This window comes from Polyangiaceae bacterium (assembly GCA_020633205.1).
Taxonomy (GTDB): Bacteria; Myxococcota_A; Polyangia; order Polyangiales; family Polyangiaceae; genus JAHBVY01.
Genome location: JACKEB010000011.1, coordinates 692059 through 749729, shown reverse-complemented (window position 1 = coordinate 749729; position 57671 = coordinate 692059). Strand labels below are relative to the sequence as shown.

The following is a 57671-nucleotide window of genomic DNA, read 5'->3' as shown; positions in this document are numbered from 1 at the left end:
CACGAACGCGCCGCGAGGCGTCTCCACCAACACCGGCAGCGAGTTGCCTCGCCGAAAGGCGCTCTTCACGCGCAGCGCAGCGAATTCAGGCAGCGCGGCAGGTTCTTCACGCGGCGCAGTGAGCTTTGGCGGCGCAGTGAGCTTTGGCGTCACAGTGCTGAGGCTAACACAGGCGACCGCATCAATTGGCGGCGCGCGGCGTGAAGCGCACCAAAGGCACCCGAGCCGCAAAGCGAGCGGCACCTGCCTGGGTGGCGGGTTGCTCCGCACCGGTACACATCTTGGAGAGCTTGTTGTAGGCCGTGGGGTAACGCTGGCTGTAGCTGAGCAGAGCTTGGGCGGCCTCCTCCGCCTCCACGACCTCGCCGTGGACGTCCACGGTTCGTCTCCCCACGGTAATGGTCACGTCAGGGTGCGCCTGAACGTTGCGAAACCAGTTCGCTCCCTCCCCCCAACCCGAAGCGACGTACCAGCAGTCCCTGGATTGGTCGTAGTTCACGACTTCCACCACCGCGCGTCGCTCCTGGCCGCTCTTGCGACCGATGTGCCGCAGGTACAAGAAGCGTTGGCCCATCAACCAACCGAGGTTGGCGCGATAGATCCAGATCGGAGCACGCAAGAAGGCGCGCATCAGACCACTCGGCGGCTGCTTGTCGACTGTGCCTGGCATGGGCATGGAGTATCGGTCGCGCTTCTGCGGGCGCAAGGCTTCTTCCGCCAGGAAAAGCATCCGTACGGCTGCACCGCGATGAGCAACGCTTGCCCAACGTCTTGTAAGCGTTACAGCGACTCGCAGCAACGCGCGCCGAGGCTGTAGTCGTAGTAGTCCGCGCGATGCACTGTGATGCGCGCCTGACACCCGTGGGGTGTGTCACGCGCGTAGAATCCCCCGAGGAACACGCCAGAGTCATCGTCGATCCATTCGTCGAGGCCACCCACCATGTCCATCACGGCGTCATCTCCCCACGCGCTACGGCACTCCGGGTTGGAGCCCGTGAGCGACAGGAGCCGCTCACCTCGATACTCGATTTCGTTTAGGCGAGGATCGCGATGGCCAAGGCCGGCCGCACCGTGAAGCAGTGGCGCAGGCGCTTGGGGCGCATTCAAGTTGCAAGCTCCCGGCACCAGGCGCTCACCGTACGGGTGCCGCGTGTTCGACTCCGAGCGGCACGCCTTGAGCCACTCGCCGTGACCACACAGGCGCTTGCCGGCGTTCTCACAAGCGCGTCGCGCCGATGCGAGATCCAGGTATGCGTTCGGCACCACTCCAGGTTTTGATTCCGCCCGGATATCGAAGTCGCTGGTCGTCTCCCAGGTTGGCAGCTCGGGCAGCGGGACCTGGCGCGCGCTCCACGGACCGATCTGCCCGCGGCGGTTCTCCCACTCCCGCTGGTCACGCAGCGCGAGGAAACGGCTCGGATGGTAGTAAGGGGAAACGCGGCGCTCACCGCCCTGCTCGAAGAGCGAGATCTCCCAGCGGTCGATGCAGAAGGCGCGATCGATCTCCACCATCTCCGGGGGACAGCGCCGGGCAGGCGGGGCCGTAGCCGGCGCGGGGATGGCCTCTGCAGGAGCCGGCAGCACTGGCTCGGAAGTGCTCGGCGCAACGCTCGGTGGCGCCGCGCCCGAGAGGCACAGCGCGGTGAGCAGCGGGAGCATGAGGCGGCCGAGCAAGATTTCCGCAGTTTGCCGGAGTCTCGGCAGCGCGGACAAATGTCCGGAAATAGACGCGGAGTCGAGAACTCAGGTCTCGATCACGCCGCCATTGCAAACGCCACAACCTGGACCGTTCAGCTCCACAGGCTCGTAGGTGACGTTGAACTTCTGCTGAAAGATCTGACTGCCGTCGTCCGCCGTCACCTCGAAGCCCCAGAGCTCGGACTCGACGTCTGGCAGCGACCCGTAGGTGTACCCCGAGAGCTTCACGCCGGCGCTGGCCTCTTGCCACTCGACGTGGAACTTCGAGTTCTCCCCCCGCCACACACCCGTGCTCACCTCGGTGAGGGCCACGTCACTGCAAGTGTCGACTTGGCATATCCGCACGGTTGAAGGCGTAGCTGCTGCAGCGCCCACGCTGAGATCGAACTGAAGGCCACCACATCCAAGATCGGTGCAGTCGTCTGAAGAGCAGCCGACGAAGAACGGAGTAATCAGCAGAGTCAAAGCAAGAGAGAAGCGCCGCATCCGCGCACTCTAGCGCCTTCTAGTGCGACGGAGCATCAAAAGTCGTCGTCATCGTCATCGTCGTCGTCATCATCCTCGTCCGGCTCGTCGGGTTCGTCGTCGTCTTCGTCTTCGTCCGGCTCCGGCTGAGCGACGCTCCCGCCGTGCTTCAAGGTGTACTGGTCGAGGAGCTGCATGTAGCGCGACAACAGGTTCATGTCGGTCGCCATCTTGGTTCCCCACGGCATACCAGCCATGCTGAAATCCAACATGCTCATGCCAAAGACGCGCTCGATCTCGACGTTGGGGTCGAGCCCCTTCTGCCCCCAGGCAACCTGGGCGCCAGCAACCTCGCAGTAGAACTCGAAGCTGATCTCCTTGGCGGCGCCGCTCGCGACCCGGGCCTTCTGCACCTCGCCCAGAGCGTCGGAGTAGATCTTCGAGTAGCTCTGGCCGAGCACTCCGGAAGGGTCATTCTGAAAGCGCTGTCTCCAGCCCTCGCTGACCCGCGCGTAGCCGGCTTCGTCCAGGCGATACTGCCCGAGCACGTTCAACCAGTCTTGCCCCGCGGTACCGCTGGTCTGATGCGCGGCGAGCGCCGCCATCGCCTTGAGATCGATGCCCTCAATGGGAGCCGTCAGCTGCGGATGCGCGGCGAGGGCCTTCTCGGCGCTGGAGTCCTGGTTCGCACGGAACGCCTGCATCATCGCGTTTTGAGTGTCGATATCGTCGAACGCCGCTTGAGCGAGCCAGCTACCGCCGGGGGTCGCGAAGTGCTTCGACATCGTGATGCGCACGCGAAAGAACTGTCCCACGGAGCGATAGCCCCGACGTTGTAGCTCCTGCTCCACCTGGTTCGGGTTCTCCTGTTCCAGCTGCCTGAAGGCTTCTTCATCGGCGAAGAACTGCTTGAGCAACTCGTGCTGGGTGTTGAAATCCCAGGTGCTACGCGACAGCGGCCCCCAGTCGTCGGCCCACTCATCGCGCCCGATGCACTGCTCGTACTGCTCCTTCCAGCGCCGCTCACCTTCGTCGATCACGAACTGCGCGCCATCGTAGTCTTTCAGGAGCTGTATCTCGGCGTGGTCGCGGTGGCGTGAGACCTGGGGTTGGGGGTGAGGAAAAACGGGCTCCCCGAACAAGCCGTACATGCCCGCCCAGCGCTGTCCCCACACCGGCGTTACCCCGGGGATCGAAATCGGAGTCAGCCACGGAATACACACATAAGGCGACTCCGAGTCCTGCAAGAGCTGCGCTTGAGCGCGCTGGGATGGTTCGGGGTCGCCTCCCCAGAACATCAGCCCCCAAATGTAGTGGTCGCTCAGCTCCTGCCAGGAGGTGTAGGCGCGTTGCAGCAACGTCGCCGCGGGCAAGATGTAACTCCAGGCCTCTTGCTCCTCGATGTACCCAGCGAGGTAGCCCCAACCAGCGACTGATACGACGCGGCCCGCGTCCCACGCGAGCAGGCTGCGTTGCCCGATGGCGTGTTGGTATTGCTGCACGAAGCGATACTTGGACGCTTCCGCGGGGTAATATTGCTCGAAGGCGAGGGACGGGCCGTACTGGGCGAGCAACTGGTTACACTCGCCTTGCGCCTTCTCGTAGCTGGCGCTGTGCCCCTGCTCGCGCAGCCACTCGATGGTGCTGCGAAGCTTCTCAGCGTCCTGAGCTCCCCAAGAGCTCGCGAGCACGTCCTGGGCAGATTTGACGTAGTCATCCCGGTTTCGCGGGCCGCCCCCCAACAGATACGGCGCATCCTGGTTGATGCGGGTCAAGATGGCTGCGGTCGAGAGGGCCCAGCGCTGCGCGAGGAGCATAGGCGCGCGACGCTAGCATGGCGCTATTGAGGGACCACAGGGTTTCGCGCGGTCCAACGCACGCGCTCAGCGTGCTTCCACAGCGGAAAAAGTTGAGCCCGACGGCTCACTCTGGCGCGTCTTCGGTTCCGGGCGCCGCGACCACCCCTGCTTGTTGCAGGCGGCGGAACAAGCCCCACGCAACGACGGACCAGACGAGACCCAGGCACCAACCCGCGAGCACATCCGTGGGGTAATGACGACCAAGGTACACACGGCTGAATCCGATGAGCAGCGTCAGCAGCGCAGCCACCGTCATGCAGTAGACCCTAGCCCTTCGACTTGCCACGATACGGCCGAGCAACGTGCCGAGGGTCGGGTACACGGTCGCCGAGATCAGGGAATGTCCGCTCGGAAATGAGTAGGCGTCCAAGGCGAACGCGGCGTGCATCACGAGCGGTCGCGGTCGCTGGATGGCGCCCTTCAGCAGGTAGGTCGTGAAGGCAGCTGCCAACACGCACACCAAGAAGACGAGCGCCGTGCGCTGGTGCCGGATCAACACCAGGTACCCGAGCACGACGCCGACGAGGAGCGCCACCACCGGTCCGCTGCCCAGCGACGAGAACTGCTGGAGGACTCCGAGCAGCCAGGGTGGACCAGCGGGCGTCGCCAGATCCGCGCCGCGAAGCAGCTGAATCAACCGCTGATCCCAAGCGCTCAGCACGCCAGGACTGCCAGCGCTGCTCGCCAATACGCCAAACAAGCCCAAGAGCCCGAGCACCAACAAGCCGGCGACCCGCAGCGCAGGATCTCGGGTAGGCTGTTGAGTCGCAGGCGTGAGCACGACGCTCTTATAGCGCCGATCAGGAGGGGAAACGTGGGGCGCAAGGACACGGCTGAACAGCTTGCGGGGCGAGTGAGCCCCCCAGCAGGCGTGCGGGCACTCCACGTACGGCTCGTGTCGAATCAGCGTTGGCTCTCAGTCACCCTAGGCTCACTGCTCACATGCGCCGCCTGCGCGGGCGCGAGGGCGAACAAGCACGAACGTCACCAGACAGCGGCAGCGGCCCCGAGCGAAGCCTCTGCGAAGCCAGCGTTCCCTTACCTTGAATTCGACCCAGACGAGCGACCCAAGGCGGACGCGGGTACGCAGCCGACGCACGCCGCCCCGCAGGACGCTGCGGCGACGGACGCCGGGTTTCCAAAGGTGCTGCCGCCGCCACCCAGCTGCAAGGCCGTGGCGACCACGGCGCCGCTGAGCGTCGATGGCGATTCGCTAGCCGACAGCAAGAACGACCCGCGCCTTGTTGGCTTGCGTCAATACTGGCGACGTCTGCATCAGCGCAACACTCAGTGCTCCGTCGGCCACAACGACGGCCGGCTGATCAACCTCGAGTGCGCCAGCTTCTACGCGAACGCCGACGGCAACTTGCGTCCAGGCGGTGTCGAGAGCCACCTCTTCGAGTGGAACGGCAGACGCTTCGAGCCCGTACCGCTCAAGCAACTATTTCCCGGCGGCAACGACCTCAACAACGTACTCAAAGAAGCCTGCAACTCCACGGAGCACCAGGAGGTTTACGCCAAGGTATGGCTCGACCACACTGGGATGTCGTTCGTCGCTGGCCTATCACCCATTGACGAAGCTGGCTGTCGCATCACCTACGCAGAGCGTGCAGATTGGGTCGGTTGCGGTCCCCTCGCCTACTTGGCGGGCTACGCGCCCCGCTCCCCAGCACCAGAAGGAGCGCGACCCGAGCCGCTCGGCTGGGACACCGAGCGAGTCATGAGCCGACTGCCGAATCAACAAGCGCTGGTCAGACGCATCAACGCGCGCATCGATGGGTTTTACAACCAGGTCAAGCATGCGCAATACGGCGAACTTGGTTGTGCCCGGTTGCTCAGCACGAACCAAGTGTTCAGCCTGAACTGCAGCATCGACTACTCGACCAAGCTGCGACTGAACTACTCCGTGCCCACGGGCGCAGAGCTCGACATCGACACACTGCTTGCCGTGGCTGGCCCAAGGCTCATCCGCGCGGCTTCGGCGGCTTGCAGCAAGAAATACGGCAAACCCCGACCGGAAGCGTACGGCTTGTTCTCGAAGACGCCACTGAAGGTCGGGCGCGATGACCTCACGGAATTTGAGCTTCACTCGTCTTTCTTGCGTTTTCACACGGAACTGGAGCTGCAACTCGAAGGCGAAATCCCGAGCAAACGCACAGCAACCTGCGATGTCCCGCTGAAAGCTGCCGGTCTCAGCTTGGAGAAGCTCGCAGCAGTCCCAGCGCCCACGCCGTAGCGCGTCGCTCGACCCTTGACGTCACAAGACCGCTCGGAAACGCTGCACGGCATGTTGCGAAAGCTGTTCGCTTTGGCGCTGCTCGGGGCGCTGCCGTTACTGCTGAGCTGCAAGAAGTCGCAGAAAGAAACCTACACTGGCCCACCTGGCTACATGCACCTAGAGGCCAAGGTGACTCTCAAAACCACCAGCCTCACGCTAGTGGGTCTGATCAAGACTCACGGCCTGGATGAGTGCAACGCGCAACAGGCTGAGGTCAAAGCGGATGTCATCGGTGGCCTGCTGGACGAGTGCGAGGAGTGCCTCAAATCGTATACGTCGGAGTGCCTCGAGGAACCGCCCTACTTCTACGCGGCCACCTTCGACAACAAGCCGATCCACCAGACTTACCTCTCCACCAAAGAGGTACCCGAAACCAAGCTTCGAGATGAGCGCTTCGTGATTTTCGGTGTACCCAAGGCAGTAGCAACCAAGGTCTGCCAGGAGATGTGCCAGACCTATCGCACCAAGAACACGGGCATCGACGTGAGCTGCCACTGCATCGAATCCAGCAAGTGATGCCAGGTCGCGCTTGACTCGCATGCCCCACGCGGCTTGAGTTCGCATCCGTGAAGGAGTCCCAGCGGAAGTTCGTGTTGCTCTCGATCCCAGGCTCGGTTGCGTGGGGCTTCGTGATCGCTGGCTTCGCAGCGGACAGCAACACGCTGAAGGGGATCGGCGGCACGATCATGATCTCAATGGTCGTGATCGGCCTGACCATGAAGGCGATCGACGCGTCCAAGGAGAGCAAGGAGCGTCGCGAACTGCAGGCGCGAGGCGAACCGGGTACCGCCAAGGTGCTGAAGATCTCGAGCCGCGGAGGAGGTATCAACGATCACCCGTTGGTGCAGTTCGAGCTCGAGGTCACCTTCAAGGGCCAAACCTACCAGGGCCTGACCGAGGCCATCATCGACCAGCTGGCAATCCCGCGCATTCAGCCGGGCTGCGAAGTCAAAGTGATCGTCGACCCCGAAGATCGCTCGAGCATCCTGATCGATGCAGAGTTGACGCCCTACGGACATCACTGATGACCGCGCCACTGCTCGAGACCCGAGGACTGAGCAAGTCCTACGGTGACCGGGAAGTCGTGAGTCAGCTCGAGCTCACCTGCAACGCAGGCTCCGTGCTCGGGTTGCTCGGACCCAACGGTGCAGGCAAGACGACGACTCTACGCATGCTGTACGGCTTCATCGAGCCGGACGCTGGGGAGATCCGCTATCAAGGACGCGACTTCGCGAGTGAGCGAACCGCGCTGAAGCGCATCATCGGTGTCTGCACCCAAGAGGACACCCTCGACTACGACTTCAGCGTCGAACAGAACCTGCAAGTCTACGCTGGGTACTTCAACCCGCGCGTGCCCAACGTGAAACAGCGCGTCCAGCAGCTGCTCGAGCAGTTCGATCTGACGCAGTATCGCGACGCTTCACCTCACGCCCTGAGCGGTGGCTACAAGCAGCGCCTGCTCATCGCGCGGAGCATCGTTCATCACCCGGAGATCCTGTTCCTGGACGAGCCAACCACAGGCCTCGACCCAGCGGCGCGAGTTGCGGTGTGGGAGCTGGTGGATCAGCTGCGCAAGGCGGGCATGGGCGTCATCCTCACGACTCACTACATGGATGAAGCGGAGCGCCTGAGCGATCAGCTAGTGGTGCTACGCGAAGGGCGCGTCGCCGCGCGCGGACTACCCCACGAAGTGCTGGGCAGCCTGCTCGGAGAGCACGTGTTGACCCTACGCGCAGATCTCGAAGAGCGCGCCCAAGTGCTCGAGGTCTTGCAAGAGATGGGGCTACCGACCCACAAGGTCCTGAGCGACGTCTTGGCGCCCGTTACCGCGAGGCAACTTGCGGACATCAGCGAGCGCCTGCCCGACGTGCGCCTCACGGTTCGCCCACCGAACCTTGACGACTTGTTCCTGGAGTTGTCGCGCAGTAGCGGAGCCAAGAAGTGAAGTACTGGCTAGAGGTGCTGGACTGGCGCTCCCTCGCGGTGTTGCGGCGCAATGCCCTGGTGTACCTGCGCAACTGGCGCACGGCGTTCTTCCCGCCAGCGATGGAACCCGTGGTCTTCTTTCTGGCGTTTGGCCTGGGACTACAAGGCTACGTCGGCGAGCTCAATTACCACGGGGCAACGCTTTCCTATGCCACCTACGTGGCACCCGGATTGATCGCCTACACGGCCTTCGGCACTCCGTTCTACGAGTCGCTCTACTCAGCGTACGTGCGCATGTTCTACCAGAAGACCTGGGACGGCATCTTGGCCACCCAGGTCGAGCTGCCACACTTGGTTTGGGGCGAGATCCTCTGGGCCGGCGTGCGGGGCTTCATGAACTCGGCCATCGTGTGTGCGGTGCTCGCCGTCTTCGACCTGCTGGGCTGGGTCGACCTGCGCCTCGGGTGGCTCCCGGTGTTGCCCTTCCTGGGCATGCTGGCTGGCTTCTGCTTCTCCGCATTTGGCCTGATTTTCACGGCGATCGTTCCGTCCATCGATCACATGAACTACCCGGTGTTCCTGATCGGCATGCCCATCAGCCTGATCAGCAACACGTATTTCCCCCTCGAGCCGAAGCAGGCGTGGCTGCGCACCGTGATGCAGTTGAACCCTGTTTATCACCTCGCGGAAACGTCTCGTGGCCTCCTCGTACACGGAGACCCGGGTGGGCACCTGGTGTGGCTGATCGGTTGCACGAGCATCGGCCTCCTGGTGTTCTTCAGCATTGCCCACCATTTCACCCGCCGGCGCATGCTGGGTTAGCCGGCCAGAGCCTGATAGAGTCCGCCTATGGCGAGCTACCGTGACTTCCTCGACTTGAGCCCCGATGAGCTACGCAAGGAGCTCAGCCGCGGCTATCCCATCGACCCGGAGTCCCTCGACGACTTCGAGTACAAGGGCGTTTCCCTCGGCTTGCCTGGCATCGTGGAGCGGCTCACGTGGAAGAAGTTCATGAAGACCTTCCACCGCGACCCCGAGACCGGCGACTTGCGGGGCTGGAACGTGCGCATCGAGCAGTCACCCCTCGAGGACCCAAGCTGGGAACCCATGATCAAGAAGGGCGAGATCTTCAGCTTCGGTCACTACCAAGTCGTCTCCCTCGACGATTACGAGGTGCCCGGCCCAGCCCTGAACGGCGGCCTGATGATCGACTACAGCCTCGGTCAGAACAAGACCCTCGATTTCGTCAACCGCGTACGCGACCCGATCGTTGCCGTGGAGAAAGGCTCGAGCGACCTACTCCTCGGCTGGTCCTACATCGAGACCGGCCTCAAGAACGTCAGCACCCCAAGCTACTTCACCCTCGAGCGCCACCAACCGTTGAGCCATCGCGCAGCACCACCTCGTAGTCGCTAGGCGCCTGGCGCAGCGCGCGCGGAGTTCCAGGACGACCTCGCGGAAACGCCTCCGCGGCACGCCCCCAACCCAGTCACTAGGTATCAAAGTCCGTCCTCAGGGCTCCAGCAAAAAGCGCTCTCCAAGGCGCTGAAGCACACGATTTGGGCTCCAAAGCTCGCTTCTTCGGGGGTGAGGTCCGCCGGGCATGGTTCCCCATGGCGACTCAAGTCGCGGGTGCTAGTGCCAGCGCCTATGACCGATGTCTCTACCCCGCCAAGCGAGTCCATCGAAGTCATCCTGGAAAAGCTGGAGCAGTTCTTGCTCGCTCCCGCGAATGAGCGCCCGCAACGACCAGACATCCCTTGGCCTCCGCGTGTGGAAATGCTGAACGAGCATGGTGATGCGCTGGAGATGGTTCCAGTTCAACATTGAGCCACCAACTCCCGAGCCACCCAAGCCACCCAAGCAAAGCTGAGCGGGACCGCTCACCCATCGTATCCTCATGGATACGCCGCTCGCTTCCGGGAACGGAGATCGCAAGTTCCGCTCCAGAGCATGGCGCATTCTGCTGAGCGGCTGAATCCGTTTGCCGCGGAACGTCTCTCTGCCTCAGAACCAACGCAGGAGACACCCAGTGCCCAGATACAAGCTCGCGCCACGCAACAACCAATCGAATGCCCTCCGTTTCGCCACGCTTTCAGGCACGCTGCGCTGACACGTGCCCCTCGAGTGCCACAGCACCGGTCTTCCAAGTCTGCGATCCATCGCAAACCGCTCCGTCTGATTGCTTCGACGGAAGCTGCAAACCCTCAACCGCGGGGCCACCGGGGCTCTACTTCTGCCGGTAGCGCGAAGCTGCTCACCCTCTCCCCCAAACCCGCGGACAGCGGCGTCGACACCTGACAACGGCGTCGGTACAGCGGCCCGTCGGCAGCGGGCCGAGTTGTTCCACGCTGGAAAAGGCTCACCCACATCGGGTGACGCCTGGCGCCATTGAATTGTGTGAATTGGTACGGCAGTCTTGCAGAACTGATCGGCGGCTCCATAGTTGCGTGGACCTCTCACCCACTCCAAAGCCCAGGCCGCTCAGATGGACTTCTTGGCTGACTCCAACCCTGCCCTGCGCGCTTCGCCGCTTCGCGCCCGCCCTCGCGGGGAGCCGTGTGTGCTCATCGTCGAGGACGATCCCGCGGTAGCGCGGGCGATTCATCGGGTGTTGTCCAACGAACCCTGGAAGTTCCGCAGCGTGAAGAGCTGCGAAGAGGCTCGCACCCTGATCGCAACCTTGCCCTACTTCGACGTGGCGGTGATCGACATCCACCTGAAGGACGGCAGCGGGATCGAGGTGGGGCAGGAGTTGCTGGCGGCCGGGGCGATGGGCGAAGCCGTGATCTTCAGCGCGGATCTAGGGACGGACTCCGAGGACGCCCGTGCGCTCGGCACCTTCGTGCACAAGACGGAAGGCCCGGAGCGCCTGCGCGACGCAGTGCGTAGCGCCATGGATCGCGCTCGCTGACACTGCACTTGGCGCGCATTTCCGCAAGGTAAGCGGCTTGGGTCGGCGAACGGCGCATGCCTTGCGCGAACGCTCCAGGCGCTAGCGGGGGACGCGTGGCTCATCTGACGTCGGGCAATGAAGCTGCTAGGCTGACGCCATGACTTATTTGAGGTGGGGTTGGGCGGCTCTGACCGTCGTGGCGGGCTTGGCGCTGGTCGGCTGCGGAGGAGACTCCTTCAGCGGTGATGGTGGCAGCGGCGCATCCGGTGGTAGCGGCGCGTCCGGTGGCAGTGGCGCGTCCGGCGGCAGCGGTGCATCCGGTGGCAGCGGTGCGACCGGCGGCAGCGGCGCCTCAGGTGGCAGCGGTGCGACCGGCGGCAGCGGCGGAAACGTCTGGCAATGCGTCGAGGACAGGGACTGCGTCGAGGGTGAGTGCGTGGAGCTGGTCCCAGGTGGCTTTCGCGCTTGTGCCTATCCGGTTCCGCACGAAACCGAGTGCCAGGGCTCGGATCCACAATGCTGTGACGACAGCCAGTGCAAGGACGGTCAAGCCTGCCTGCTGGGCCCGCTGCTTCCTTTCTGCGGGGGCGCCTTCCCAGAACCAACTACCGTCTGCGCTGAAGACGAGTGTCGTGGACCCGAGAACTGCGACTTCGGTCTCACTTGCGTACCAGCCGGCGTATTCGGGCGGAAAATCGCCACCTGTATGCACCTCGGATGCACCCAAGACAGTGACTGCACCGCCGGCGACGGTGGCCGCTGCGCCGCTGTGGCCGACCCATGTTGCGGCGTCCAGAGCCTCACCTGTGTGTACCAGGGAGGTTGCTTCTCCCAGCAAGACTGCGGCGACGAGCAGCACTGCGAGCCTCAGAGCACCGGCGCGGTGTGCGTCGACGGTCCGGCGCTGTGCCCTGCCTGAGCGCCCTTGACCCGCGCTGAAACGCGGTCACACTCGGCGCGCGACGGCTGTTTGGCCGTTGCGCTCTAGCCTTCGAACGCTCGTCGAGGCTCAGCGACGGGCGTCGCGTTTGCACCCAGCAAGGTGCGGCGGGGCGTGCGCTCGTGTACGGCTCCTACTCCCTCCGGCGTGGGAAGGAGCAGGGGAACTCGCGATGCTATTTACACTGACCACGACTCATCAGCCGGCGACTGATCTCGGCTACCTGCTGGGCAAGCACCCGGACCGGGTGCAGAGCTTCGAGCTCGCTTCGGGGCGCGCACTGGTGTTTTTCCCGGAGGCTAGCCACGAGCGCTGCAGCGCCACCTTGGCCCTGGATGTCGACCCCGTGGGGCTGACACGAGACCGCACGGAAACATTCGACCTCGAACCTTACGTCAATGACCGCCCATACGTCGCGTCCTCCTGGCTCAGCGTGGCCATTGCGCGCGTCTTCAGCTCGGCGATGCAGGGCAAGTGCCGCGACCGCCCGGAGCTCGCTGGGGAGGCTCTCGATTTCGAAGTGGAGCTGCCTGTAGTTAGCTTGCGTGGGGGTGAGGGACTGCTGCGCGAACTGTTCGAGCCCCTGGGGTACCAACTCGAGGCCAGCGCCCTGGCGCTCGATCCCGTGCTCGCTGCGCGGGAACCGGAGGCCGAGGTGTGGCACGCCACTCGTTACTTCCGAGTGCAACTGCGGGGCAAGTTGCGCCTAGCAGAGCTCCTGAGCCACCTCTACGTCTTGCTCCCGGTGATGGACGACAACAAGCACTACTGGGTCGACGAGACCGAGGTGGAGAAGTTGCTCGCCCGCGGCGCTGGCTGGCTCGAGCAACATCCGCTGAAGGAGCGCATCACGAAGCGCTACCTCAAGCATCAACGCGGGCTCACCGCCCAAGCCATCGAGCGTCTGCAGCCTGACACGGAGGAGGCAACGGAAGTCCTCGACCCGCGCCACGCAGAGGCCGAGGAGCGCGCCCTGGAAGAGCTGGTCGGGCCACCCGAGCCACGAGCAGAGAAGCCCAAGCCGCTCGACGAGCAACGCCGCGAGGTGGTGCTCGAAGAGCTTGCAACCTGTGGCGCCGCGCGCGTGCTGGATTTGGGCTGCGGAGAAGGCAAGCTCCTGCGTCGACTGGCAAAGCAGAAGCAGTTCAGCCGGGTCGTGGGTTGTGACGTGAGCCTGCCGTCGCTGATCCGTGCGGCAGAGAAGTTGCGCATCGACCCGGACGCCGTGGATCGCCATGACCCCGAGGCGCGGGTGAACATCCTGCAGAGCTCCCTGTGCTACCGCGACGCACGGCTGCGGGGTTTCGACGCCGCGTGCCTGATCGAGGTCATCGAACACCTGGACGCGAACCGCCTGGGCGCGCTGGAGCACAGCCTGTTCGCCGACGCCAAGCCCCAATGCGTGCTCGTGAGCACGCCAAACCGCGAGTACAACGTCAACTTCCCGGGGCTGGCAGACGGAAAGCTACGCCACCGCGACCACCGTTTCGAGTGGACCCGGGGCGAGTTCCAAGCCTGGGCCACGTCCGTTGCCGCACGGCATCAGTACAGCGTGCGCTTTCGCGACATTGGCCAGCTGGATCCGGCGCACGGCGCCCCGACTCAGCTTGCGGTGTTCACCGCAACTCAGGAGGCAGCATGCAACTAGAGCTACCGGATCTCAGCCTGGTGGTGCTGGTCGGCGCCTCGGGCTCAGGCAAGTCGAGCTTCGCCGCGCGGCACTTTCTCGCAACGGAGGTCGTGTCTAGCGACGCGTGCCGCGCGATGATTTGCGATGACCCTAACGACATGACGTCGACTCACGGCGCGTTTTCGCTGTTGAACGAGATCGCCGGGCGGCGCCTGAGCGCGGGCAAGCTGACCGTCGTCGACGCGACCAGCGTGCGCAAGGACGACCGCAAGGAGCTGTTGCAGCTCGCGCGGCGCCACGACGTGCTGACAGTCGCTCTGGTGTTCGATCTGCCTACGAATGTGTGCGTGAAGCGCGACGCGGAGCGTGGCCAGATCGCGCCCGCGGTCGGTGCGCGCCGCGCCGTGGGACCCCAAGTGATTCGCCGCCAGCAGGCCGCGCTACGCCGTGATCTGCGCGGCCTGCGCAAGGAAGGCTTCCACAGCGTCTACAAGTTCAAGACCGCGGAGGAAGTCGACTCCGTGGCGCTCAGCCGCGTGCCGCTGTGGTGTAACCGTCAGCAAGAGCTGGGGCCATTCGATATCATCGGCGATGTCCATGGCTGCTACGCAGAGCTGGTGCAGCTGCTCGGAAAGCTAGGCTACGAGCTCAGCGAGGGAGCTATGGGCTTCAGCGTCAAGAGCCCAGTGGGACGCCGACTGATTTTCCTCGGGGATTTAGTCGACCGCGGTCCCGCGAGCCCTCAGGTGCTCAAGTTGGTGATGCACCTGGTTGGCACCGGTCAGGCGCTCTGCGTTCCGGGTAACCACGACGTCAAGCTCACGCGCTTCCTCCAGGGCAAGCAGGTGAAGCTGCGCCATGGCTTGGAGCAGACGGCGGAGCAGCTCACCCATGAGAGCGACACCTTCAAGCAAGAGGTGCTGAGCTTCGTCCAGAAGCTGGTGAGCCACCAAGTACTGGACCGGGGCAAGCTGGTGGTGGCCCACGCCGGGATGAAGCAGGCCTTTCAGGGCCGCGCATCGGGCCGGGTACGCGAGTTCGCGCTGTACGGTGAGACCACGGGCGAAGTGGACAGCTTCGGGCTCCCGGAACGTGTCGACTGGGCGCAGGATTACCGCGGGGATGCGATGGTCGTGTACGGGCACACCCCGGTGCCCCGCGCGGAGTGGATCAACCGCACCATCTGCATCGACACGGGCTGCGTGTTCGGAGGCAGCCTCACGGCGCTGCGCTACCCGGAGCGTGAGCTGGTCAGCGTGCGCGCAGCAGAGGTGTACTACGAGCCTACGCGGCCTCTCGAGCGACCTCGAGAGGACCGCCCGGAGCGGGTGCTCGACCTCAGCGACTTGTTCGAAGCGGGTCACAAGCGCAGCAAGCCGGTGTCGACCCAGTTCGGCTTTTCAATCAGCGCTGGGCGTGCACAGGTCGCCCAGGCGCTGGAAGAGATCAGCCGCTTCACCGTCGATCCACGCTGGCTGATCTACCTGCCTCCGACCATGTCGCCGTGCGAAGCCGCCAGCGAAGGGCCGTTGCTCGAGGGGCCAGCACAGGCGTTCGACTACTTCCGTCGCGAGGGGGTGAGCCACGTCGTTTGCCAGGAGAAGCACATGGGCTCGCGCGCTATCGTCGTGCTTTGCCGCAACCTCGAGACCGCACAGCAACGCTTTGGAGTAGATCCGAGTCTTGGTGTCGTCTACTCCCGCAGTGGACGGAGCTTCTTCAAGCACGCCGAAACGGAGCAAGCGTTGCTCGAGCGGCTGCGCCAGGCAGCGGACGCGTGCGGCTTGTGGCAACGCTTTGACACGGACTGGCTCTGCTTCGACTGTGAAGTCCTCCCGTGGACGCACAAGGCGAAGGAGCTGGTGCGCGACCAGTATGCAGCGGTGGGTTGCGCAGGTGAAGCGGCCTTGGCCGCGATGAATCAGCGTCTAGCTCAGACCGCACAGCGGCTAGCACAAGCACAGCGCCTCGGGTCGCTTGCTCCGAATGAGGCAGCAGCGCGTGAACGCGGTACGTCGGGCAGCCTGCTGGATCTACAGTCGGCGGTCAGTCACTTCGCGGCTCGTGAGCGCAGCGTGGCGGGCTTCCGCGCTGCTTACCGTCAGTACTGTTGGCCGAGTGACGGACTTGAAGGAGTCGAGCTTGCACCATTCCATCTCTTGGCGACGGAAGGCCAGGTGCACAGCGACAAGTCGCACGTATGGCATATGCGTCTCCTCGGGGAACTGGTCGATGCCGATCCTAAGCTGTTACGTAGCACGCCTTACCGAGTCGTTGAGTTGACTCCCGACGAGGAGTCAGAGGACCTCACCCCCAAGACCGACCCGGAACTCACCGACGTCGCGACAGTGTCAGAAGCGGACGCCAGCGCTTGGTGGACGGAGCTCACCGGTCAGGGTGGCGAAGGCATGGTCGTCAAACCGCTCCACTGGCTCAGCAAGCGCGGCGCGGACTACGTGCAGCCCGCGTTGAAGTGCCGCGGCCCCGAATACCTGCGCATCATCTACGGGCCAGAGTACCTGATGCCGCAGAACCTGGAACGCATGCGCGGTCGGCGCCTACGCCACAAGCGGGGCCTGGCGCTGCGAGAATCCGCGTTGGGACTCGAGGCGCTGAGTCGCTTCGCCAAGCGAGAGCCCCTACATCGGGTTCATGAGTGCGTGTTCACGCTGCTCGCGCTGGAGTGCGAGCGAACGGATCCGCGACTCTGACACATATCCCCACGGTACTGTTTCGTTCCTCAGCGCACTCGGTTGGCGCTAGTTCACCGTGGGGAACTCGCTTGCTCGGCGTCAGCCCGCGGGGGGCATCATCGAGCGGCTCGTCCAGCCATGGTGGACCCGCAAGATCTTCAGCGTGCGGCGGAGTGGCTCCGCGGCGCCCCACAGGAGCTGGTCACCCACAGTGAACGCACCCAGGTAGTCAGGCCCCATGCGCAGCTTGTGCAAGCGGCCTACGGGTACCTTCAGCGTGCCGTTCACCGCCGCAGGGGTCAGCCGCGCAAGGCTCGCTTCCTTGGTGTTGGGGACGACCTCCACCCAGTGGTTGCCCTCCTGGATCACACTCTCGAGCTCGTCGAGAGGCACGTTCTTTTTGAGCTTGATGGTCAGCGCCTGGGAGTGGCACCGCATGGCGCCGATCCGCACGCAGATGCCGTCCACGGGGATCACCGGATCGTTGCCGAGGATCTTGTTCGACTCGACGTGGCCCTTCCACTCCTCACGGGTGTCCCCACCGTCCATCAAGCGATCGATCCAGGGGATGAGGCTGCCTGCGAGCGGCGCGCCAAAATTATCCGTCGGGAAATAATCAGCGAGCAGGGTCTGACTGACTTGCTTGTCGAGCTCGAGGATCGAACCCGCTGCGTCCTCTACCTGCGGCTTCGCGTCCATCCCGATTTGGTACATCTGCGCCACCAGCTCACGCATGTTCTGCGCGCCAGCTCCCGAAGCCGCTTGGTAGGTCATTGAGCTGATCCACTCGATCCAGCCGCGCTGGTAGAGCCCGCCCATGGCCATCAACATCAGGCTGACCGTGCAGTTGCCGCCGATGTAGTTCTTGACTCCGCTCTGGATGGCCTTGTCGATTACCGTACGGTTAACCGGATCGAGGACGATGACCGAGTCATCGTCCATCCGCTTGGTGCTTGCAGCATCGATCCAGTAGCCATCCCAGCCGGCCTTGCGCAGCTCGGGCAGCACCTTCGACGTGTAGTCGCCCCCTTGGCAGGTGATGATCGCCTGCTGCTCCTTGAGCGTGCCCACGTCGTATGCGTCAGCGAGCGCACTGGTGTTGGGTCCGATGTCGGGTCCCGGCTGGCCAACCTGCGACGTCGAAAAGAACTTGGGTTCCAAACCCTCGAAGTCGCGTTCCTTCAGCATGCGCTCCATCAACACGGAGCCCACCATGCCTCGCCATCCAACCAGTCCGACCCGAGTCAGTGCCATGGCTGACGCTTAGCAGAGACAGCGAATCGGATCACGAAAACCGTGACGCCAATGACGACGTTTCAGGTGGTTCCACTCACGCTGCGATCGGCACCAGGGAAAGTCTCCCTGCTCCCTTGAGGGTTGGGGGTGAGGACAGCCAGCTCAACCCCTTGGCTCAACTTCAAGGCAAGGAACTAGGGAAGCACCCGGAAGCAGACATCATCGATGAAGAAGCGCGCGTTCGGATCGAAGTCGATGTTCAGGGTTAGCCGGCTTGAGTTGCTGGGTTGGTCGACGGTCAATGGGCCGTATTCCACCCAGGCGCTGTTCTGCGGCATCTCGACGACGGTTGTTCCACTGATGTACATGAAGTCATTGGTGAAGAAGTCGAAGCTCAGCGCCGGCCGCCCACCACCCTGAGCCACAATCCGCGCGGAAAATGTAACCTCGAGCCTAGCGCCAGTGTCCACGGAGATCTGATTCGTCCCGATACCCGCGAAGTATGGATTGCCCCCCGTGACGGACATCGTGTCGATCAGCAGCGAGCGACTGCCGCTCCGATGGTCGATGTCTGTCGACTCCCAGATCAGCCCACTGCCCTGCTCGTAGATCACCTGCCACCCCGAAGGATGGTTGCCTGCACCGACGAGCTCGAAGCTGGCGTTCGGGGCCAGCGTTGGACAGGTCAGGATGCCGCCGCTGCCACCTGAACCGCCGCTGCCACTGGTACCCGCAGCTCCGGCGCTGCCGCCCACGCCGGCTGTACCGCCCGACGCGCCGCCAGTCCCGCCGCTCGAGGCACCGGAAGCACCGGCGGTGCCGCTTGCGCCACCAGCCATGCTGCCGCCAACCGCACCGCTTCCAGAGCCCCCATCGCCGGAGCTCCCTCCGTTCGCGGCGACTCCGGCGGCGCCTCCGCTGGAGCTACCGCCCGTGCCACCACTGGCGTTCTTTCGCGGCGTCAGCTGATCGGGAAAGACCGAGCAAGCAGTCAGCGCGCACAAGCCAACCAGACCAAGATACCGCACGAAACTGCAGTCTATCACGCTTGGCCCTTGCTAGCCTCCTCTGCCGATGGCGGAAGACCCAAGTCGGGACGAGGACTCAGCGGAGAGGCCTGAACAGGCGTCCTCCAGCACAGCCGAAAGCGAGCGATCGACCAAGACAGCAAGCGGGACTGCCGCCGCTGAGCTGAACCCGTACGCGCCTCCGAATTTGGGGGAGCTGAACCAGGGCGGCGAGGATGGTTCGCTCGCTCCCCGCGACGCCCGGCCGTTCACCACGGTGGCGGTGGGCATCGCCACGTTCCTCGGCAGCGCCCTGGCGGGGACGATTCTGATGTACCTGTCGCTAAGTCGAATGGGACGCGCGGCGGAGGCGCGCCGCGCGGCGCTGCTTGGTGGCGGCCTGACGCTCGGCACGCTGGTGGCCGCACTGGTGCTGCCTCCGGGAATCGGCAACGTCGTACCCATCGCCGTGACCATCGGCATCGTGATGCTCGCACGCCAGATGCTCGATCCCGTCGTCATGCCACACTTGGCAAGAGGAGGCTCCAAGGGCTCAGGTTGGCTCGTCGCCGGTGTGACGGTCGGCTCGGCAGTAGCCGTGTTCGGGGCGCTGATCGGCCTCAGCGAAGGCTTGGACATCAGCGCAGACGACTATGTGGAGAGCGCCCCAGGTCACCGGGTGGTCTATGAGCGGGGCGCAACCGAAGGCGAGGCGCGCCAAGTCGCCGAGGTGCTCGAGACCAACGGAGTCTTTCCTCCGGGCAGCAAGGCAGAGGTCGTGCTGCAACGCAAAGGCACGGGCCTGCAGCTGCAAGTCGTGCTCGGCAGCAACTGGAAGGATCCCTCGGTCATCTCCTACTACACCGCCCTCGCGGGTCAGCTCTCGACTCGAACCGGCCGCAGCCCCTTCGAGATCCTGCTGTGCAATGAGTTCCTGCTGACCAAGCAGAAGGTCTCGAGCTTGGGCCCGTGACATCGAAGCTCAACCGGGCTTCTGCGCCGTGATGATGGGCACCTGCCACAGGACGTACTGAGCCGGATCGTTCACGAAGTCGATCATGGCCTGGAAGCACTCGCGAACTTCAGCTGGGCTGCGTTCCGTCGCGGTCGCTAGCGGCTCGGTGTAGCCATCACGCCATGCCTGGAAGATCCCCGCCAGTACCTCGCGGGGTACGCGCTCGGTGTCGACGGTCACGAAATCAACGCGAGCGTCCGTCAAGCCGCACGCCCGCACCAGCCCCAAGCTGTGGCGTCCGACCCGGCCGTCACACTGGATACTGGTCAAGTAGGGCAGCGCCACGTCCACCCAGAAGCGATCCAGATTCGGCCGGCCAGGCACCAAAGGCATGTGGAGCATGCCGTAGTCCTCGCTCAACAAATGAAGGTAGCCCCCGGGACGGATTACCCGGCACAGCTCGGCGAGCATGCGCGGGAAGTCGGGCACAGCCTGGGAGACATGGCGACAAACCACCAGCTCGAAGCTGTCGTTACCGTACTCGAGCGCGAACGCGTCTGCCTCGCGGAAACGCACTCGAGAGGCGAGGTCCGGAAAAGCAGTCAGCCGTGCCTCAGCGATCGCCAGGTTGCCAGGCAGGATATCGATGCCCTCGAGCTTGGCGTCGGGATAGCGCTGCGCGAGTCGTATGGTGATCTCTCCAGTGCCACAGCCCACATCGAGCGCACGAAAAGCACCCGCGAGTTCATAGCGCTCGAACAGCCGCTGCTCCGCCGGCCAGATCGCTCTGGCTTGGAAACCAAGGTTCCGCGCCATCGACTCGTCACCCATTTGGGCGGCTTGGGGATTCGTGCTCATCGTGGCGCAAGCATGTACGCAGCAACTTCGAGAGCAAGCCTCAATGCGTGACGTTCAGCCAACAGCGAGTGCCCTCACGCGGTTCCAAGACTCTCGCTAGCCAGCGTCCCGAGAGCCTGGCAACGTGTCGGGCATGAGCGCGCGGATTCAATCCACTGGAGCTTACCTTCCCGAGCGTCGGCTCAGCCGGGCAGAACTCGAAGCAGGCGGACTGAAGGCACCGCGAGGTTTGAACGAGCGGCGAGCAGCGGGTGCGCATGAACGCGCAGTGTTCATGGCCGAGCAAGCCCTGAAGCAGGCTTTGGCGCGAGCAGAGCTCGACCCCCGAGAGATCGACTTCGTGATCGCGTTCTCAGGCATGGGGGACTGGGACTTCCCAAAGGACGTGAACCTGCTCCCTGGCAAGTTGGGACTCGAACATGCAGCGTGCTGGACTCTGGACACCGCCTGCGCAAGCTTCATCTCAGCCCTCAAGTGTGCCCACGCGCTGATCGCGAGCAAGCTGCAACACCGCATCGCCATCGTCACCAGCATGAGCTGGTCGAGCCGAGGCATCGCGGATGGCACCAACAACACGAGTCTGGGTGATGGCGCGGCGGCTGTGATCGTGGAGGGTGGCTTTGATGAGACCAGCCTGCTCGGTGTGCGTGAGAAAACCGACTCGAGCGCGTTCGACTTCGTGACGCTGCCCTCGAGCCACGCGCGTGGCGAGCTCACGCATTTCGAGTTCTCGAGCGATCCGCGGTATCGCGACTACTTCATGCAAGAGGCCCTGAGCGTGCCGCGTGAGCTGTTCGGCGAGAGCAACCTCTATCCCGAGGACATCGATTGGTTCATCCCCCATCAGGCGAACCTGGGCATGATGGAGCGCTGGGCAGAGGCCTTGGACATCCCCGCGAAGAAACTCCTCACGACGTTTGATTCCGCAGGGAACCTGTCCGCGGTCAACATCCCGCTCACCCTGGATCACTTCGTGCAAAGTGGGCACGTCCAGCGCGGTCAGAAGCTGCTGTTCTTCGCGCCCGGTGCGGGTATGCACCTCGCGGCGATGCTATGGCAGTACTAGAGGGTGTTTTTCAACAGCGGGCTACGGAGCCTTGCTTTCGGACTCACGCACGGTGGCTTTGGTCACCCAGATTGCCATGCCCGCAGCTAGCGCAGTCGTGATGCTGAACACGGCAGGCACCAAGCTCGGCACGGCTGCGGTGATGACCAACCCTGGGATCAGCGGGACCAGCATCCACATCAGGTTCCGGTTCAGCGTGAGCGAGACGACGGCAACCCCAAGCACCATGAGCAGCTGGTCGTGGACCAAGATGGTGTAGGGCTCCGTCCCGAGCGTCCATCCGATCAAGCGGTCCGCGAGCATCCCGAGCAGCACCAGCATCAGCGTTCCCATCAAGCGACGGTTGAATGCGTTGGTCAGCAGCGCCTTCCTCGCACCAAACAGCCAGCCTCCGACGACGAGGTTCATCCCAATCGAGAGCTGCACCATTCTGGCGTGAGTGAGCTGGCGGCCGCTCGCCACCAGATAGAGACCGAAGACCGAAAACACCACCCCCGCAACCCCGAGGTACACGGCGCCCCGCAGGCGCTGACGGGAAGCCACGTTGGCGTCCAAGTCAGCGGCCATTCGCTGCAGCTCAGCGGTCCGCTCAGCAGCCGCCGCGAGCTGCCGCTCCAGGCCCTGAACCTGCTCTTCGAGTTCCGGGGGAGCCTCCTCGAGCTCCGCGAGCCAGGTGCGGGCACGGCGCGCGTCACGCGTCAGGACCTCTGCCTGCACCAATCGCACGAGGCATTCTCGTTGACCCGCCAACGCGAGCTGATTTTCGCCCCATATTTCGAGCGCTTGGGCAAAACCGAAGCGCGCCACGCTGAGCAGCTCGCTGACTTCGCGTAGGGAGGCCGGCGCTAGTGTACGGCCACGTTGGGAGTCGTTGGCGAGTCGAGCCTCTGCGGTTTCCACCCGGATTTGTGCCTCGCGACTCAAGCGCACTGACGTTTGGTGCCTGAGGAACGTACGCAGAGCAGCGCGCAGCTCTTCCGCGTTGGCAAAGCGCTTGCTTGGGTCCCGCGCAGTCGCGCGATTGGCGATCTGCGCCAGCTCTTCGGGTATGCCTTCATCATACTGCACGAGTGGCGATCGCTCGGCCGCATCCAAGACGTCTTGCAGGCTGCTGCCTTGATGGCGGTAGCTGGCCGTTAGCACCTCGTGCAGCGTGGCCCCAAGCAGGTACACATCAGTCCGCTCATCGATGGGACCGCCTCGCACCATCTCCGGCGCCATGTACGCCGGGGTCCCGGCGAGCCCAAGGCCCGGTTGGCCGGCCTCGAGCTGCAGCGCGATCCCCCAGTCGACCAAGTACACCTCACCGAAGCGCCCGAGCATCACGTTTTCGGGTTTGATGTCCCGATGCAAGATGCGGCGACTGTGCGCGAAGTGCACCGCCTCGCACACCCGCGCCAAGATCTCCAGATGGGCGGCTCGGCGGGCCTCCACATCAATTTCCTCGCGGTTATCTGAGACCCAATCCGCCCAGGCTTCGTGCTCGGGGTCGTGGATCAGCGTGGCCCATTCGACCCCCTCGATGCGCTTCATCACCACCACCGGACGCCCCGCTTGGTCGAGAGCCAGCGAGTGTACGGGCACGATTCCAGGGTGCTCGAGCTTGCCGGTGATGACTCCCTCGTGAATCAGCTGCTGACTCACTTCGGCTGACGCGGAGGGCTTGCTGGTCTTGACTGCTACTTCCCGCTGCAGCGAGCGTTGGCGCGCCAACAGCACGCGCCCCATGCCGCCTTCTCCCAGTAGTCCAACGAAGTGCAGATCGATCTCGCTGCGACCCTTGAGGCTCTCTAGGTCCGTTTCCCCGAGGCTCACCGAAATGCGCGGCAGGCTCTCCGCCGCGCGCGTGGCCTCCGCAACCAACGGCACGGTGGCACCGAAGCCCTCTGGGCGAATGGTCGTCGCCTGGGCCGTAGCACGCAGCCCAGGCGGAACACCGTCGAGTCTCCGCGTCCGCTGCGGCTCATCCCCCATGACCCGCTAGCTTACAAGTCTTCAGCCCAGGTCCAGCGAATTCCCAGCTGCCCGAAGTCCCCGCCCTTGATCCCCAGCTCATCTGGGCTGAACAGCACCGGCACGAAGTTCCCACGCGCCTCCAGATCTTGGAAGATCCGCATGCGCAGCAAGATCCCGCCGCGAACCGTGTCGGTTTCGCGATCTGGATCCCTCAAATACTCGCCCACGATGCCGATCTTCAGGGCCCCCGCCTCGTCGATGGGGAACACGTAGCCCAGTTGCTGACGGAAGATCCAAGGAGCCTTCGCCACGATCCTGAGCTGCTCCGTGTAGACGTACTGGTCGCTGGGCACGCCGGTCATGTAAGTGAGCGCGCTCTCGCTCAAGATGTAACCTGGACCCACGATGGGGGAGAGGGTGAGTTCGGTCTCCCACGCGAGGTAGCGCGCGGGATCGCCGTCCGAAAACTCGATGTCACGACGATTGTACTGTTCCTGGATCGGCAGGAACGACTTGCGGAACGAGTAGAGGTAGCGAAGACCCGCTCTCAAGTTTACGGGGGGCAGAGCCAGGCGCACGCCGCCGTAGCCACCGGCAGCCGTTCCGCTAACTAGCGGGTTGGCGTCAACGCCTACCCAGCTTCCCCACGGATTCCCATAGCCAACCGAGCCGCGTGGCCGGAGGTACTGATAGCCAATGTCGACCGCAGTCGAAACGAAGGCGCTTGGCTCGCGATCGGGGTCTCGCGGACCAAGAGGGACTCCGACTGGCGCCGCAGGCGTGGGCGCGCCATCGGTGCCGCCAAGCGGCTGGGCGTGCACGAGCGCTGGAACGCATACCACTGCGACCGCGAGCGCGACCGCGTCGCGCAGGGGCTTCAAAACGACCCCCACAGTCCGACGCCGTTGGGCATCGGAATCAAGCGCACCTCGATCTCCTCGGCGCCAAGCCCTGGCCCTTCCTGATTGCTCTTGCGGTAGTGCAACACCAACGGCACCGCGATGCCGACCCCCGTACCCACCAAGGCGCCAGTCAACACGTCTGAGAGGTAGTGAAAATCGGAGACGATCCGCAGCGTGCCTACGGCACCCGCAACCGCGAAGCCTCCCAAGCAAGGCGCCCAAGCGTTGCCCTGACCGTAGATGGGTAGCTGGGTATGATGCACGCAGTTCACGGCGGCGGCGGCGAAACTGGCGGACGTGTGGCCACTGAAGAAGCTGCGATAGCGGTTGTCATCGACGCAGTCCGCGGTGTTCGGGTCCAGGTCGGTACCGCAAGTGCGCCCGTATGGCCGCTCACGGCCGGTAGCGAGGTTTGCGAGTGACTGGATTGCGAGGGTGAACGAGATCGCCTCCAAGTCGATCAGCGCCGTTTGCACACCGACGTCGGGGCTGTCTCGATACCACGAGGAAACAACTAGAGAGTCGATGAGCAAGGGATAGCTGACGGCCAGGGTCAGCCCCAAGTCGCTCATGTCCTCCGCCCGCTGTCGCCAGTGCCCACCGGGGGCGCGCAACAAGTCTCGTGCGGACTCGTCGAAGCCAATGTGACTCGTGTATGGCTCCTCTGCGTTAGGGCCGATAGCGTACGCCGTCACGAACGTCATCAAGGCGATACCGGTGAGCACACCGTTACCGACCGTGTACCGCTTCCAAGCCTTATCCCAGACCAGGGAGTCACCCCCTCCACGCTCGAACTTGCCAGAGCCGGGGCGCACTGTTTCCTCGGGGTCTTCCTCCGGTGCGGCGGAGGGCGGTGAGTTGCTGCGAGGCGCCTGGGTCGCTCCAAGCGTGAGGCTGCGCGTCGGGGCGGCGACTGCTGAGCGCGCCTCTCCCCCCAAACAAGCAAACAGGGCGAGCAGGCCAGCGACGCATCGCCCGGATGATCCCCGCGGCAAAACCCCGGACGCCAGAGAACGTCGGTCCGCGGCTGCCCCAGGGTGCGGTGTGGAGCGCGTAAGACGTCTAAGCAACGCTGAAATCCGATTCGAAGGTCTCAAGCACGATTCGCAGGAGCATCCCACATCAGTGCACGATCGCCGCGCGAAACTCATGCGTGTGCACGTCCCATACCGAGGGCGTCTGGACTCTGAGCCATGCGCTCTCCGATGCGGAAAGCCATCTCCAACGCTTGTCGATAGTTCAGCCGCGGGTCGCAACGGCTCACGTAGTTTTGGTCCAAATCGGCCTCACTGAGCCCTCCTCCGGTGCACTCCGTCACATCTTCGCCGGTGAGCTCGAAGTGGACGCCGCCAAGCCGCGAGCCCAGGGATTCGTGCACATCGAACGAGTGCTGAACCTCATGCAAGATGTCGTCAAAATTGCGCGTCTTGATGCCCGACGAGGTCGCGTGGGTGTTGCCGTGCATCGGATCCGAGATCCAAAGCACGCGGCGACCGTCCCCCTGAATCGCCTTCACCAGGGCGGGCAGGGCCTCACTCACGCGCTGAGCGCCCATGCGAGTGATCAACACGATTTTGCCGGGCTGATCTTCGGGATTCAGACGGTCGAGGAGCCGCCGCACCCCATCGGCATCTGCGCTAGGGCCTAGCTTCACGCCAACCGGATTCTCGATGCCGCGGAAGAACTCCACGTGCGCCCCGTCGAGGTCGCGGGTGCGTTCGCCAATCCACGGCAGGTGGGTCGTCAGGTCGTAGTAGCCGCGGTGATGCTCCGCGAGGCGCGTCTGCGCAGCCTCGTAGTCGAGACTGAGTCCCTCGTGGCTCGTGTAGAAATCGACCCGGGTGAGGTCGCTGACCTTCGCCTCACCGAGCGCCTCCATGAACCGCAAAGCCTCTGCGAGTTGCTGGGTGGTGCGCTGATAGCTCGCCTTGAGCTCCGCGGTCACATCATCTCGTTCCATGAACGAGAGATCCCAATACTCGGGATGGTGCAAATCGGAGAAGCCGCCACTACCCAGCGAGCGGATGAAGTTGAGCGTCAAGGCCGCGTGCCAGTAGGCCTCGATCAGGAGCTTTGGATCCGCACGGCGAGCATCCGCATCAAATTCGGGGCGATTGACCAAGTCACCGAAGTAGCTCGGCAGCTCGGTCCCATCTCGCACCTCCAGGGGCTTTGAGCGAGGCTTCGCATATTGCCCGGCGAAGCGACCAACCCGCACCACTGGGCGCTTGCCAGCCTGGATCAGCACGACCGACATCTGCAGAAGGATCTTCAGACGATTCGTTATAATATCCGCCCGGCAATCTTCGAAGGTCTCCGCGCAGTCTCCGCCCTGGAGCAGGAAGCGCTTCCCAGCCTGGGCGTCAGCGATTTCGCGCTTCAAACGCTCGATCTCCCACGGCGTGACGAGCGGAGGTAACCGCTCGAGCGTCTGCACCACACCGGTCAACTGCTCCGGGTGCTCGTACGGAATGCTCTGAGATCGCGGGAACGCTCGCCACGAATGCGGCGCCCAAGTCGGAGGAATCGACTTCGAGGCCTTGTCACCGGGGGAGTTCATGGGCCGGGGAGTCTGACACGCAACGGGCGCTGACGAGGCGCCAAAGGGTCAAAGAGCGCCGTAGCGACGGAGTTTTGCCCGCAACGTGGTGCGAGGCAGGCCAAGAAGCCTAGAAGTCTTGCTCAGATTCCGCCCCGACTCCTCGAAAGCGGACAGAATCAGGTCGCGTTCGATGTCCCGCAGACCGCTGTTCTCCGACAGCAGGCCGCGCACACGCTCGCCGCTCAAGAGCACTGGTGGGTTGACGCTCGGCCGCCTGCTTGGGCGCTCCTCTGATACCTCTTGGGAGCTTCCTGGGGCGTAGCGTTGGAGCTGCGCCATCGCCGCGCGCACGGTCGGTGCATCGATGACGTTGCCACCGCACAAGATGGCCGCGTGGTCGAGGGTCGACCGCAGCTCGCGCACATTGCCTGGCCAGCTGTGCTCTCGCAGCGCGGACAAGGCCTCTCCAGCAATACCGCAGCCGCGAATGCCCTGGCGCTCAGCGAAGCTATCTACGAAATGTCGCGCGAGAACCTCCACGTCCTCCAGGCGCTCGCGGAGTGGTGGCAACACGATGGTGAAGCCTGCGAGTCGGAATTGCAGGTCGAGCCGCAGCGAGGAATCGTCACTCCCGAAACCGCGATTCGTGGCGCTGATCACCCGCGCCTTGAGCGGAACGCTGGTGTTCGCGCCAATGCGTCGGAACTCTCGCGTCTCGAGCGCACGGAGCAGCTTCGGTTGAAGCTGGGGAGGCATCTCTCCGACCTCATCGAGAAAAACGGTACCCGAACCCGCAGCCTCGAGTAGCCCGACGCGGGCCCCACGGGCGCCAGTGTATGCCCCCGCCTCATGTCCGAAGAGCTCACTCTCGAATAGTTCCGCGGGGATCGCTGCGCAGTTGATGGCCACGAACGGGTCGCGGTCACCGCTCGCTAGCTGATGCACTGCCTCGGCCACCAGTTCCTTGCCGGTTCCTGTCTCACCGAGGACCAACACGGAAACATCACGGAAACGCGCGACGCGACGGATCTGCTCTTTGACCCGGCGCACGGCAGGCGTGTCGCCGAGGATCTGCTCAGCCGCATCGCGGATCCACGCGCGGCGCGGCAACACCTCTTCGATGCGATCGAGGAGTTCGCCCCGTCGAGCGGTTGGTACACAATACAAGCGCAAGCCGGAACCTTGCTCGGGCAGACGCTCCTGCAGCAAGAGCAGCCAGTCGTCGGGGCCGAGTTCCATACCCGCCAACGTCGGCTCCTGACGGGCGTCGAGCAAACGGCACTCGACCAGCCGGACTTCGAAGTCGCGCGCACCGAGCAGTCGCGTTGGCCCAACCGACGTGTCGATCCCCGCACCACAGCGCTGCGCCATCGCGCTGACCTGCTCAATCAGGTCTTGGTCTCGGGTGGCCAGAGCTATCCGCATGGCAATAACAATCAGAATGTCCCAGAGTTGGACGGGGTCGGCCATGGGCCGCTTTCCCGTCGCGTGGGTCACGATTCACCCCTCAGGGTGACAAATCGCTACACCACCCACCTGGGGTCCCCCAACTTTTGAGAGGATATTCGCTCGCTTGAGAGAAATGTAGCCCGGAAAGCCAAGCCCAAACGCGTGGGTGTCCCGGATCGCGAGGTGGCTGGCTCCCAAAACGCGCATTCCTGCAAAGTCAGACGAACGGCCGTCGCCGGGAAAGCTTGAGCGCTGAACTCCGTACCCGCCTCCAATGAAGGCACCGTCGCGAGTTGGCTAATAGGCAGCCCGTCTGACCAATGGCGCCTTTCCCAAGCCAAACGAAACGCTGACACTGAGGCGTGCCTTTACGTGAACGTTAGCTTCGTCACTCTCCGCATACAGCATCGCTTCTGTAGTTGCGGATCAGGGTGGGCCAGGGCAAATAGAAACAGATGTTGCGGGTCCTGCTGCTCGAAGACGAACCGGTGATGCGCCGGGCGATCAGTCGCGAGCTGAGCAGGCGGGGCTACAGCGTCACGGAGGCGCCGTCGGCGACCGCGGCGCTGGGCTGCACCGGCCCTTACGACTGTGGCGTCTTTGACATCGTGCTGCCTGACGGGGACGGAATCGAGGTCGCGGAAACGCTGCTTCAGTCCGGTGCCGTAACGTGTGCGGTTTTCTACAGCGGCACCTCGGACGAACGGATCTGGCTGCGCGCGTCAGACGGCGGCGTCTTCGTTCACAAGGACGCGGGGGTTCAGCGGCTCGCTGACGAGCTGGATGGCCTCGTCTCTCCGCAGAGCGTCAAGACCTCCAGTTCTGGCTGATCCTGACGACGTCGCGGGAGAATCACCACCGTGTCGAGCTTGCGCCGATGATCGACGCGTGAAAGGAAGCCTGGATGCGCGAGGTGATGCAGGCAGTGGTCGAGTTGCTCGAACGGAGCGACCGAGCGGCGCTTGCCACGGTGACGCGCACCAGCGGCTCGACACCTCAGGTGCTCGGCGCGCGTCTGCTGCTGCGTCGCGACGGTTCGAGGGTGGGCACGGTGGGCGGGGGAGCCATTGAAGAGGCAGTGCTCGACCAGCTGCGTGAGTGCCTGCAAACGCGCGAGTCTCGCACGCGAGAGTGGGATCTGATCCGCGACCTGGGCATGTGCTGCGGAGGTCGAATGGAGGTGTTCATGGAAGCCATCGAGGGTACGCCGCGCCTGATCTTACTCGGCGCGGGTCACGTCGCGCAGGCAACGGCTAGCTTGGCGGCGCGCGTCGGCTTCGCCCCCGTCGTGGTGGACGCACGGGAGGAGTTCAACGACGAAGCTCGCTTCCCCCACTGCACGCGTATCCTCAAGGAACCAAAAGAAGCGGTCGCCGAACTTCGACCGACCGCCGGCGATTGGCTCTTGATCGTCACCCACGATCACCGTCTGGACGAAGAAGCGTTGGCGTGTTTCGGAGCACAACCCCACGCCTACCTGGGGATGATCGGGAGCCGCCGCAAGATTGCGCGCATCCTTCAGCGACTGCAGGCCAAGGAGCGACTCCCGGACCTGTCACGGGTCTACACGCCGGTGGGGCTCGACATTGGGGCCGTTACTCCGGACGAAATCGCCGTGAGCGTGGTGGCGGAACTCATCGCTTTGCGCGCGGTGACAACCGGGGGCGGCGCAAAACGCGGTGAAATTGGCGCTCATTTGCGCCTCGATCGGCCGCAAATCGAGCACTTGCTGGCGCTCACAGCGGCCGACCCGCGCGGCGAATAGCGCGCCTCTCGTCGCCCTTGCCCGCCTCACAGCTGGCGAATAGAAGGTACAGTTCTGCTACGCCCCGTCGGCGATGATCGTGGCCTCACTGCTTGGCTGCGGTGGAGCGCGACGGAGCCGGTGGCCCCCAGAGATTCGAATCCATGCACACGATCCATTTCACGTTGAACGGGCAGCAAGTCGTCGCACGCGACGTCGATCCCAACACCACGTTGCTCAACTGGCTGCGCGATCAGGGGCGCACCGGAACGAAGGAGGGCTGTGCAGAGGGCGAGTGCGGCGCTTGCGCCGTCGCCTTGCTCGAGAAGGACGGCGGGGGTTCACGCTACGTGCCGGTCAACAGCTGCTTGTTGCTGCTCGGTGCCGTCGCCGGTCGTGAGGTGATCACAGTGGAGGGGGTGAGGGCACCAGGCACTGCGGCGTCTCTGGATCGCGAGCCCCACGAGGTCCAAAAGGCGATGATCGAGAAGGCGGGCTCCCAGTGCGGCTACTGCACGCCCGGCTTCGTCGTCAGCCTATTTGCCGAGTATTACCGCAAGGATCGCTCGGCTACAGGTTTTGACAAGGAGAGCGTCGGCGGAAACCTCTGCCGTTGCACAGGCTACCGCCCGATCGTCGACGCAGGACGCAGCCTACCCGTGCTGCAGCCAGGGAGCGGGGACGAATTCGCGCAGCGCCTCGAGTCGCCGCCACCACCGGTAGAAAAGCTCGAGCTGGCACACGAGAGCGACGACCTCGCACGCTTCTTGTTCCGCCCAACCGAGCTCAGCGAGGCGCTCGATTACCTCGCGGAACACCCCGATGCCTACCTCGTGTCAGGCGGCACAGATATCGTCGTGGAACTGAACCAGCGCCACCGCCGGCTCGACCGCATGTTGCTCCTGGAAGGCATCGAAGAGCTGCAACGGATCGAGCGCAGTGAGGCCTACCTGGAGATCGGTGCTGGCGTCAGCTTGGGACGCATCGAAGCGGAACTCTCGGAAGAGGTACCGCTGCTCGGCGAGTTGCTCCCGTTGTTCTCCTCCCGGTTGATTCGCGCGCGAGCGACGCTGGGCGGCAACCTGGGCACCGCGTCTCCCATCGGAGACTCACCACCGGCGCTGCTAGCGCTCGACGCAGAGCTCTGCTTGGCCGGCAAGGCGGGCACCCGTTGGGTACCCCTGTGCGATTTCTTCACCGGCTACCGCAAGACGCTGCGTGAAGAAGCCGAGTTGATCACATCCGTGCGGATCCCCCTTCCGCAGCCCGACGTCGCCCGCTTCTACAAGGTGTCCAAGCGCGAGCTGGATGACATCTCGACGGTGGCGGCGGGCTTCGCCCTGCGCACCAAGCTGGGTGTGATCGAGAGCGCCAGGCTCGCGTACGGTGGGGTTGCAGCGACACCGATCCGTGCAACCGCAGCAGAGCAGGCACTCATCGGCCAACGTTGGGGTCGACCCGCCTTGAGCCTGGCGTTGCCAGCGCTCGAAACAGCGTTCACTCCCATGAGCGACCAGCGCGGCAGCGCGGGTTATCGCCAGGCCATGGTGGGCAAGCTGCTTGAGAAGTTTTGGTTCGACAGCGCGCCGGACTCCCCCGCGCAATCCAGCTCCAGAAAGGTCGGATGATGAGCAGCGTAGGCAAATCCGTCTCCCACGAGAGCGCGCTTGGACACGTCACCGGCAGCGCGCTCTACACCGACGACCTGTGTTCGCGCTTTCCCGGGCTGCTTCACGCTTGGCCGGTGATGTCGCCTCACGCTCACGCCAAGGTCCTGAGCATCGACACGAGCAAGGCCTGGAGCTACCCCGGCGTGGTCAAGGTGCTCGGGCAGTCGGACGTGCTGGGAGAGAACAACACCGGCGCCGCACGCCGCGACGAACCACTTTTCCCTGAGGAAGTAGAGTTTCACGGCCAGCCAGTGGCTTGGGTCCTGGCCGAGAGTAACGAGGCGGCCATCCAAGGCGCGGCGCAGGTCGCTGTCGAGTATGAACCGCTACCAGCGATCATCGGCATCGAGGCCGCGGAGGCAGCGAACAGCTACCTAACGGAAGCAGAGCGCATCGAACGCGGTGACGTCGAGGCGGCGTTCGCGAAGCACCAGACGCTCGAGGGAAAGTTCTTCGTCGGTGGGCAAGAGCACTTCTACCTGGAGACGCAGTGCGCCCTCGCCTACCTCGACGAGGCGGAGTCGGTGTTGGTGCAGTCGTCGACTCAACACCCTACGGAAACACAGGAGATCGTCGCGCGGGTGCTGGGCGTGGAGAAGAACCGCGTCGTCGTGCAGAGCCTGCGCATGGGCGGTGCCTTTGGGGGCAAAGAGGTCCAAGCCAACGTCTTTGCGGCAGTAGCCGCCCTCGGCGCGCGACTCACGGGTCGCCCCGTACGCGCGCGCCTGGACCGTGCGCGGGACATGATCCTGACAGGTAAGCGCCATCCGTTTCTTGGGCGCTACCGCATCGGCTTTGACAATCAGGGGAAAATTCAGGCGTTTGATCTGCAGCTGACCAGCGACGGCGGGTACAGCCTGGACCTGTCGGCGCCGGTGCTGGGGCGCGCGCTCTTCCACTGCGACAACGCCTACAACATCCCAAACTTGCGCGTGGTGGGCCGCGTGGCGAAGACGCACACGACTTCGCACACCGCGTTCCGAGGCTTTGGCGGTCCCCAGGGCATGGTGATGATCGAAGACGCGCTGGACGCCGTCGCGCGCAAGCTCGACTTGCCGCCTCACGTCGTGCGCGAGCGGAACTTCTACCGCGACGGGGACACGACTCACTACGGCCAGCCCGTGAAAGACGCGGGTCGCATTCAGCGGATTTGGGACCGCCTGCTGGAAACCAGCGCCTTCGAACAGCGCTGGGAAGAAGCGAACGCCTTCAACGCCAGTAGCTCCACACGGAAACGCGGTCTAGCTGTTACGCCGGTCAAGTTCGGCATCTCGTTCACCGCCAAGTACTACAACCAGGGCGGCGCACTGGTACTCATCTACCGGGATGGCAGCGTCCAGGTGAACCACGGCGGCACTGAAATGGGCCAGGGCCTGCACACGAAGATGCGGCAGGTCGCGGCTCACACCCTGGGGATCCCCCTTGAGAGCGTGCGCATCATGCCCACGCGTACCGACAAGGTGCCAAACACCTCGGCCACCGCAGCCTCGAGCGGAACGGACTTGAACGGCGCAGCCGTCGCCGACGCGTGCCGCACGTTGCGGGAGCGAGTGCTCGAGGTCGCGGGGCGGCTCTTGGGTCACGACCCGGGTGATTTGCTGATCACCGAAGGCGCCATCCATGCGCGCGGCGCATCCGCGGAGGAGCGCCGGATCGGCTTCGCGGAGGCGGTGGAGCGCGCCTACCAGGACCGCATCCAGCTGTCCTCCACCGGCTTCTACCGTACCCCTGAGATTCACTACGACCGCATCAAAGGGCGAGGCAAGCCGTTCCACTACTTCGCCTATGGCGCCGCCGTGACGGAGGTCGAAGTAGACGGCTTCACCGGCATGTATCGCATTTTACGCACGGATATTCTCCATGATGTCGGCAGCTCGATCTCCCCTCTGGTCGATCGCGGCCAGGTGGAGGGTGGTTTCATCCAAGGCCTTGGTTGGCTAACCCAGGAGGAGCTGTGGTGGGCTCCTGACGGCAAGCTCGGCACCGTCAACGCGTCCACCTACAAGCTGCCGAGCCTCGGAGAGTGCCCAGATGAGTTCCACGTCGAGCTCTTGGAACGCGCTGAAGAGCCTGGAGTGATCTACGGCTCGAAGGCGGTGGGCGAGCCTCCGTTCATGCTGGCCATCAGCGCCCGAGAGGCGTTGCGTCAGGCGGTGTCAAGTTTCGCAACTGTGGAGCAATGTCGATCCGGGGTGTCCCTCGCCAGCCCAGCGACTGCGGAGGCAGTGTTTTGGGCGATGGACGCCGTGCAGCGCGGCGAGGGTCACGCAGCTTCTGGGCTGGGCAACGGCGTAGCGTCGCCAGCGCTACGGAGCGCTGAGTAGGGGGGAACCGCCAAGGACGCCAAGGACGCCGAGGGTTCGGGCTCGTGACCCAAGGCACCGGGCGGCAGAGTATCAAGCACCTTCGTGCTCTGCGGCATCCGCGGCTCCCAACCTGCGGCGCCCAGCGTCCGGTCACCAGAGCCCGCTGCTAGAAATTCTTGGCGCTTTTGGCGCCCTTGGCGGTGATCCTTTTGGAGCTGGACCCTCCGGTTCTTGGGGGGAGAGCAGATCCGTGATTCGATGAACGTAGGATGCCGTATGCTGAGGAGCATGTCTGCGCTTCGTACCGCAACCGCAAGCTTGGTGTTTGGCATCGCGCTCAGCACGTCCTCGTTGGCCTGGGCGGATCTCGCTCCCGTCGAGCCCGAACCGGACTGCAGCGTCGAGAGTGAGAAGGCCAAGGGCCTGACGAACTGCCAGCAGTGCGACACTTACCACGCGGAACCGCACAAATGCGAAGCGCTGAGCAAGGACGGCTTACACAAAAGCTGCCAGGCTGGCGGCGCTTCCGTGTGGCGCGAGGTGTGGTGCAAAGACGAGGCGAGCGCCCCGCCCGCGGAGCCCAAGCCGTCAGGCTGCGGCGCCTGCGCCACCACCAGTGATACCAGTGGCTCCTCGCTCGCATGGTTGGCTCTCGGGCTCTGCGTCGCTGGAGTCGCGGCGCGCCGCCGACGCAAGTGAGCGCCTACTGGATGCCCTTCTTTTCGATCGTCCAGCCGGGGCTGAGACACAGCGAGCAGCCGCTACCGTAGAAGATCGGGCGGGCACTCTCGTCGTCCATCAAATGCAGACGTAGCCAGGCGGTCGCGGGACCACGAAAGTCGCTGATGTCTCCGACGGCAGCGATCAGGTGGTCTGCGTTTTTCAGCGTGCCCCAGAACACGTCCGCATTGGTGTTGTCGAAGACGGGCTGCTGCTGAATCGGGCGCGGAGCGATCACGTCGTTGCCACCGCTCATCAGGAACATCGGACCGTGCTGATTCTTCTGCGAGGCGGGGTCGTGGCCCAAACCGGTGACGTACGGCTCCAGGGGAGCCGTAACGCTGATACGCGAATCGGCGCCGGCCATGATGCTGCCTCCACCGCCCTGAGAGTGGCCACTGGTACCAACTCGCGCGAGGTCGAGCTTATCCTCGTATACGCTGCCGCTCTTCGCGTCTTCGTCCGTCAGGTAGTCCAGGCATGCCAGCATTTCCTTGCCGGTGCCCGCGTTCGAGGTGTTTGCCGCAGCAACTACGAAGCCATGTGAGGCCCAGTGGGTGAGCACACCGGCGTAGATCGGCGGGGCTGCTGTGGTGCCGTTGCCCCAGAGGATGATCGGGTGCTTTCGCCCCTCTTCGCCCAGAACTTCTGGACGGAAGATCGTGCAGCTCGGTCCCTCTCCGTTGCTGGTAGTCGCGAAGGAGCCCTTCGCAGCGAAATCTGTTACCGCGGGGAAAGGTGGAGCCGGGGTGCCGCCACTGCCACCGATGCCTGGATTGCCACCTTGCTCGCTACCGCCGGCGCTGCTCCCCGCGTTACCACCCTGGGCGGATCCGCCTTGCCCCGCTCCCCCTTGAGCGCCGCCACCCTGAGCGCTGTTTCCGGTGCCCCCAGTCGCCGCACCCGCCGCGGCTCCAGCGCCGCCGCTACCAGCGCTCGCCGCGCCTCCAACACCGCCGGTTTGTGCCACCAAACCAGGCGCTTCTTCCCCGCCACCACCACAGCCCATGGCGCACAACAGCGGCGCCAGCGCTAGCCACCGGAAGTCCCTCATGCCTACCTCCGTTCACGGCGAGGCAGAATCCTCGAGCCCCGAACGGCGGTCACTCTGACACAAAGCCGAAACCTAGGTAACTGGACCAACGCGGGCGGACCGGATTTGTCGCCCTCTGACAAGCGCCGTGACACTCGAGTACGCGACCCGTGCGCGATGCGCTGGGTTTCGTAGTGACGTTCCAGTCCGGCGCTGCAGGCAGACTCCAAAAGGACGCTGTCTCGAGAATGACGGGCCGTAGAACCGCAGGTACTCAGAAACTACTGCGGCTCGGGACTACTGCGGCTCGGGACTACTGCGGCTCGGGACAGCAGGTCACTCAGAGCAGCCCAACCCGACGGTACCCGCGGTGAGCACGTACTTCGGGGAGGGACACGAGCGGGTGCACAGCGCGGAGCGGCAGCCGCCAACTCCGTACGGAACCGCGTAGGTGCAGCCGCCCGCTCCGCAGGTGTAGTGCACACCCGTCGCTGAGTCGGAGCCGACGCCAGCAACCGGCGAGGTCACGCAGAACCCGAAGATGTTCACCTCGCCAGGGCCACAGCCGGTGTTTGCTTGAGGCGAAGGACAGGTGTTGAAGTGCCGCGGACTGCCGTCGGGGCACGGCGGGAGGCATAGCGGGACACCGCTGTCGGGCACGGTGCCAGCTGGGCACTGGCCTGGGTTCTGCGCGGGAGGCGTGGGCTCACCCGGTTGATTCGGCTTGTCCGGAGTCGACGGGTTGCTGGTCGAGACATCGACCAGATAGCCGTACTTCATGTTCGTGAGCAGCGTCTTTTCCAGGATCCAAGCGTAGCCGCCGTCGCCCCAGCGCGTGCCCCAGGAGTTGTGCAGCAGGTAGTAGGTGCCGTTGCCTTGGGTTTTGTAGCCAGCGATCACCATCGCGTGACCGGAGCGGCTCGCTCTGAAGTCACCGTCGGGGATCACCGCGTTCTTTCCGCGCACGTCTTGGAAACGACTGTCGACGTACATCGCGAACCACACGTTCTGGCCCTTTGCCAGGGCGCCCTTGATCTCCGCGGGGTCCATCACGTTGATCTCCGTGATGTTCGTGATCTTGACGTTCGCGGCTTTATCCATACTGGAAAGCTTCGCGCTGTCCACGGGTTGGTTGCACGAGGTACCCGTGATCGACCCGCAGTCGCAGTAGCCGCCGGTGTACCAGGAGCACGCCGTCTTGGCGCTGTAGTTCCAGTTCGACTCAATGCTGAGCGGTTGGTTGCGGTTCGCGTCGGCAGCGGACTGCATCGACGGGTAATGGTAGCGGCCCCAGATCTGCATGACCGAAACGTTGCCTGGCGTACCGCCCGACTGAGCGATGGCGTGGTCCACCGATGCGGCCAGGCTGAACGCGGTGCACGCGCCCACGGGGCCTTGATCACGCACCGGGCCTTCTTTCCCCGCGGAACGATGATCGACACTGGTCGGCAGCGGCTCAGCCCCGACGTAGTTCGAGCCGGCGTCAAAGCGCTTGCGGTTGACTAGCGGCTTGGAGGCTGTGGGTACGAAGCCGTACTGTGGACTGACGCAGTCGAGCAAGATGGGAGAGCCGCTGACGTTGACCGAGCCGCAAGAGGAGAGCGCCTGAGTCGATGACGGCTGACCGGGCTGAGGAGCTGGCTGGCCTGGCGTCAGCCCGGGAACCACGGGCATTGGGATGCCGTTGACCATGGTCCATCCTTGAGGCAGCGGCAGCTCGGCGATGTTCGGCGGAATGGGGAGGGTGAACCCCAGCGGCGCAGCAGGCGCTTGCGCCCGAACCGGTGGGGGCGCAGCGGGAGGTGGCGCCTGGGCTGGCACTGCGTACTGGCCAGGCGGCGGCTGCGGAGACTGCCGACTGCTCCGCCCTGACTGGATCGTGCAGGCGCTGACCAAGAACAGGCTGAGGCAGGCCCCTGTCATGAGCCCGGAGGCGCCCCTGACAGAGTGGCGAATCAGGAGGCTTTGCTCAGTGCGCAACCGCAGTCGTCTGGTCATCCCACAAACCTACCATGTTCCAGGTGCCCGAACCTGAGCACGTATGAGTAATACGGCACACGCCGAGGCGATCTGCGCCGTTAAAAACCACACGCAAAACAATCGCTCGAGACCGAATGAAGGACCTAGGTCGGCATGCGTAGAACGGCTGCCCCGGACGACCCACACCTACAGCGCCACGCAGTACATCGGACCTTAGAAGCGACTCTCTGTCGCCGAGCTGCAGGGGCATTGGACGCGCTGCGCCGCCGAAGCCAGCGCTTAGCGGTTCAAGCCCAAAGGCGCAGACAGCCGCGCCATGATCGTGCCCATGATCGGCGAAACCCAGCGGCCAACGCCGAACTGCGCTGGATAGACGATGCTCTCGCGTTCCCGCTCGATGGCTTTCGCTGTGAGCTTCGCAAGCTTGTCGGTGGTGCCCTTGAACGGGCCGAGCACCTTCGCGGCTCGCTGATCCGTCGCCATCAGCTTGGTCAGCATTGGGGTGTCCACCGGGCCTGGGAACACAGTGAGCACGTGAACACCGCTCCCAGCGAGCTCGATCCGCAGCACCTCGTCGATGCTCACCAGCGCCCGCTTGGTGGCGATGTAAACCGAGGCCAAATTGGTGGGGAAAAACACCGACGCCGTGGCCACGGAAACCAAGCAGCCGTATCCGCGTTCCACCATGCCAGGAATCAGCTGATGGGTCAGCGCCATAGGCTGGGCGAAGTTCACCTCGATGCACTCGCGAATTTCCGCAGGGTTTTTCTCGGTAAACTGACTGACCCCGCCGCTCACGCCCGCGTTGTTGACCAGGATGTCGACGTGACCAAAGTCGTCCCGCACTCGGCGGGCCAGCTCGAGCCCAGAGCCAGGCAGAGATAAATCCGCACGGATTGCGTTCGCTTCGCCACCCTTTTCCCGGATTGTGTTGACGACGCCCTCGAGCTTCTCGACGCGCCGCGCCGCCACCGTCACCTTCGCGCCGCGCGCTCCTAGCTCCATCGCCAGCGCTTCTCCGATGCCTGAAGAAGCGCCCGTCACCAGCACATGCCGCCCCGAAATCTGCATACCCCATGGCATAGCAGGGGACGCGCCAGGGCAAATGGCACAAACCGGCACGCAACAGCTGCGCGCCCGCAAGGTCCCCGGGCGTAGGCATTTGCTCGCGCTTTTGTCGGCGAATGAGTGCGCCAAGGCGCACAATCGGCTCCCTTGCGCTGACCACCGAGTTCGCCTTCACGGCCGGCACGTCGCTTGCTCTAAATGGCTGCATGCAGCTCAAGCTCCCGATCACCGCCTTGTCCGCCAGCTTCCTGCTTTCTCTAGGTTGGGGGTTAGGGTGCGGTGCGACCACCAGCTCAGAATTCAGCTTCGAGTGCGAGGACTCGATCGCGCCAGAGCAAGGCTTTGCGCTCTGCAACAATGGACTGAAACACCGCCCCGAGGCAGTGGCCTGCCAGCTGGCTTTGCCACGTGAAGGCGTGAGCTGCGGTGGAGAGCCCTACGGCGGCTGCGACACCGACAGCGACTGCACGGACGCGCCCAACGGCTACTGTGCCCAGGGACAAACCTGTTACTGCCGGTACGCCTGCGAGTCGGATGCAGACTGTGGGGAGAACGAACTCTGCGCGTGCGTGGATGCGGTGTCCTTTTGCACACCGACCACAGGCTGCCGGACGGACGCCGACTGCCCCAATAGCGTCTGCGGGGCTTATCGCACGGAGTGCGGCGGGGCTGGGTACTCGTGCGTTACTGAAAAAGACGAATGCTTCACCTACGCAGACTGCGGACCCGGGGAGCTGTGCCTCTGGGACGGCACGAAGCGCAGTTGCGAACTGGACACCTGCGTGGAGGGGCGACCCTTCCTGGTCGCAGGCCAAATCCGCACGGCAACGCTTCGCGGCGGTACCGAGTGGAACGCGCAGGGTGTCTGCGCGCACCTTGGCAGGGCACCAGTCAGCGCCCAGGCACGAGAAGCGGCTCACGCGCACTACTTGGAGATGGCCGCAATGGAGCACGCTTCGGTCGCTGCGTTTGCGCGTTTCACGCTGCAGCTGCTTGGCCTGGGCGCGCCGGCAAAACTGATCGAAGGCGCACAGTCAGCGATGGCTGACGAGCTCCGCCACGCCAAGTTGGCGTTTGCGATCGCGGGTCGATTCGGCGCCGATCGCCAGCCGGGTGCGTTGGACATCTCCCAAGCGCTGGACGACGGGAGCGCCTGGAACACGCTGAAGACAACCCTGATCGAAGGCTGTATCGGCGAGACCATCGCCGCCGCACGCATGCTCGAGGCCTCTCTCTTGGCGGAAGATCCAGAGCTCGCCGATGCACTGGGCGGCGTAGCTGAGGACGAGACGCAGCACGCAGCGCTAGCGTGGCGCAGCGTTGCCTGGCTGCTGGAACAACACCCAGAGCTCGTCGCACCGACGCGCCGGTTGCTAAGAGAGACCATCGCGGCTCAGCTTGTGGAGACACAACCATCGAATGAGGAGACAAGCACGCTCGAGGCAGAAGCCCTGGGCGTCTTGTCCGAGCAACGTGGCCACTTGGTCGCCGCCGCGGCGTTGCGGCACATCGTGATACCTGCGGCGGAGGCCTTGTTCTGCCGCTTCGACGCGAAGCCTGACACCGCCCTGTCGGTTTGATGATTCCAGGCGGCATTCGCACGGGGTAGTCTGTGATGAATGCAGCCTCCCATGCCTGCCGCGGCTCCCGCGCAACCCAAGTCGAGCAAGCTTCCCATCCTGCTGTTCATCGCAGGTGCTGGCGCGCTCCTGTTCTCCTTCGTCCTTGGAGGGGTTGGAGGCTACTTCCACTACCAAGCCAACAAAGCCTACCGCGCGGAGGCGATCGCTATCGTGTACGTGGGCTCGAGCTCGTCGATTACCGCACGCCTCCGCGAGAAGGGCGACAACCTCTCGATGATCCGCAACGTCGCGTGGGGAACCAGCTTCTTGATGGGCTTGGTCGGGATTGGCGGCTTCATCGGAGGCTTCGTGACCCGCAGCAAGAAGCCCGCTGCGACGCCGCCCGGCATGCCAGGGTTCAGCGGACAGGGCTATCAACCCGACGGCTACGCAAACCCGAATAGCGGCGTCCCAACCGCGCCTTCCCCGGGAGCGCCGCCAGCTTCAGCCGCGGTGTCGTCCAATCCTTACGGCCCGCCGCCAGCAGGCTTCGGTGGACCAGAGCCGAGTGGCCCGCCAGCTGCCCCTCCAGGCGCTCCGCCTCCTGGCGCTCCGCCTCCTGGCGCTCCGCCAAGCTTCCAGCCAACCGCTGCGTCACCTCAGCCAGCACCACCGTTGCCTCCGCCCGGCGCGCCGCCAGCGCCGCCGTCGCCAGGCAAGTTCGGCGGGACGATGTTGATGCCCGAGGTCGACCCCACGAAGAAGTAGCTCAAGATCCATGTCTCTGCACACACAGGCGAAGTGCACCGCGTGCGGTGGCGAACTCGAAACGGGCTACATCCCCGACACGGGAGAACTCGTCAGCCCGCGCGCTTCGCTGATGTGGGCAGCGGTCTGGGTGAAAGGCATCGCGAAGGCGCGTCGCGGTTTCTTCGCGGCGATGCGCGGCGGGGGCATCGACGTACGCGGGGAGCAGCCGTTGGCCATCGAGGCCCACCGCTGCACGGAGTGTGGTCACCTCGAGCTCTTCGCGAATCATGAGGCCACCTCGGACACAACCATGGTCCGCTGAACGTCTGACCCCATCGCCGGGAGTTTGACTTGAGCACGCGAGTGTTCAAACCTTCCGCGGCGTCACCTTTGGCGGTCGCTTCACCCGCGTTTGCGCGCTAGGCACGCCGTCCGGTTCGTCGTGCACGGCTCCTTTGGTCGGTGTCGATAGAAGCAGCGCGCCTCACCCCCAAACGCGGAGGGGCATCGACGACGCCGGGAAGCAGCCCCCACGAGATCCCCCATGCAGCTCTTCGATCATCCGTACGCCGCCTTCCTCCACCAGGTGGAAAAGCCCAATCGCTACACCGGCGCCGAGCACGGCACGCGGAAACAAGCCTGGAGCGAAGTCGACGCGAAGGTCTGTCTCGCGTTTCCCGAGATCTACGACATCGGGATGAGCCACCTCGGCTTCCGCATCCTGTACAAGATCCTCAACGACCACCCGCGCACGCTGGCAGAGCGTTGTTATGCGCCTTGGGTCGATCTCGAGCAGCAGCTCTTGGACCACGGGCAGATGCTGGTGAGCCTCGAGAGCGCGCGCCCGCTGTGCGATTTCGATGTGGTCGGCTTCAGCCTGCAGTTCGAGCTGACCTACACGAATGTGCTGCGCATGCTCGACCTCGGCGGCATTCCGCTGCGCGCCGTGAACCGCAGCGACGCCGATCCGCTGATCGTCGTGGGCGGCCCCGTGGCGACTCATATGGAGCCGATGGCGCCGTTCGTGGATGCCGTGGTGATCGGCGACGGCGAAGAGGTGACCACCGAGCTGACGCTTTTGTGGGTTGAAGGCAAAAAGCGCGGTTTGTCACGGGAAGAGCGCCTACGCGAGCTCGCCAAACTCCCCGGCGTATACATCCCCAGCCTCTACCGCACGGAACTGCAAACCGACACGGGCTTTCATGTCGTCGCTCAGCCCAGCGAGCCGGAGTTGCCATTCCCCGTGGAGCGGCGGCTGGTCAAGAGCCTCGCCGACTTTCCTTTCCCGACGGAAAGCCCAGTCGGCGGCCCCGAAGCGATCTTCGACCGCATGAGCATCGAGGTCGCGCGCGGCTGCACCGAGGGCTGCCGCTTCTGCCAGGCCGGTATGATCTACCGCCCGGTGCGCGAGCGTGACCCGCAAGAGGTCATCGACACGGTAGTCAAAGCCCTAGAAAAGAGCGGGCAAGACGAAGTGAGCCTCACAGCGCTCTCCACCGCAGACGTCTCGTGCATCAGCCCGCTGATCAAGCAGCTGGTGGAGAAGACGGCGCCGGAGCGCGTCAGCCTGGGCGTTGCGTCGCTGCGCGCTTACGGCCTGGCCGACGACCTGCTCGAAGACATGCGCAAGGTACGCGCCAGCGGGCTCACGTTTGCCCCAGAGGCCGGCACCCAGCGCATGCGTGACGTGATCAACAAAAACGTCACCGAGGCCCAGCTCCTGGAAACGGCGGAGCGCACCTTCTCCAAGGGCTTCGACAAGATGAAGCTCTACTTCATGATCGGCCTGCCGACGGAAGAGGACGAGGACGTCATGGGCATCGTCCAGGTCGGCCTCAACGCGCTTTCCGTAGGGAGACGCTACTCACGAGGCCGTGCGAAGGTCACCGTCAGCGTCTCTACCCACGTGCCGAAGCCCCACACGCCCTTCCAGTGGTGCGCGATGGATCCGCTGGATGAAGTCTCGCGCAAGCAGCAGCTCCTGAAGGACGCGGCTCGCAGCGACAAGCAGCTCGGCCTGCGGGTGCATCACTCCGTCGCCAGCGTGCTCGAGGGCGTGCTGGCACGCGGCGACCGCAGCCTGGCGGATGCTGTCGAGCGCGCGTACTTGAACGGCGCGCACTTCGACAGCTGGGACAACCACCTGAAGATGGAAGTCTGGCAGGAGGCGTTCGAGCACTTCGGCATCGACACCCAGAAGTACCTGGGCACCATCCCCGTCACGGCGCGGCTGCCCTGGGACCACATCGATGTCGGCCTGGAGGAGGGCTTCCTCGCGAAGGAGTACCGCAAGGCGCTCAAGAGCCGCCTGTCTCCTCCGTGCGGAAAAGCCGTCGGCATGTTCATTCACCACACGAACGTGGCTGAAGCAGAGACCGACAAGCGGCGCCTGGTTTGCTACGACTGCGGCGTCGCCTGTGACATGGGCAAGATGCGCAGCGAGCGCATCGGCTTCCTCACCAAGATGGGTGCGACGGAACCCGGACAGCGCGCCAAGTTACCGCTAGTGCACGAGGCGCGCGCAGAAGCCAAGCGCCGGCGCCAGAACCCCGAAGCGTTCCGCCCGGAGCGCGCTGGTGGCCCTGCGGAGCGCTATCGCCTGCGCTTCAGCAAGACGGGCCCCGCGGCGCTCCTCGGCCACCTCGACATGGGGCGCGAACTCGCCCGAGTCCTCAAGCGCGCAGGGCTCCGCGTGTCTTACTCTGCGGGCTTCAACCCGAAGCCAGAACTCTCTTACGGTCCCGCGTTGAGCCTCGGCGTGCCCACCCTCGATGAGTTCATCGATCTCAAGCTGATCGACGCACCGGAGACGGACGTGATGCTCTCACGGCTCAACGCAGCCGCTGGCGGCGGGCTACGCTTCAGCGGCGCGGCAAAGCTTGGTCCGAACGACCCGGCGCTCTCCCGAGTCATTACCGCGGGGAGCTATGTCATCGCTCTCGCACGCTCGGCGCTGAAAGGTTTCGGCGGGGTCGCCGCTCTGAAGCAACGAGTCGCGGAATTCAACGCCGCTGAGAGCCACGTGGTGCTGCGCACCATCAAGGGGATCGGCAAGAAGGTCGATGTCCGGAAGTACGTGCTGGCGCTCACCCTGGGTGACGAGGCGGCATACGCCGCGCTGGATCAAGCAGGCTTCGTCGGTGACGTGGTGCCGCTGATCGTCACCATCGCGATTACGAACACCGGCTCAGCCAAGACCAGCGAGGTCGTCGAGGCGCTCACCGGCGACGCCCAGTTCCCCCATCAGGCGGTGCGCGTCGCCGTCCTCGCCGGTCAGACCTCACCTCTAGATTTGGCCGCGCACAAGAAGCAGCCCAAGCCGCCTACGCCTCCTGCAGACGTCACTGCGGAAGCCTGAGCGTTTCTTTCGGGGGTGAGGGGCAGTGTCCTCTCCGGCGCAGTGTCCTCTCCAGCGCAGTGTCCTCTCCGGCGCAGTTTCTTCCCCCCGCTCATCGACCTACGGCGCCGCGAGCCAACTTAGCTCGGTCGCGCTGGGTCTGCCTGCGTCTCGAGGGGCGGCAACGCGATCACCTTGGTGTCCGCGATCAAGTCGTGAATGCAGCGGCGATCCTCGCGGAAAATGTACAGGTAGTCGATCATGCGAATGCATCCGACGAGGATACCTACTGCGCCGAGCACCCAGCTGCGGAGCGCGACGCCATGCACGAAGCCAACCGGCTTGCCGTCCATACGCACCACTTGGATGCGCTGCATCTTCTTGCCGATGGTCTGGCCACTGGTCGCCACGAGGTACCACTGGATTGCGCTCATCGGCAGCGAAGACACCAGGGCGACGATCTGAAACCGCAGGCCAGCGTCGGGATCCGCGATATCCAGGTCCATGAAGCGAGACGCGATGGCGAGGCCGGCCGCTGACGTGACCATCAGCAACAAGCCGTCAGTGATCGCCGCCATCAGGCGCTGGTCGCGGTCTGCTAGTTTGGAGTTCGCTTCGCTCATGGCTCCGATCGCAGGGCGCGCCCGGAAATCACCACCAGGTTGCCGGTGTCGACTCCCGCGGGTCCATCGCCCGTCATCTCGTTCAGCATCAAATCCGTGATCCCGTCGCCGTCCAGGTCGGCGCTCGCTGCGCTGTACCCCAAGATGTCGCCCTGGCCCAGGCCATCGTTGCCATGGGCTCCGAGGAGCTGCTCCCAGCGAAGTTCCGGCGCGTTTGGCGCGGCGAGATCGAGCAGCGCTGGGAAGCGCTGACCTCCGAAGATCACGTGCACCATGCCAGCGAAGTTGCGCCCCGAGCGGCTCGCGTGAGGTGACGCAATGGCAACATCCGCCACGCCGTCTCCGTCGAAGTCGCCGGCGACCGCGGTGTCCCCGGTGATGTCCCCTCCCTGCGCGCCGACTACCTCGAACAATCGGCCCGCGCTGCGGAGCTGCTCGAGTTGGTGGTCACCGCTCAGGAGCTCAGCTGCAGAGAAGACCACGTGTGCCGTACCGGCTCGAGGACGCAAGATGGATCCCGCACCACCACCGACGATGTCGCCCAGGAACAAGTCCGCTTGGGCGTCGCCGTTGATATCGCCCAAGCCGACAATCTCCTCACCGAAGCGCACGCCTTTGTCATCCCCCCGCAGTGAGCCGCTAGCCAGCGTAGTACGAGTACCCGCTTGCCAAGCGCTTGCAATCGCCTGCCCCGGGAAGAACCATACGGCACCATGCTCTACGCCGCCGCTCGGGTGTGTGAGCTTGCTGTGGGCGCCGTCGGGTGGGACCCCAGCGCCGGCGCGGTCGATGGTCGCCGCGACGATGGCATCGGCGTGACCGTCGGTGTCGAGGTCCGCGAGCTGGCAGGTCGCCCCAAGATGTGCTTCCGCAGGGATACTTTCGACGCTCAGCTCGGCGAAGTTCCCGGCGGGCGCGTCTGCAAGGCGCAGCGTTCCTCCGCTGCCGAGCCAGGCGCCGCCCCGCAGCGCGTACGCCGCCCCTTGGTGGGTGTCAGTCCCCCGGGAGACCTGATCCGCCCCGAGCACCAGATCCGCGGTCCCGTCGGCGTCGATGTCTCCACTGCGAAACCACACCCCGAGCCGGTCTCCATCGGCGTCCCCGAGCAAGGTCGTGACGGTGGCGATGCCTGGCGCTCCCAGCTCGAGCACTCCGCCGCTCAACGTGCGGAGCTCCGCGCCCCCCGCAAGCACGCTCACGGCGCCCGGGAACTCGCCGCTCGCCAGATCTGGCGCGAAGTTCTGACGTCCGATCAGCACATCGGCGAGCCCATCACCGGTGACGTCGTCCAGCCAGATCTCGTTGCCTGCCGTTTCCGCGAGGTTAGTACCGTAGACATGCAGCACGCGCCTACCGGGGACGGATGCGTCCACCTCTCCAGTCAGCTCCCCGTTTCCGAAGACGATCGCGGCGATGCCAGCCGAGGTGCGGCCCACTCCGTCCCTGGCCGGGGGTGTGCCCAAGAACGACGCCACCACGAAGTCGGCATGGCCGTCGCCATCGATGTCCTTTCCGCCAGCGATAGGTGTGCCCCGCTCGCCACTGCCCGGCGGCCCGTAGACCCTCAAGAGCGGCAGCTCAGCGACATCGAGCAAGCCGGGGTCGACGGGGGGAGATGCGGCACCGCTCTCGCCGCAGCCCCAGGCGCACGCGAGCAGCCCAAGCTGACCCAAGCGGCGCATCATGTGTCGACGTCGGCCGCCGCAAAGTGCTCCAGTAGCGCGCTGTTCACACGCTCTGCGCACTGGAACACAGCGCCGTGCCCAGCGTCTGGCAGCGTCAATTTCTTTGCCCTGGGGATACGCGCTGCGAGCAAATCACTGTGACTTGGGCGCACCAGGATGTCCCGCGCGGGCTTGATCACGAGGCTCGGCGTGCGGATCCCTTGAAGCGTACGCCGGGTGTCGTGCCTCAAGATGGCAAGCAACTGGGCGCGCAGCGTCTTTGGGTTGGCGCGGCTCTTCAGACCGCGGTTCATGCGCTCCGAGAGCACCTCCAAGCGCACGCTGGCGCGAAACTCGGGCGGATACAAAAGCTCGATCAGCGCCGCCGGGCGCTTCTCAACCGGCAGCAAATTAGCCTTGGCGAAGAGCCGCAAGCCCTCCAGCGTTGGCACGAGGCCGAGCGGTCCACCCGCGTGGGTCGCGATTAAGCTCAGGCTGCGAACTCGCTCAGGCGAAGCTAGCGTGAGGTGCTGCGCGACCATGCCTCCCATGGACACACCCACCACATGAGCGCGCCGCCAACCCAAAGCATCCAGCACGCGCAGCGCATCGCCAGCGAGCTTGCCCATCGACGAGCGTCGCCCTGTCGAGTCGCTGCGGCCAATGCCGGGATGATCGTAGCAAGCCACCGGGTGGTGCTCGCTCAAGCCATCGAGCTGAGGCTCCCACATGCTCCCAGGCATGCCGAAGCCCATGATCAGAAGCACCGGCGCGCCCGGCGCATCCTTCCCACGCAGCTGATACGCGAGGCGAGGCGAGGTCGCCGTGAACTGCACGTTCTCGACGGAGGCGTTCATTGCCCGGGAATCAAGCCTTTCAAGCCCGGTAGACCCTGAATGCTATTCATCCCCGCGGTAACGAGTTGCTGCTGGGTCACCTTGCCCTTCATGGTGAACGGCAGGTTCACGTTCAGGCTCTTGCCACCGACCGTCACCGTGCCCTCAATCACGTAGGGCACCTCGGTCTTGCTGGCTGCGAGGTTCATCAAGGCCGGCAGGCTGTTGAAGGGGATGGTCACGTCGGCGGTGAGCGGGCTGGTCGCCTTGGAAGGCAGTGAGATGGCAGTTGGCGAAGTGACCTCCGAGAGCTTGATGCTGCCGTCGAAGGTTGCCTTGGCTTTCACCGCTTGCACGTTGAGGTCGAAGCCGTTCGGGTTGTAGGCGTCGAACTCCAGGCGCAGGGTGACACCCGTCGGCCCGATGGACTGAATGGTGCCCTTCTTCGGCGTGATGGTCGGAGGCTGTGGCTTCGAGCAACCGACGCTAGCGAAGCTCGCGCCAAGCACCAGGGACACACCGAGTAGCGCCGTACCTCGCCGCGCGGATACGGGGAGACCAGTCACTATTACGAACGCAGCGCATACCACCAGGGCACCCAGCAACAGGCTCGTCGAAAGCATGGCGCAGCATAGCGCTGAATCCCGGAGTGCGAGCCGCAGCAAGCAGACCTTCGGCGTCCTGCGTCAGCAAGGCGATGCGCCTGGCGTAGCGAGAAGCGGTCCAAGCGCGCGGCATAAACCCTTGTATTTGTTATTAAATCCAGGCCTTGAAATACGCGCAGTCGGCGTAAGTCAGAGAGATCGACCAACTAGGTAAACTCCCTGCATGGCACGGCGACTCTGGGTGGGCGCGGCGACTTTCGGCTGCGTCCTGAGTTTTGGCAGCGCTGCTTTCGCAGCCGATTTCTACGTGGACCCTGCCAACGGCAGTCCAAGCGGAGACGGCTCCCAAGGCAACCCGTGGCGAACCCTGCAGGAGGTCGTCGAAGCCGATCTGATCGCCAGCCAAAACTGGGACAACCTGCCGTACGACTCGAGCGGCTCGCAACTCGAACCGAAGAACGCCAGCGCGCCGATCAAGGCGGGCGACACCATCTGGCTCTTGAGCGGCTACCACGGCGCCGTGGACATCACCGGCTACTACAACGCCAGCAACATCACCATCGCCGCGGCCCCGGGGCAGTCACCGGAGCTCTCTTCGCTGCTCATCCGCGCGGCAAAAAACTGGGTCGTGCGCGGCCTGTTGCTCAGCCCGGACTACGCGCCCACCTATGAACGCACGACGATGATCGACCTCGACAGTCACGGCTACAGCGGGCCGGTGTCGGACATCATCGTTGAGGACTGCCAGCTGCAGTCCGTTGCCGATGCCTCGAGCTGGACGGCGAACGACTGGGACACCAAGGCGGTGAACGGGATCAACGCGGACGGTACGAACATCACATTGCGCGGCAACCAGCTGAAGAACGTGAACTTCGGCCTCAGCGTGGGCGCGAGCAACTCCTTGGTGGAGCACAACGTGGTGGATTCGTTCTCCGGCGACGGCATGCGCGGCCTCGGCGACTACACCACCTTCCAGTACAACCTGGTGAAGAACTGCTACGACGTGAACGACAACCACGACGACGGTTTCCAGTCGTGGTCCAACGGGCCTGGCGGCGTCGGCACGGGAGAGGTCACCGGTATCGTTCTGCGCGGAAACGTGATCATCAACTATGAAGATCCCAATCAGCCGCTCAGAGGACCGCTGCAGGGCATTGGCTGCTTTGACGGGACCTTCGTCGACTGGGTGGTGGAGAACAACGTCATCATCACCGACCACTGGCACGGCATCAGCCTGTACGGAGCGCGCAACTCGCGCATCGTGAACAACACGGTGCTCGACCCCAACACCAGCAACCCCGGGCCTCCCTGGATCAAGATCGAGAACCACAAGAACGGAACGGCTCCGGTCAATTGCCTGGTCGCGAACAACCTCACGACGGATCTCGCGAACGCGAGCGGCGTCACCGAAGACCACAACGTGATCATCGACGACCCGCTGAAGTTCTTCGTTGACCCCGCCGCCTACGACGTGCACCTGCTGGACAACTCACCAGCCATCGACCAAGGAACGACGGACAACGCGCCGACCCATGACATCGAAGGCATCCCGCGCCCTCAAGGCAATGGCATCGACGTGGGAGCCTACGAGTGGCACGACCCAAGCGTGATGCCAGACCCCGACGCCGGCGTGAGCGGCGGATCCGGCGGTATGGCGAGCGGAGGATCCGCGGGGAATAGCCAGGGCGGCAGCGCGACCGCCGGCAGTAGCCAAGGCGGCAGCTCAACCGCAGGCAGCGGACAGGGTGGCAGTGGGCAGGGTGGCAGCGGCCAGGGTGGCAGCGCAGCGGGCACCTCGGGTGGCGCCGCCAGCAACGCCGCCGACGGCAGCAACGACGACTCGGGCTGTGGTTGTCGCACCGCCGGTTCAGCCCCGAGCAGCAACTGGCTGCTGCTCGGCTTGGGGCTCGCTGCGGGCCTCCTCAGCCGACGCAGACGGCGAGCTGTCACTGACAAGATTTGAACCCCCAAAGGACGCCAAGATCCGCTCAGGCCGCGCGGCGCTTTTTCGCCTTGGATTTGCCACGAGTTGAAGCGCGCTTGCCGCTCTTCAGCGCGAGCGCAGCGTCGAGCAGACGCTGCGCGTGGTGGCGCGCGCTGTCGGTCACTTCCGCCCCGCCCAACATGCGCGCGAGCTCTTCCACCCGCTCTTCTTCGTTCAGGCGCACGACACGTGTCCGAGTGCGCCCGGCCCGCACAACTTTTTCCACGCGGAACTGCGCGTCAGCGAAAGCTGCGACCTGAGGCAGGTGCGTGATGCACAACACCTGAGCGGCTCCGCCTTCTGCGCTACGCGCGGCGCGCAACAAGCGGCGACCGATCGCGTCCGCCACTGCGCCCCCCACACCGGCGTCCACCTCATCGAAGACGTAGGTGGCTATGCCGCCCCGCGCGTTGCTCACCGACTGCAGAGCGAGCAGGATGCGCGACAGTTCGCCGCCGCTCGCAACCTCGCTGAGTGGACCAGCGGCTTCACCCGGATTCGCGGCGACGCGGATCTCGACACGGTCCACACCGAAGGCATGGATGCGCTCAGGCGCTAGCTGCTCCACCGCGATTTCGATGCGCGCGAGGGGCATGCAGAGTGACTCGAGCTCCGCCTCGACGGCCCGCGCCAGCCGCTCCGCCACATCGACGCGCAGCTGATGGAGCTCGAGAGCGACTTCCAGGGCCTGCGCCAAGCTGCGTTCCCGCGCCGACTCGAGCTCCGCGATGCGCTCCGCTCCCTGCTGCCATTCTGCGACTTGCTGCTCTAGACGCTCCCGCGCCTCGTAGAGCTCCGGACCATGTTTGCGCCGTAGCACCGCGAGCTGGTGCTGACGCTCTTCCAGGCGTTGCAGCGACTCTTCCCCTTCGTCATCGTCGCGCAATGTGGCGCGCGCATGCGCCAGAGCCTCCTCGCAGCTGGCAGTGGCGTTGATCAGAGCCGCCACCACGGGCTCGAAGCGCTCCCCGGAGCCAGTCGCTCGGAGCTGGCGCTCGAGGGCGCCCAAGCGCGAGAGCACCGCGCCGTCGCACTCCTCGAGTTCGGCTTCTACCAGGCGCGCGGCCTCCAGTATTTCCTCACGGCACCGCAATGATTCGAGGCGCTCCCTCACCCCCTCCCACTCCCCGGGCTGAGGATCCACTTCGCACAGTTCCTTGAGCTGGTGCTCCAGGTAGTCGCCCAGGGCCGGATCCTGAGCGAGCACTTCGCGCAAGCGTTCCAGCTCGCGCTCGATGCCGCGCAGCTCCGCGTAGCGCTGCTGATAGGCGCCCAAGCACTTGGCAAAGCGCCTGTTGCCGGTGAGCGCGTGCTCGTCCAGCAGCTCCAGGTGCCGACCCAGGCGTGCCAGGGAGTGTTGCTGGTGCTGGCCGCAGATGTCGATCAGCCGCTCCCCAACTTCAGCGAGCTGAGGCTGAGGCCGCAGCTGCCCCTGGACCAGCGCGCGACCGCGGCCACTGCGGGGCACCACGCGCTCCAGCACGACCTCCCGCCGCTCACCCTCGCCGCACGGAAGCTCCAAGCCTTCGAGCACCTGCATCACGAGCGCAGCTTCGGGCACCACGAACTGCGCCTGAATCAGCGCGCGTTCGCACTCGGCGCGCACCGCACGAGCGCTGCCTTTGCCACCGCGCAGCAGGGACAGCGCACCCACGATGATCGACTTGCCCGCGCCCGTTTCACCCGTGAGCACGTTGAGTCCGGAGCTCAGCTCCAGCTGGAGCTCGTCAATCACCGCCAAACCTTGGATATGCAGGAACGACAGCATGCGCCTTGGTTCTAGCTCAGACGCGCTCAGTTGAGGCTGTCAGGCAATGTCCGAGTCGATGCGAACGCAGACGCGTCGAAGCCCGCCACCTCTAAAGGCAGCGGGCTTCGCGGTTCTGCTTTGATGGGCCTAGTCGCGCGAGGACATGAAGATGCTCAGGATGTAATAGAACATCAGCGCGACACTGGAGAACAGTCGCAGCGCGGCGCCCACGTAGCGATCCGTGGGGAAGTGGCGCAAGACGTTCGAGGTGTCGTAGAGGATGCTAGCACCAGCCAACGCGACCATCGCTACACTGAAGAAGACGCCGAGCTTCAGCCCGAAGAGCAAGGCGGCGCCGATCAGCAACAGGGCAACGATGCCGCCCCACATCACGAATCCGCGGAGAAACGAGAAGTCCTTGCGGGTGACGAAGGCGACGGCCGTGAGACCACCGAAGCCAGCCATGGTGACGAACGCAGCGCTGGAGATCACGCCAGGCCCCTTCATCTCCGCGAAGGTCAGCAGCGGGATGAAGATCAGCGCCTCCGCGACGATGTAGACGCCGAGGCCGAAATACTGCGCCGCCTTCGAGCTTGCGCCGAGGGCGAAGCGGCTCGCCACCATGCTCGCGATCACGAAGGCACCGAGCACCAACCACCAGTTCGCGAACAGCGGCAGAATGGCGTAGGCGATGCCCGTCTTGAACAGGAAGACTTCGAGCGCCGTAAACGCCGCGATCGCACCGAACAGGTGCGCGTAGGTTCGGGTGATGAACTGGGCCCGCGCCTCGACCAAACCGGGTCGCGCGTGCGCCGCAGGAGATTGGTAGGGGTTGTACTGATTCATTTTGCGATTCCCTCGTTTTTTGGGGGTGAGGCTAGTCGTTTGGCGCGCCGCGGGCCGTGGGAGCCGCTGTCCAGGCGGGTGCAGCAGAACGCGGACTGCGCGCGTGATGCACGCAATTTGGCGCGGAAACCTAAGGCGTAACCTGTAAGGAGCAGGATCTGTTCCTGCTCGCCCCAGCCTCCGAGCGACTGATTCGCGTGACGTGCGAACCCGCCGCGGAGCGTGAGGCTCCGTTAAGGATAAGGCCCGATTACCTGCTGTAAAGCGGAACCGGCACAGCCCTTGTGGCCGCGGTAATTCAGAGCTGGCTGCGGCAATTCAGAGGCTGCCGGCCGTTGAAGGGCCGCTCGGACCTGAGTCCGGGGTCGAGTTGGCGTCTTTTGCGGGCGTCGCGCCCGGTCTCACTGGGACATTTATGCTGCCCTGAGCCCTGTGCTCTCAGGGCATGCCACGACTACCAGTGTTGTTAGCTTGGCTGTCTTGGCGCTGCGCATTACCGCGGGGAGCCGAAGTCCTGAACCCAGTAGTGACCGTAATCGGAGCCTTCGTTGAAGCGGTAGCCGATGCCGATCTCCTTGTAGCTGCCAGACATGATGTTCGCGCAGTGACCTGGGCTGTTCATCCACTGGTCCATCACGCCCTGAGCCGTGCTGCTGCCGGCCGCAATGTTCTCTCCGGCAGTGGAGTAGCTATAACCAGCCGCTGTCATGCGCTCGAAGGCGGTGGTGCCGTTCTGGCTGTCGTGACTGAAGTAGTTGTGGGTCGCCATGTCGATCGCGTGATTGCGCGCCACCGTGCGCAACGGCGCGTTCATGGTCAGCGCGCCGACCGCTGGCATCGCTTCACCACCGCAGGTCGCGCCTTGCGCCCGCACCTGGTTCACCAACGTCAGCACTTCACACTCGAGGCGCTGAGCGTCCGAGTCGTAGCCGCTCCCATCATTGGGACAGCCCGAGCCCGCAGTCGCTCCGGCTCCTCCTCCCCCGTCGTCGGAGCTACAGCCGCCGAACACCATCGCCAACACCAACAAACAACCAACCCTTCGCATGCCGCGAAGCATAGCCTGGCGCGCCGCACTTGCGTCGTAACTGGCGGCTTTTGCGCTGCGATTGGCACGCGACGCTCGCCAGAGTATCCCGATCGCTGATGCAGCGAATTTGCGTGTTTTGTGGGTCGAGCGCTGGTGCCAAGCCAAGTTACGCCAACGCCGCAGCAGAGCTCGGTCGTGCTCTCGCCGCGCGCGGGGTTGGGTTGGTGAACGGTGGAGGCCACGTCGGGCTCATGGGCGCCACTGCAGACGCCGTGTTGACAGCAGGTGGTGAAGCCATCGGAGTGATTCCGGAGGCGCTCAGAGATCGGGAGCTGGCCCACACTTCGATGACCCAGCTCCACGTCACCCTGGACATGCACGCGCGCAAGGCCCTGATGGCGAGCCTGGCGGATGCGTTCATCGCGCTGCCAGGCGGGCTAGGCACCTTCGAGGAACTATTCGAGGTCGCCACCTGGGCCCAGCTCAGCATCCACAAGAAGCCCATCGGCATCCTTGACGTCGATGACTACTATCAGCACCTCGCTCACTGGCTTCGCCACGCGGAAACAGAAGGCTTCGTCAAGCCGGAGCACGCGAACCTATTCCACTGGGACACCGACCCTGCAAGGCTGATCGATCGGCTGCTCACATCAGCAGGAACACCCCCAGGCTGAGCAAGGCGCACGCCACCAGCATGCTGCGGGTGACGGCTTCTTTGAACAGCAGTCGCCCGCTGATCACGGAGCCCACGACCCCCAGCGCTCGCTTGATGGCTTCCATCAAGCTCACGAGCAGCGTCTGAATCGCGATCAATTGGAGTCCGAGCGCGGCCACGCTCACCACGACACCAGCGCCCACCGCTGGCCAGTGCTTTCGCGCCTCCCCGAGCTCCCGAGCGCGCCCGCTGACCAGTAGCCAGAAAAGCGCGACGAGCATCACGCCCCCCGTCTGGACGCTCGCGTGAAACGCCACGTTCGCGTGGGGCAACGCAAGCTTGTCATTGGTGGCCGAAACGGCCCATGCCCCGGCGACTAACGCCATGTAGACGCTGCCCCGCTCCTTCAGCACGCCGAGCACCAAACCCTTCAAGCCCTGGCCGGCATTCAGCGTCCAGGCACCGAGCACGATCAGGGCGATGCCGAACCACTGGCGCGGCGACGGATGCTCATCAAGCAGCAGGTAGCCGATCAGCGCGGCGAAGACCGGCGTCAGCGCGAGCAGCGGCACCGTGCGACTGATGGGAGAGACCTTTACCGCATGAAAAAACATCAGATTGGCCGCAACGTTCGCTGCAAGGCAGGTCAAGCCAGGGCGCAAGTAGCCCAGGTCCAACGTCGGCGCGCCCCAGATCCCCATGCCCAGCAGAAAGCAAGGCAGCTGCCCGGCGCCGAACATCACCACCAAGCTCGCTGGGCTGGCGTGGCGCACCAGCCCCTTACGTGATGCGTCGAATGCAGCCCAGCCAAGGCTGCTCAACAGGGCAATCACGAGAGCGACGGAACCGGAAAGCATGAAGCCGCGAGGGCTAGCGCAGCTCGCGGCTCGAGTCAGGTCGGTGTGTGGTTTCGGCTACTGGTGAGGCGACGATCTCAACCGACGCGGCGGGTCGCCACGCTGGTCTGGACTCCTGGCTCCAGCTCTTCGCTCATCGACGGAGTGGCGCGAAGCACTTGGCGCACGCTGCTGACGCGATGGATCGCGCTCTCGGGGTACTCGCCGTCTTGGGCGCCGGGCACCTCACTGAACGGGTTGCGTGCGCGAGCGACGCGCTCGATTTCGTACTGCTCGACCAGTTGACGCAGCTCGTCCACGTCGCGCCGCGCGCGGTCGCGCTCCCCGATCAGCTGGGCTTGGGCGTGGCGTGCTCCAACTCGGTCTGCCTCGAGTCGCGCCGCGTAGAGGTCCAGCTCTTGGTAGGCCTGAGTGAATTCCCGTTGCTCAGACTGCAGGCGCTGCAACTGCAGCGCGGCGTGACGCGTGCGGTCCTCCAAGCGCCGCTCGTAGTCGACCTCGAGCGCCTCGATGGCGGCCAGGTGCTGGCGCTGGAGGTTCGCGATTTGCTCCTCCAGGCTGTTCACTTTCGCTTGCAGGCGCCTGCGTTCCTCGGCGTCAGCCTCTGGCGGCACGCTCGCTGGGCGTTGCATGCCGGGCAGGTCGCGGAACCAACGGAACGACGGCGGCTCAGAGAGGCGAAAGCTCGCCTGAGAGGGCGGGCTCGAGGCAGCTTGGGGAGAGAACTTCTTGCTCATTGGGGAACCTCGGTCTGAATCACCTCGCGCCATCCTTGCGCGGACACTGACCAATACGGTCACTTGTCAACGAGCCTTGAATGGGTTTTGAGTGGGAACTTCTGCTGCCGTAGCGTCAACGCCTTGACGTCAAGCGCGGCAATGGGCCCGATCGTCGAAGCGTGCCCAGCCTCGACCTCACTGACTCGCTCTCCGCTCGCGACGCCGCGTTGCCGCGGGCCCGCGATGTGTGGTGGGTCGACCGCGTGCGCGGACAGCTCTTCAGCCGCTTGGCGAAGAGCTTCCTCGGGCCGCTCCTGGTGCAGCGGGAGCGCCGGCTCGCGCTGATCGCGAGCTGCGGGATCCTGGGCGCGCTCGCGCTGAGTGTGTTGGCCCCGGCGTGGCTGTTGTTGGTGGGGCCGCTGGTGCTCGGCGTGCCGCACCTCGCGAGCGACGTGCGCCACCTGGTGTTGCGGCGTGCGTTGCCTCGCGGATTTTTGCTCGTGGTGCTCGTGGCCTGCGCCAGTCTGATTGCCCTACGCGGGCTGGAGAGCCTGCGCGTGTTCTCTGGTTGGGGCGGCCGAGCAGAGCTCGGCATCGCGAGCCTGTGGCTGTTCATCGCATGGTGGGCAGGTGGCGAAGCGCGCCCCCGGAACAGCTCGGACGCTTCGTCGAGCCAAGGGTCGCACCACCACGACCGCGGGGAGCGAAGCGCCATTGCCCTGGGGGGCCTGGTAATTTTCCTCGCGGTAATCAGTCAAGTCTGGCCTTACGAGAGCCGGCTCTTTCTCGCACACGCACACAATTTGATCGCGCTGCTGCTCTGGGTGCAGTTGTTCGCCGCCGGCGCCAGCCAGGGCCGAGGGCGGCGCTGGGTGATCTTGCCGACTTTGCTCTGCGCGCTCAGCGTCTTGACGTTGCTGTGGCTGCCGGCACAGAGCCTGACCCTGCGCTACGGTGTGCTCCGGCTCTGGAGCTTCGATGTGCTGGAGACCGCACGCTGGCTCGCGCCCTTCGAGTCCGCACGCTGGAGCTTGGGGCTCACGCTATGCTACGCGGCTCTGCAGTCGATGCACTACACGTTGTGGCTCTACTGCATCCCTCAGAGCGACACGCGCGCTCAAGGTAGCCTCACCTTCCGCATGACCCTCAGGAGCTGGCTGAGCGACTTCGGCGCCTTTGCGCTTGGATTGCTTTGCCTGGCTACTCTAGCGCTGATCCTCGGTGCCACCTTGAACGCTGACGGGGCGCGCTCGGTCTATCTGAGCGTCGCGGGCTTTCACGCCTATTTGGAGCTCGCGCTATGGGTCTTTCTCTTGCGCCGAGGCGTGCTCCCCAGTCGCGAATCCGCACGGCAACATTCGAATTCATGCTAGCGATCATCGACGCGGTCTACATCACGGCGTGGGTCAAGGCTCTGTGTTTCACCTGGCTCATCGAAATCGGCCTCGGTGTATTCGTGCTGGGCTTCAGCACCCCAGCGGCCACGCGCCCAAGCGTCTGGATGCGCCTGGCGCTGCTGTTCTTGGCCAGTGGTTTGACCCACCCGTTCGTGTGGTTCTTCTTTCCGTTCATCGGC

At 64.5% G+C, this 57671-nt stretch carries 52 protein-coding genes (2 of these 52 only partly in view); 26 read left to right on the top strand and 26 right to left on the bottom strand.

From position 1 onward, the window contains the following. From H6718_09820 to H6718_09795, 6 genes are all read right to left on the bottom strand, one after another. Positions 1-153, bottom strand: the 5' portion of a protein-coding gene (locus H6718_09820) for a hypothetical protein (GenBank protein ID MCB9585686.1). The gene continues 654 nt to the left of window position 1, outside the view; the window shows 153 of its 807 coding nt (coding positions 1-153); it begins with the start codon at positions 151-153; the stop codon falls past the left edge of the window. Positions 154-181: 28 nt separating this feature from the next. After that, a complete protein-coding gene (locus H6718_09815; protein ID MCB9585685.1) occupies positions 182-670 on the bottom strand; it encodes a nitroreductase family deazaflavin-dependent oxidoreductase in 489 nt (162 codons plus the stop codon). Positions 671-780: 110 nt separating this feature from the next. Then, positions 781-1659 (bottom strand): hypothetical protein, encoded by an 879-nt coding sequence (locus H6718_09810; protein ID MCB9585684.1) that lies wholly within the window; start codon positions 1657-1659, stop codon positions 781-783. Positions 1660-1743: 84 nt separating this feature from the next. Further along, positions 1744-2184, bottom strand: a complete 441-nt coding sequence (locus tag H6718_09805) for a hypothetical protein (GenBank protein MCB9585683.1) — start codon at positions 2182-2184, stop codon at positions 1744-1746. 35 nt (positions 2185-2219) lie between these two features. After that, positions 2220-3980: a DUF1266 domain-containing protein gene (locus H6718_09800; GenBank protein ID MCB9585682.1), complete on the bottom strand. Its 1761-nt coding sequence runs from the start codon at positions 3978-3980 to the stop codon at positions 2220-2222. A gap of 106 nt (positions 3981-4086) precedes the next feature. Continuing rightward, positions 4087-4803 (bottom strand): phosphatase PAP2 family protein, encoded by a 717-nt coding sequence (locus H6718_09795; GenBank protein ID MCB9585681.1) that lies wholly within the window; start codon positions 4801-4803, stop codon positions 4087-4089. Positions 4804-4836: 33 nt separating this feature from the next. Between H6718_09795 and H6718_09790 the strand changes: the two genes are divergently transcribed. The 11 genes from H6718_09790 to H6718_09740 all read left to right on the top strand — a co-directional run bounded on the left by H6718_09790 (position 4837) and on the right by H6718_09740 (position 16403). Next, positions 4837-6258 (top strand): hypothetical protein, encoded by a 1422-nt coding sequence (locus H6718_09790; GenBank protein MCB9585680.1) that lies wholly within the window; start codon positions 4837-4839, stop codon positions 6256-6258. Positions 6259-6309: 51 nt separating this feature from the next. Continuing rightward, positions 6310-6816 carry a hypothetical protein gene (locus tag H6718_09785; protein MCB9585679.1) on the top strand — a complete coding sequence of 169 codons (507 nt, stop codon included), beginning with the start codon at positions 6310-6312 and terminating at the stop codon, positions 6814-6816. 50 nt (positions 6817-6866) lie between these two features. Next, positions 6867-7325 (top strand): hypothetical protein, encoded by a 459-nt coding sequence (locus H6718_09780; protein MCB9585678.1) that lies wholly within the window; start codon positions 6867-6869, stop codon positions 7323-7325. After that, on the top strand, positions 7325-8245 hold the full coding sequence (locus tag H6718_09775) for an ABC transporter ATP-binding protein (protein ID MCB9585677.1): 921 nt from the start codon (positions 7325-7327) through the stop codon (positions 8243-8245). The genes H6718_09780 and H6718_09775 overlap by 1 nt, the downstream gene beginning before the upstream one ends. Beyond that, positions 8242-9048: an ABC transporter permease gene (locus H6718_09770; protein MCB9585676.1), complete on the top strand. Its 807-nt coding sequence runs from the start codon at positions 8242-8244 to the stop codon at positions 9046-9048. The genes H6718_09775 and H6718_09770 overlap by 4 nt, the downstream gene beginning before the upstream one ends. Positions 9049-9075: 27 nt before the next feature. Next, complete coding sequence (locus H6718_09765) at positions 9076-9642, top strand: hypothetical protein (GenBank protein MCB9585675.1); 567 nt, start codon at positions 9076-9078, stop codon at positions 9640-9642. A gap of 234 nt (positions 9643-9876) precedes the next feature. Then, positions 9877-10056, top strand: coding sequence for a hypothetical protein (locus tag H6718_09760; GenBank protein MCB9585674.1), 180 nt, complete (start codon positions 9877-9879; stop codon positions 10054-10056). Positions 10057-10714: 658 nt separating this feature from the next. After that, entirely contained in the window at positions 10715-11140 is a 426-nt protein-coding gene (locus H6718_09755) for a response regulator (protein MCB9585673.1), read from the top strand. A gap of 139 nt (positions 11141-11279) precedes the next feature. Further along, on the top strand, positions 11280-12041 hold the full coding sequence (locus H6718_09750; GenBank protein MCB9585672.1) for a hypothetical protein: 762 nt from the start codon (positions 11280-11282) through the stop codon (positions 12039-12041). 193 nt (positions 12042-12234) lie between these two features. Next, entirely contained in the window at positions 12235-13710 is a 1476-nt protein-coding gene (locus H6718_09745) for a 3' terminal RNA ribose 2'-O-methyltransferase Hen1 (GenBank protein MCB9585671.1), read from the top strand. Continuing rightward, on the top strand, positions 13701-16403 hold the full coding sequence (locus H6718_09740; protein MCB9585670.1) for a polynucleotide kinase-phosphatase: 2703 nt from the start codon (positions 13701-13703) through the stop codon (positions 16401-16403). Before H6718_09745 ends, H6718_09740 begins: the two co-directional genes overlap by 10 nt. 81 nt (positions 16404-16484) lie before the next feature. Here H6718_09740 and asd read toward each other — a convergent pair whose 3' ends face one another. Further along, positions 16485-17633 (bottom strand): aspartate-semialdehyde dehydrogenase, encoded by a 1149-nt coding sequence (gene asd / locus H6718_09735; protein ID MCB9585669.1) that lies wholly within the window; start codon positions 17631-17633, stop codon positions 16485-16487. A 182-nt stretch (positions 17634-17815) separates the two neighbouring features. After that, on the bottom strand, positions 17816-18649 hold the full coding sequence (locus tag H6718_09730) for a hypothetical protein (protein MCB9585668.1): 834 nt from the start codon (positions 18647-18649) through the stop codon (positions 17816-17818). 46 nt (positions 18650-18695) lie between these two features. On the opposite strand from H6718_09730, the gene H6718_09725 reads away from it, so the two are divergent. Continuing rightward, positions 18696-19601, top strand: a complete 906-nt coding sequence (locus H6718_09725; GenBank protein MCB9585667.1) for a hypothetical protein — start codon at positions 18696-18698, stop codon at positions 19599-19601. Between the two features lie 9 nt (positions 19602-19610). Here the strand turns inward: H6718_09725 and H6718_09720 are convergent, their stop codons facing one another. After that, on the bottom strand, positions 19611-20441 hold the full coding sequence (locus tag H6718_09720; protein ID MCB9585666.1) for a methyltransferase domain-containing protein: 831 nt from the start codon (positions 20439-20441) through the stop codon (positions 19611-19613). A 133-nt stretch (positions 20442-20574) separates the two neighbouring features. Between H6718_09720 and H6718_09715 the strand changes: the two genes are divergently transcribed. Continuing rightward, complete coding sequence (locus H6718_09715; protein MCB9585665.1) at positions 20575-21507, top strand: hypothetical protein; 933 nt, start codon at positions 20575-20577, stop codon at positions 21505-21507. A 21-nt stretch (positions 21508-21528) separates the two neighbouring features. On the opposite strand, the gene H6718_09710 is transcribed toward H6718_09715, so the two are convergent. The 5 genes from H6718_09710 to H6718_09690 form a co-directional block, all read right to left on the bottom strand. Beyond that, positions 21529-23481, bottom strand: a complete 1953-nt coding sequence (locus H6718_09710) for a serine/threonine protein kinase (GenBank protein MCB9585664.1) — start codon at positions 23479-23481, stop codon at positions 21529-21531. Positions 23482-23492: 11 nt separating this feature from the next. Continuing rightward, positions 23493-24356, bottom strand: coding sequence for a hypothetical protein (locus tag H6718_09705; protein MCB9585663.1), 864 nt, complete (start codon positions 24354-24356; stop codon positions 23493-23495). After that, entirely contained in the window at positions 24341-25180 is an 840-nt protein-coding gene (locus tag H6718_09700) for a phosphatase PAP2 family protein (GenBank protein MCB9585662.1), read from the bottom strand. The genes H6718_09705 and H6718_09700 overlap by 16 nt, the downstream gene beginning before the upstream one ends. Before the next feature lie 332 nt (positions 25181-25512). After that, complete coding sequence (locus tag H6718_09695) at positions 25513-26925, bottom strand: 3-deoxy-7-phosphoheptulonate synthase (protein ID MCB9585661.1); 1413 nt, start codon at positions 26923-26925, stop codon at positions 25513-25515. Between the two features lie 48 nt (positions 26926-26973). Further along, positions 26974-28377 (bottom strand): sigma-54-dependent Fis family transcriptional regulator, encoded by a 1404-nt coding sequence (locus H6718_09690; GenBank protein ID MCB9585660.1) that lies wholly within the window; start codon positions 28375-28377, stop codon positions 26974-26976. A 434-nt stretch (positions 28378-28811) separates the two neighbouring features. Here H6718_09690 and H6718_09685 point away from each other — a divergent pair, with 434 nt between their 5' ends. From H6718_09685 to H6718_09665, 5 genes are all read left to right on the top strand, one after another. Further along, positions 28812-29186, top strand: coding sequence for a response regulator (locus H6718_09685; protein ID MCB9585659.1), 375 nt, complete (start codon positions 28812-28814; stop codon positions 29184-29186). A gap of 86 nt (positions 29187-29272) precedes the next feature. Further along, on the top strand, positions 29273-30121 hold the full coding sequence (locus tag H6718_09680) for an XdhC family protein (GenBank protein MCB9585658.1): 849 nt from the start codon (positions 29273-29275) through the stop codon (positions 30119-30121). Positions 30122-30264: 143 nt separating this feature from the next. After that, on the top strand, positions 30265-31728 hold the full coding sequence (locus tag H6718_09675; protein MCB9585657.1) for an FAD binding domain-containing protein: 1464 nt from the start codon (positions 30265-30267) through the stop codon (positions 31726-31728). Beyond that, positions 31728-34094 carry a xanthine dehydrogenase molybdopterin binding subunit gene (xdhB, locus tag H6718_09670; GenBank protein MCB9585656.1) on the top strand — a complete coding sequence of 789 codons (2367 nt, stop codon included), beginning with the start codon at positions 31728-31730 and terminating at the stop codon, positions 34092-34094. The genes H6718_09675 and xdhB overlap by 1 nt, the downstream gene beginning before the upstream one ends. 270 nt (positions 34095-34364) lie before the next feature. Then, positions 34365-34775, top strand: coding sequence for a hypothetical protein (locus tag H6718_09665; protein MCB9585655.1), 411 nt, complete (start codon positions 34365-34367; stop codon positions 34773-34775). A gap of 4 nt (positions 34776-34779) precedes the next feature. Here H6718_09665 and H6718_09660 read toward each other — a convergent pair whose 3' ends face one another. The 3 genes from H6718_09660 to H6718_09650 form a co-directional block, all read right to left on the bottom strand. Then, positions 34780-35850, bottom strand: a complete 1071-nt coding sequence (locus H6718_09660; GenBank protein MCB9585654.1) for an alpha/beta hydrolase — start codon at positions 35848-35850, stop codon at positions 34780-34782. Between the two features lie 315 nt (positions 35851-36165). Beyond that, positions 36166-37752: a hypothetical protein gene (locus H6718_09655; protein MCB9585653.1), complete on the bottom strand. Its 1587-nt coding sequence runs from the start codon at positions 37750-37752 to the stop codon at positions 36166-36168. A 336-nt stretch (positions 37753-38088) separates the two neighbouring features. After that, a complete protein-coding gene (locus H6718_09650; GenBank protein ID MCB9585652.1) occupies positions 38089-38880 on the bottom strand; it encodes an SDR family NAD(P)-dependent oxidoreductase in 792 nt (263 codons plus the stop codon). Between the two features lie 203 nt (positions 38881-39083). Between H6718_09650 and H6718_09645 the strand changes: the two genes are divergently transcribed. The 4 genes from H6718_09645 (at position 39084) to H6718_09630 (ending at position 44547) form a co-directional block, all read left to right on the top strand. Then, positions 39084-40457 carry a ferritin-like domain-containing protein gene (locus tag H6718_09645; protein MCB9585651.1) on the top strand — a complete coding sequence of 458 codons (1374 nt, stop codon included), beginning with the start codon at positions 39084-39086 and terminating at the stop codon, positions 40455-40457. Positions 40458-40496: 39 nt separating this feature from the next. Continuing rightward, positions 40497-41207, top strand: coding sequence for a hypothetical protein (locus H6718_09640; protein ID MCB9585650.1), 711 nt, complete (start codon positions 40497-40499; stop codon positions 41205-41207). A 10-nt stretch (positions 41208-41217) separates the two neighbouring features. Next, positions 41218-41511: a hypothetical protein gene (locus H6718_09635; protein ID MCB9585649.1), complete on the top strand. Its 294-nt coding sequence runs from the start codon at positions 41218-41220 to the stop codon at positions 41509-41511. 222 nt (positions 41512-41733) lie between these two features. Beyond that, a complete protein-coding gene (locus H6718_09630) occupies positions 41734-44547 on the top strand; it encodes a TIGR03960 family B12-binding radical SAM protein (GenBank protein ID MCB9585648.1) in 2814 nt (937 codons plus the stop codon). Between the two features lie 119 nt (positions 44548-44666). Here the strand turns inward: H6718_09630 and H6718_09625 are convergent, their stop codons facing one another. From H6718_09625 to H6718_09610, 4 genes are read right to left on the bottom strand one after another with little or no spacing between them, the layout of a single operon-like run. Beyond that, on the bottom strand, positions 44667-45149 hold the full coding sequence (locus H6718_09625; GenBank protein ID MCB9585647.1) for an RDD family protein: 483 nt from the start codon (positions 45147-45149) through the stop codon (positions 44667-44669). Beyond that, positions 45146-46834, bottom strand: coding sequence for an FG-GAP repeat protein (locus tag H6718_09620; protein ID MCB9585646.1), 1689 nt, complete (start codon positions 46832-46834; stop codon positions 45146-45148). The genes H6718_09625 and H6718_09620 overlap by 4 nt, the downstream gene beginning before the upstream one ends. Continuing rightward, the gene (locus H6718_09615) at positions 46831-47670 is read right to left on the bottom strand and encodes an alpha/beta fold hydrolase (GenBank protein MCB9585645.1); all 840 of its coding nucleotides are present in this window, start codon (positions 47668-47670) and stop codon (positions 46831-46833) included. The genes H6718_09620 and H6718_09615 overlap by 4 nt, the downstream gene beginning before the upstream one ends. Further along, entirely contained in the window at positions 47667-48272 is a 606-nt protein-coding gene (locus H6718_09610; protein ID MCB9585644.1) for an LEA type 2 family protein, read from the bottom strand. The genes H6718_09615 and H6718_09610 overlap by 4 nt, the downstream gene beginning before the upstream one ends. A 205-nt stretch (positions 48273-48477) precedes the next feature. On the opposite strand from H6718_09610, the gene H6718_09605 reads away from it, so the two are divergent. After that, positions 48478-50217, top strand: a complete 1740-nt coding sequence (locus tag H6718_09605) for a right-handed parallel beta-helix repeat-containing protein (GenBank protein MCB9585643.1) — start codon at positions 48478-48480, stop codon at positions 50215-50217. A 25-nt stretch (positions 50218-50242) separates the two neighbouring features. Here the strand turns inward: H6718_09605 and recN are convergent, their stop codons facing one another. The 3 genes from recN to H6718_09590 all read right to left on the bottom strand — a co-directional run bounded on the left by recN (position 50243) and on the right by H6718_09590 (position 53894). Next, positions 50243-52006 carry a DNA repair protein RecN gene (recN, locus tag H6718_09600; GenBank protein ID MCB9585642.1) on the bottom strand — a complete coding sequence of 588 codons (1764 nt, stop codon included), beginning with the start codon at positions 52004-52006 and terminating at the stop codon, positions 50243-50245. A gap of 129 nt (positions 52007-52135) precedes the next feature. Continuing rightward, complete coding sequence (locus H6718_09595) at positions 52136-52834, bottom strand: US12 family protein (GenBank protein MCB9585641.1); 699 nt, start codon at positions 52832-52834, stop codon at positions 52136-52138. Between the two features lie 493 nt (positions 52835-53327). Beyond that, positions 53328-53894 carry a CAP domain-containing protein gene (locus H6718_09590; protein ID MCB9585640.1) on the bottom strand — a complete coding sequence of 189 codons (567 nt, stop codon included), beginning with the start codon at positions 53892-53894 and terminating at the stop codon, positions 53328-53330. A gap of 86 nt (positions 53895-53980) precedes the next feature. Here H6718_09590 and H6718_09585 point away from each other — a divergent pair, with 86 nt between their 5' ends. Beyond that, positions 53981-54538: a TIGR00730 family Rossman fold protein gene (locus H6718_09585; protein ID MCB9585639.1), complete on the top strand. Its 558-nt coding sequence runs from the start codon at positions 53981-53983 to the stop codon at positions 54536-54538. Here H6718_09585 and H6718_09580 read toward each other — a convergent pair. Together H6718_09580 and H6718_09575 are read right to left on the bottom strand one after the other, a co-directional pair. Further along, positions 54510-55376 carry an EamA family transporter gene (locus H6718_09580; protein ID MCB9585638.1) on the bottom strand — a complete coding sequence of 289 codons (867 nt, stop codon included), beginning with the start codon at positions 55374-55376 and terminating at the stop codon, positions 54510-54512. The genes H6718_09585 and H6718_09580 overlap by 29 nt on opposite strands. A gap of 77 nt (positions 55377-55453) precedes the next feature. Next, entirely contained in the window at positions 55454-56113 is a 660-nt protein-coding gene (locus H6718_09575) for a hypothetical protein (protein ID MCB9585637.1), read from the bottom strand. Positions 56114-56274: 161 nt separating this feature from the next. Here H6718_09575 and H6718_09570 point away from each other — a divergent pair, with 161 nt between their 5' ends. Beyond that, on the top strand, positions 56275-57468 hold the full coding sequence (locus tag H6718_09570; GenBank protein MCB9585636.1) for a hypothetical protein: 1194 nt from the start codon (positions 56275-56277) through the stop codon (positions 57466-57468). Then, positions 57462-57671, top strand: partial view of a hypothetical protein gene (locus tag H6718_09565; protein MCB9585635.1) — the 5' portion only. It continues 180 nt past the right edge of the window; 210 of the gene's 390 nt are visible here — the first part of the coding sequence; it begins with the start codon at positions 57462-57464; its stop codon lies beyond the right edge, outside the window. The genes H6718_09570 and H6718_09565 overlap by 7 nt, the downstream gene beginning before the upstream one ends.

Bases quoted from the DNA above. Each gene is read 5' to 3' on its own strand.
- H6718_09680 (MCB9585658.1), top strand. From the start codon at position 29,273: ATGCAGGCAGTGGTCGAGTTGCTCGAACGGAGCGACCGAGCGGCGCTT.
- H6718_09620 (MCB9585646.1), bottom strand. From the start codon at position 46,834: ATGATGCGCCGCTTGGGTCAGCTTGGGCTGCTCGCGTGCGCCTGGGGC.
- H6718_09740 (MCB9585670.1), top strand. From the start codon at position 13,701: ATGCAACTAGAGCTACCGGATCTCAGCCTGGTGGTGCTGGTCGGCGCC.
- H6718_09660 (MCB9585654.1), bottom strand. From the start codon at position 35,850: ATGAGGGACTTCCGGTGGCTAGCGCTGGCGCCGCTGTTGTGCGCCATG.
- H6718_09715 (MCB9585665.1), top strand. From the start codon at position 20,575: ATGAGCGCGCGGATTCAATCCACTGGAGCTTACCTTCCCGAGCGTCGG.
- H6718_09785 (MCB9585679.1), top strand. From the start codon at position 6,310: ATGTTGCGAAAGCTGTTCGCTTTGGCGCTGCTCGGGGCGCTGCCGTTA.
- H6718_09650 (MCB9585652.1), bottom strand. From the start codon at position 38,880: ATGCAGATTTCGGGGCGGCATGTGCTGGTGACGGGCGCTTCTTCAGGC.
- H6718_09685 (MCB9585659.1), top strand. From the start codon at position 28,812: ATGTTGCGGGTCCTGCTGCTCGAAGACGAACCGGTGATGCGCCGGGCG.
- recN (MCB9585642.1), bottom strand. From the start codon at position 52,006: ATGCTGTCGTTCCTGCATATCCAAGGTTTGGCGGTGATTGACGAGCTC.
- H6718_09630 (MCB9585648.1), top strand. From the start codon at position 41,734: ATGCAGCTCTTCGATCATCCGTACGCCGCCTTCCTCCACCAGGTGGAA.
- H6718_09745 (MCB9585671.1), top strand. From the start codon at position 12,235: ATGCTATTTACACTGACCACGACTCATCAGCCGGCGACTGATCTCGGC.
- H6718_09595 (MCB9585641.1), bottom strand. From the start codon at position 52,834: ATGAATCAGTACAACCCCTACCAATCTCCTGCGGCGCACGCGCGACCC.
- H6718_09695 (MCB9585661.1), bottom strand. From the start codon at position 26,925: ATGAACTCCCCCGGTGACAAGGCCTCGAAGTCGATTCCTCCGACTTGG.
- H6718_09575 (MCB9585637.1), bottom strand. From the start codon at position 56,113: ATGAGCAAGAAGTTCTCTCCCCAAGCTGCCTCGAGCCCGCCCTCTCAG.
- H6718_09665 (MCB9585655.1), top strand. From the start codon at position 34,365: ATGTCTGCGCTTCGTACCGCAACCGCAAGCTTGGTGTTTGGCATCGCG.
- H6718_09645 (MCB9585651.1), top strand. From the start codon at position 39,084: ATGCAGCTCAAGCTCCCGATCACCGCCTTGTCCGCCAGCTTCCTGCTT.
- H6718_09710 (MCB9585664.1), bottom strand. From the start codon at position 23,481: ATGGGGGATGAGCCGCAGCGGACGCGGAGACTCGACGGTGTTCCGCCT.
- H6718_09635 (MCB9585649.1), top strand. From the start codon at position 41,218: ATGTCTCTGCACACACAGGCGAAGTGCACCGCGTGCGGTGGCGAACTC.
- H6718_09615 (MCB9585645.1), bottom strand. From the start codon at position 47,670: ATGAACGCCTCCGTCGAGAACGTGCAGTTCACGGCGACCTCGCCTCGC.
- H6718_09810 (MCB9585684.1), bottom strand. From the start codon at position 1,659: ATGCTCCCGCTGCTCACCGCGCTGTGCCTCTCGGGCGCGGCGCCACCG.
- H6718_09640 (MCB9585650.1), top strand. From the start codon at position 40,497: ATGCAGCCTCCCATGCCTGCCGCGGCTCCCGCGCAACCCAAGTCGAGC.
- H6718_09750 (MCB9585672.1), top strand. From the start codon at position 11,280: ATGACTTATTTGAGGTGGGGTTGGGCGGCTCTGACCGTCGTGGCGGGC.
- H6718_09775 (MCB9585677.1), top strand. From the start codon at position 7,325: ATGACCGCGCCACTGCTCGAGACCCGAGGACTGAGCAAGTCCTACGGT.
- H6718_09675 (MCB9585657.1), top strand. From the start codon at position 30,265: ATGCACACGATCCATTTCACGTTGAACGGGCAGCAAGTCGTCGCACGC.
- H6718_09765 (MCB9585675.1), top strand. From the start codon at position 9,076: ATGGCGAGCTACCGTGACTTCCTCGACTTGAGCCCCGATGAGCTACGC.
- H6718_09605 (MCB9585643.1), top strand. From the start codon at position 48,478: ATGGCACGGCGACTCTGGGTGGGCGCGGCGACTTTCGGCTGCGTCCTG.
- H6718_09610 (MCB9585644.1), bottom strand. From the start codon at position 48,272: ATGCTTTCGACGAGCCTGTTGCTGGGTGCCCTGGTGGTATGCGCTGCG.
- H6718_09690 (MCB9585660.1), bottom strand. From the start codon at position 28,377: ATGGCCGACCCCGTCCAACTCTGGGACATTCTGATTGTTATTGCCATG.
- H6718_09720 (MCB9585666.1), bottom strand. From the start codon at position 20,441: ATGAGCACGAATCCCCAAGCCGCCCAAATGGGTGACGAGTCGATGGCG.
- H6718_09580 (MCB9585638.1), bottom strand. From the start codon at position 55,376: ATGCTTTCCGGTTCCGTCGCTCTCGTGATTGCCCTGTTGAGCAGCCTT.
- H6718_09760 (MCB9585674.1), top strand. From the start codon at position 9,877: ATGACCGATGTCTCTACCCCGCCAAGCGAGTCCATCGAAGTCATCCTG.
- H6718_09585 (MCB9585639.1), top strand. From the start codon at position 53,981: ATGCAGCGAATTTGCGTGTTTTGTGGGTCGAGCGCTGGTGCCAAGCCA.
- H6718_09755 (MCB9585673.1), top strand. From the start codon at position 10,715: ATGGACTTCTTGGCTGACTCCAACCCTGCCCTGCGCGCTTCGCCGCTT.
- H6718_09800 (MCB9585682.1), bottom strand. From the start codon at position 3,980: ATGCTCCTCGCGCAGCGCTGGGCCCTCTCGACCGCAGCCATCTTGACC.
- H6718_09590 (MCB9585640.1), bottom strand. From the start codon at position 53,894: ATGCTTCGCGGCATGCGAAGGGTTGGTTGTTTGTTGGTGTTGGCGATG.
- xdhB (MCB9585656.1), top strand. From the start codon at position 31,728: ATGAGCAGCGTAGGCAAATCCGTCTCCCACGAGAGCGCGCTTGGACAC.
- H6718_09725 (MCB9585667.1), top strand. From the start codon at position 18,696: ATGGCGGAAGACCCAAGTCGGGACGAGGACTCAGCGGAGAGGCCTGAA.
- H6718_09625 (MCB9585647.1), bottom strand. From the start codon at position 45,149: ATGAGCGAAGCGAACTCCAAACTAGCAGACCGCGACCAGCGCCTGATG.
- H6718_09815 (MCB9585685.1), bottom strand. From the start codon at position 670: ATGCCAGGCACAGTCGACAAGCAGCCGCCGAGTGGTCTGATGCGCGCC.
- H6718_09805 (MCB9585683.1), bottom strand. From the start codon at position 2,184: ATGCGGCGCTTCTCTCTTGCTTTGACTCTGCTGATTACTCCGTTCTTC.
- H6718_09655 (MCB9585653.1), bottom strand. From the start codon at position 37,752: ATGACAGGGGCCTGCCTCAGCCTGTTCTTGGTCAGCGCCTGCACGATC.